The sequence below is a fragment of the Actinoplanes sp. NPDC051851 genome (assembly GCF_040681165.1).
Taxonomy (GTDB): domain Bacteria; phylum Actinomycetota; class Actinomycetes; order Mycobacteriales; family Micromonosporaceae; genus Actinoplanes.
The window spans coordinates 1-57,671 of the sequence record NZ_JBFAYF010000051.1 but is presented as its reverse complement, the minus strand read 5'-3'; the positions used below and the strand labels follow the sequence as shown (position 1 = coordinate 57,671).

Below are 57,671 nucleotides of genomic sequence, written 5' to 3'. Positions count from 1 at the left end.
GGCACCGTGGTGTCGCCGTAGATCGTGGCGCTGACCTTGGAGACCTTGCCCGAGGAGTACGCGGCCTGGACCGTCACCGTGTGCTTGCCCACCGGTACGGCCACCGAGGCGCTGCGTACCGATGCGGCGTACGTGCTCGCGACCGTGCCGTCGACCAGCACGGAGAACCCGGTCACGTCGGAGGTGGTGGCCAGCACCGGCCAGCTCAGCGTCGCCGACTTCTTCACGTAGTACGCGCCGCCGGACACCCCGCCGCCGGTCACGGTGAGCTGGGTCTTGGCCCGGATGGCGGCCAGCCGCGAGTACAGGTTGGCACCGGGGCAGGCGGTGGCGTCCAGGTCGCGGTGCCCGGAGACGCGGGGCAGGGTGACCTTGGTGCCGGCCGTGTACTTGTTGTTCGTCGAGCCCGCGGTGAAGGTGGCGGTCTCGGCCGGGCTGTAGCCGTACTTGCCCAGGCGGGAGGCGGCGACCTTGGCGATCACCGTCTCGATGGTGTCGCTGGACTTCGCGGTCTCGAAGTTGCCGATCACCGAGATCGCGGCGTAGTTGGTGTTGAAGCCGACGGTGTGCGCGCCGACCACCGGCTTCTCCACACCGCCCTTACGGCCCTCGAAGAGCGTGCCGCACTTGTCGAGCAGGTAGTTGTACCCGATGTCCGACCAGCCGTTGCTCTTCACGTGGTACGTCTGGATGCTCCGGACGATCGCCGCCGAGTCGGAGCAGGAGTAGTCGTTGGTGGTCGCGGTGTGGTGCACCCAGAGCGCCTTGACCTCGGTGGCGATGGTGATGTCCCCGACGATGGTCTCGTCGGCGCTCCACTGCTTGCGCGACACGTAGGTGGGGAACGGCACCGAGACCGGCACGTTGGAGACCGGGGGCTCACTGGTGGCGCTCGGGCTGGGCGAGGCGGAGGCCGGCGCCGAGGTGGTGGCACTCGGGCTCGGCGAGTCGGAGGCTGCCGGCGACGACGACTCGGTGGGCGAACTCGAGACGCTCTCGGAGGGGGAGACCGACTCGGAGGGTTCGGCGGACACGCTGTCCGAGGGGGATACGGACGGCTCAGCCGACGGCTCGTCGGCGAGCAGGATGCCGCTGCCGCCGCCCTGGCCGCCGGTCGAGCTGCCCGGGTCGATCAGGTCGAGGCGCAGCCCGGCCGGGAGGTCCTTACCGCCGATCCGGGCCGCGACGCCGTTCGAGGCACCCACCCAGAGCGGCTCGGTCGCGCCCCGGCGGCCGGCGGTGGCCGCCTCGGCGGACTCCGGTCCGTTGTCGGTGACGTCGAGGTCCTGCCAGCCGGTCCACGTGCCGGTGGCGACGCTGCGGGTCCGGACCTCGATGGCGCCGGTGGGCTTGGCGGCCGGGTCGGTCCAGGTCACGCCGAGCAGGCTGAACTGCTTGGTGTCCCGTTGCGGCAGGTCCGCCGTGCCACCGGAGGCGGCCAGGTCCACCGTGTTCAGCTGCGTCTTGATCGCCGGCGGCTCCGCGTTCGGGTCGGCCGGGATCGTGGTGAGGCCCGCCTGCGTGGTGCCGTCGCCGGACGGCCAGGTCAGTACCGCTACCCCGCCGCCGGCCGCGAGCACCGCGACCGCAATCCCCGAGCCGATCGCCAGTTTTCGATTCATCCCATCCCCCGTGATCGAAATATCGCCGCGTGAGGGTACCGGATGATGGTGATCACTTCGGGACGGGATCGACGATTAACCATGAGTAGGGACCCGGCTACCCCAACGGGACCCGGCTACCCCAACGGGACCCGGCTACCCCAACGGGACCCGGCTACGCCGACGGGGCCCGGTTACCCACCGGGCCCCTCGGTGACGGCCTACTCCGTGCCGAGCGCGCTCACCGGGCTCACCCGGGCGGCCCGCCGGGCCGGGAACACACCGGCCAGCGCGGTCAGCACCACCAGGGCCACGAACGCCGCCGCCAGCTGCCACCCGGGGAGGGCGAGCGGCGCGTTCAGGCCGACCGCCTGCAGGGCCAGCCAGGCGTACGGGACCCCGAGCGCCAGCCCGAGCACCGCGCCGATCACGCCGTACAGGGCGGACTCGGTGGTGAGCATGGTCCGCAGCGCACCGCGGGACATCCCGATCGCCCGGAGCAGCCCGGACTCACGGGCCCGCTCGACCACCGAGAGCGCGGTCGTGGCGCCGACGCCGACCACGGCGATCAGCACGGTGAGCCCGATCAGCCCGAGCGCGACGGCGAGCACCATCCGCAGCCCGCTCTCGATCTGGTCCCGCTGGTCGGCGAGGATGTCCACGCTGTACGCCGTGTCCCCGGCGGGCACCGCGCGCAGCGCCCGCAGCGCCTCGGTCCGCCCCTCGGCGCCGTCGTGCGCCGCGTCCGCCAGGATCCCCGAGTACGCCGCCGGCGCACCCAGCCTGGTCAGGTCCTCCGGGGTCACGAGCAGCCCGCTGTGCAGCGGCCCCATGTCGGACAGCACCCCGATCACGACGAGCGGCACCGGCCCCTTCGCGCCCCGGACCGTCGCGGTGTCCCCCACCGTCAGGCCCGCCAGGTCCGCGACGAAGCGGGCCACCACCACCTTCCCCGAGCCCAGGCCCGACGCCGAACCGGCGTGGTAGTCGAGGTCCGCGAACCGGGGCAGCGCGGTCGTGTCGACGTCGGTCACCGGCGCGTCCACGTCGCCCACGGTCACCGACGAGACCCTCCGGTACGGCGTCACCCGGGTCAGCTCCCCGCTGCGCGCCGCCCTCTCGGCGAACCCGTCCGGCAGGGTGACGCCGTCGCCGCCGGTCAGGTCGAAGTCGGCGGGCGCGGAGGCGGCCGTCTCCCGCTCCATCAGCACCCGCATCGACGCCTGCCCGACCAGCACCCCGGCGACCAGGGTGACGCCGAGCGCGACCACCACCGACACCGCCGCGGCCCGGCGCGCGCTGCCGCCGACCCCGCCGACCGCGAGCCGCCCGACCGGGCCGAGCCGGCGCAGCGGCCACCCGGCCAGCGCCAGCACCGGACGGACCAGCACCGGGCCGAGGGCGATCAGCGCGATGAAGGCGAGCGTGCCGGAGAGCACCACGGCGAGCAGCATCGGCATCACCTCGTAGTTCTCCGTGTCCGCGCCGGGCAGGTTCGCCACCACGTACGCCGCGACCGCGACGGCACCGGCGAGCGGCAGCAGCCCGGCGATCCAGCGGAGGACGCCGATCCCGGTCCGGGCGCCGGTCGTCGACGCGCTGCGCAGCGCCTCCAGGGGCGCCACCCGGCTCGCCGAGACCGCCGGGGCGAGCACCGCCACCACGGTCAGCACCACCGCGAGCAGGACCGTGCCGATCCCACGGAACACCGGGAAGCCGGGCGAGGCGACGGTGAAGCCGGCCGCCCGCAGCAGGGGTGGGAGCGCGTGGCCGACGGCGAGCGCGGCCAGCACCCCGGTCAGGCCGGTGAGCAGGCCGGTCAGCGCACCCTCGGTGGCGAGCGCCCGGAACGTGCTGCCCCGGCCGGCGCCGACCGCGCGGAGCAGGGCGAGCTGCCGCATCCGCTGGGCGAAGACGATCCGGAACGTGGAGGCGGCGATCAGGCCGGCGGCGGCCACCGCGATCGCCACGAACATGCCGACCACGGCGAAGACGCTGTTCACGTCCGCCGAGGCGGCCCGGGCCTCGGCGAGCCGGACGTCGGCCCCCGTGGCCACCTCCGGCCGTCCGTCGGCGGGCGCCGCCGCGACCAGCGCGTCGATCCGCGAGCGCACCGCGTCCGGGTCGGCGCCCGGGTCGAGCCGTACGTCGATCTGGTTCAGCCGCTCGCCGGCTCCCAGGGCTGACACGGTGGTCCAGGGCGCGTACGCGTCGTACCCGAAATCGTCTCTGGCAGTGACCAGGCCGACCACCGTGACGGGCACCTTCGTGCCGGTGCCCGGATCGAGGTCCGCGCTCGTGCCGACGGCGAAACCGGTCAGCTGCGCGGTCCGCGGGGTGATGGCGATCTCCCCCGCCGCCGACGGGTACCGCCCGGACGCGAGGGCGACCAGGCTGAGCGGCCCGCGGCCCGGATCCGCGCTGACGTTGAGGTACCGCCCGCCCACCTGACTGCCGATCTGCACCCGGCCGGCCGCCTCCGCGACACCCGGCAGCGCGCTGATCGCGGTGAGCATGTCGCCGTCCACCTCGCCGTTCCCGACGACCAGGCCGACCGCCTCCGGGGTGCCGCTGAGCCCGTTCAGCACGCTGCGCACGGTGATCTGCTGGGCCAGCACGGTGGCGTAGACGACGAACGAGGCGACCAGGATCGCCAGGCCGGTGAGCAGCATCCGCGACGGGCGCCGGGCGACGCCGGCGAGCTGGGTACGCAGGACCGCGTTCACCGGGCGCTCGCCAGGGTCTGCAGGGCGTCGGTCACCGACGCGATGTCCGGCTGATGGATCTCCCCGGCCAGGCGCCCGTCGGCGAGCAGCACCACCCGGTCCGCATACGCCGCGGCGCCCGGGTCGTGGGTGACCATGACGATGGTCTGCCCGAGGTCGCGGGCCGAGTCCCGGAGCAGGCCGAGCACCTCGGCGCCGGAGCGTGAGTCCAGGTTGCCGGTGGGCTCGTCGGCGAAGAGCACCTCGGGGCGGGTGACCAGTGCCCGCGCCAGCGCGACCCGCTGCTGCTGCCCGCCGGAGAGCTCGCTGGGCCGGTGCCCGAGCCGGCCGGCCAGCCCGAGCGTGGTGACCAGCCGGTCCAGGTGCTCCTGGTCGGGGCGGCGCCCGGCCAGGTCGAGCGGGAGCAGGATGTTGCGCTCGGCGGTGAGCTGCGGCAGCAGGTTGAACGACTGGAACACGAAGCCGATCCGCTCCCGCCGGACCTTGGTCAGCACCCGGTCGGACCGGGTGGTCAGGTCGGTGCCGCCGAGCAGTACCTGGCCGGTGGTGGCGGTGTCCAGCCCGGCGAGGCAGTGCATCAGGGTGGACTTGCCGGAGCCGGACGGTCCCATGATCGCGGTGAACCGGCCCCGGTCGAAGCCGACGCTCACCCCGTCCAGCGCGCGGACCGCGGTGTCACCGGTGCCGTACACCTTCACCAGGTCGACGGCGGCGACCGCGGCCGCCGGCGGGTACGTCTGCATGGATGCTCCCAGCTCGCTGTGAGGTTGACGAAGGGATCCTGGTCGATGGGGGCAAGTACGCACATCGGCCCGCGGACCGGCTCCGGAGCAACCCGGGTCTTCCTTTCGGCCGATGGGGAGAGACCCGCCGGCACCTACGCTGAGTCCGGTGACCCGCACGATCCTTCTCCGTCTCGCCCAGCTCGGCGCCCTCGGCGTGCTGGCGATCCTGGGCGTCTTCGACGTGGCGCAGGGCATGCACGCCGGGGTGGTGCTCTGGCAGATCGGCTCGGCCGTCGCCGTGGCCGCGGTCTGGCTGCCCGATCACCGGACCGGGTCGTCCCGGCTGCCACCCGCCGCCATCGCGGTGGCGGCCAACTCGATCGCGCTCACCGCCTACCTCTCGGTGGTGGTCGGTGCGCAGGTGATGTGGGGTCTGGCCGAGTCGCTGGCGATGCTCGGCGTGCTCTACGTGGTGGCCCGGCACGCCCCGGTCAACCGGGCGATCGTGGCGTGCGGCCTGGCCCTGGTCGCGGTCGGCCTTCAGCCGCTGCGGGGCGGCGTCATCGCGATCTACGTGATCTTCGGTCTCATCCAGGCCCTGGCGGGTGCCGCCGCCATCGCCACCGGCGTCTACCTGCGTACGGCCGAGGAGGCGCGGCGCCGGGCCGTCGACCACGTCCGCGCCGAGCAGCGCGCCGAGTTCGCCCGCGACCTGCACGACTTCATCGCGCACCACGTGACCGGCATCGTCGTGCAGGCCCAGGGCGCCCGGTTCATCGCCGAGCAGGATCCGCGGCGGGTGCTGCTCGCCCTCGAACAGATCGAGAACGCCGGCGCCGAGACGATGGCCTCGATGCGGCGGATGGTCGGCGTGCTGCGCGACCCGGAGTCCCGGCCGGACGCCCCACTCGCGCCGATCGCCGGGGTGCACGACCTCGGGCCGCTCGTCGGGCAGTTCACCGCGGCGGGTGGCGCGGCGGCCCGGCTGCACGCCGACGGCTCACTGGACGGGCTGCCGGTGGAGGTGTCGACGTCGGCGTACCGGGTGGTGATGGAGGCGCTGACCAACGTACGGCAGCACGCGCCGGAGGCGACCGTGGTGGACGTGTGGTTCCGGCGTACCCCGGAGACGCTGCTGCTGCGGGTGGCGAACGACGGCCCGCCGCCCCGCGCCGGGCTCGGCCCCGAGCGCTCGGGGTACGGTCTGGTCGGCCTGGCCGAACGGGTCCGCGCCGCCGGTGGGCAGTTCACCTCGGGGCCGGGCATCAGCACCGGCTGGGTCGTCGACGCCGTCTTCCCCCTGGACCGGAGTACTCCATGATCAAGGTGCTCATCGCGGACGACCAGGCGATGGTCCGCACCGGCTTCGGCATGATCATCGGCGCGCAGCCGGACATGGCGGTGGTCGGCGAGGCGGCCGACGGCGTGGAGGCGGTCGAGGCGGCCCGGCGGCTGCGGCCGGACGTCGCGCTGATGGACATCCGGATGCCCCGGATGGACGGGCTCCAGGCGCTGAACCTGCTGGCCGGGCCGGGTGTCGCCGATCCGGTGCGGGTCGTCGTGGTCACCACGTTCGACCTGGACGAGTACGTGCACCGGGCGCTGCGCAACGGGGCGGCCGGGTTCCTGCTGAAGGACTCCGGTCCGGCGCTGCTGATCGAGGCGGTGCGCGCGGCGGTCTCCGGGGACGCGCTGATCAGCCCGTCGATCACCGTACGGCTGCTGGAGCACCTGACGCCGCCGGCGCCGCGGGGTGACGACGGCGGTCTCTCCCCGCGCGAGCGGGACGTGGTGCGGCTGATCGCCCGTGGCCGGACCAACGCGGAGATCGCCGGCGAGCTGTTCATCTCGGTCGGCACGGTCAAGACCCACCTGGGCAGTGTGCACACCAAGCTCGGCACCCGTAACCGGGTGGAGATCGCCGCCTGGGCCTGGGAACGGCGCCTGATCAGCTGACGATGGAGGGCTCCGCGGAGCCCTCCATCTCCAGAGAACTCAGCCGGCGGTCTGCCGGCTCGTCAACCGGGCCGCGATGGGCGGCTCGGCCGGCGTGGACTTCAGGAACTGCCGCGCCGCGTTGCGGGCGGGCCCGAGACGGTGCTTGGCGACCAGACGGGCCGACGAGCGGAACCGGGCGCTGCGCGCGACCGGCTGGGACGGCTCGTACCCGAAGTAGGCGAGCCGGTCACCGAAGGCGGTCTCGCACTGCGCGATCTCCTCTTCGGTGAGCCGGGACCGCCAGCTCTGCACCCGCTCGGTGGTGACCTCCTGGTGCGTGAGCTTGTGCCAGCTCTTGTACTTCGGCACCGCCACCGAGGCGAGGTCGGACGGCTTGGTCATCGCCGGGTCGAACTCCTCCTCGAGGAAGTCGCAGATCCCGCGCAGGTACGGCTCGGGATCGGCCACCAGGTCCTCGTACCGCACCTGGTGGTAGACGTCCTTGGGGTACCGGCGCGCGGCCAGCAGCGACGCGTCGGCGGACTCGGTCCAGGTGTCCACCAGCGTCTGGAACTCGTTCGAACTCCACGGGGTCTCCTTGAGGGAGGCCACGCAGTCCCGGCCGTCACGCATGATGTTGATGATCTGCGCGTCCGGGAAGAGCCGCAGGATGACCGGCAGGTTCCGCAGGTAGAGCGGCCGCTTGTCACCCCAGCGCGGCTTGCCGAAGCGTTCCGCGTACATCTTGAAGATCGTGCCCAGAGCGGACCCCAGCGTCGGTGGCGCGGCCACCACGGCCTCGACCACCTGCTCCTTGTTGAGGCCCAGGTCGCCGAACTGACTGGTCTTCACCAGCCACTTGCCGAGGTCCCGGCGGTGGCCCTCGTCGTTCAGGTCCCCGAACTTCTGGCGCTGCTGATACGCGGCCAGCAGGAACCGGGTCTCCGGCGGGAGGGCGATGCGCGGGTGCGCGTGCAACATGAGTTGCAGCATCGTGGTGCCGGAGCGCGGGCAGCCGACGACGAAGATCGGGCGGTCACTGGGCATGGCGACCACCGTAAGTGAGGTCCACTGGGTTTGTCTCCCCCAGCGCTGTCATAGCGCTCCCTTCCTAGTCTCCGTACGATCTTGAAGACTCGGAAAAGATTTCGCAAAGTCCCTGTGTTGTCGAGGTGTTGCGCCTGTCCTCTTGCTGTGAATTATCTAGTAAATAGGTAGAAGCTGGTAGGAACTTGTCAACGACCTGTAAACACGACACCGGATCGTGATCTTCGCGGCTCACGTCCGGGGCATCGTCACTCTCCGCTACACTGCGATGCTCTCCGGGTGGCCCACCGGGACCCGGACCGGGCGTGTCGAGAGCCAGCAGCCCGTAACAATCAATACGAAACCAAGGATCATCCCGGCGCCGAGCGGCTCGCGCAGGAGGGTCACGCCGAGCAGGGTGGCGACGACCGGGTTGACGTACGTCACCAGTCCCGCCCGGTTCGACCCGGCGAGGCCGATCAGCCGGTAGAACGCGAGCAGCGCGGTGGCGGTGCAGAGCACGCCGAGCGCGACCAGAGCCGACCAGGACCGGACACTCACCTCCGCACCGGCCGGCAGCCGGAACAGCGCGAACGGCAGCAGGACCAGCGTGCTGACCACGGTGGTGCCGGAGGTGAGCGCGTCCGGCGGGATGTCCGCGGCCCGCTGCTGCACGATCATCGTGGCCACCGCGTAGGCGACGGTGGCGAGCAACACCATCGCGGCGCCGAGCAGCCCGTACCGGTCGCCGGAGACGTCCAGCCCGACCAGCACCACCACACCGGCGAAACCGGTCACCAGGCCGGCCACCCGGATCCGGGTCAACGGCTCGGAACGGGCCATCAGCAGCGCGATCGCGACCGGCTCGATCGCGATCAGCACCCCGGTCAGGGACGAGCTGATGTGCGTCTCGCCGTAGGTGATCAGCAGGAACGGCACCACGATGTGCACCAGACCGAGCGTCGCCACCACCGGCACCCGGCCGCGCAGAGCGGACAGGCTGCCGCGCACGGCGGCCACCGGGATCAGCACCGCCGCGCCGATCGCGCACCGGCCGGCCACCACGAAGACCGGGGAGAGGTCCTCGATGGCGATCTTGATGAGGAAGTAGGGCACGCCCCAGAGCACCGACACCAGGACGAAGAGGAGCCACGCACGACGATTCACAGTCAACAGCCTCTTCCCGTACGGTGGTAAGCGGTAGTGTCGACTTGGTGAAGCCGTATTAAGACAAACTTATGACTGGACGTGGCTGATGATCGACCCGAGGCGACTCCAGGTACTCACCGCCGTGGCCCGGCAGGGCAGCTTCAACCGGGCCGCCGCCGAGCTGCGCCTCACCCCGTCCGCGGTCTCCCAGCAGATCAGCGCGCTGGAACGCACCCTGGGCACGGCCGTGGTCCGGCGCAGCACCCGCGGGATCGAGCTCACCGACGCCGGCCGGGTGCTGACCGGGGCCGCCGACGCGATCGCCGCCGAGCTGCTCACCGCGCAGCGCGAGATCGACCGGCTGGCCACCACCCGGGTCGAGCGCCTCACCGTGGCCACCTTCACCAGCGGCGGCCAGCGGCTGCTCCCGGACGCGCTCACGAGGTTCACCGCCGACCACCCCGACGTCGAGCTGACCGTGCTGGAGAGCGAGCCGGAGGAGGCCCTGCCGCAGGTGCGCGCGGGCGCCGCGGACCTCGCGCTGGCGTACCACCTGACCGAGACGCCGCCGGACCACCCCGGCGTGCGCTGGACGCCCCTGATGGTCGAGACGATGTGGATCGTGATGCCGGCCGGCCATCCGGAGGCGCACCGCGACACGGTGACCATCGCCGACCTGGCCGCCGAGCGCTGGGTGCACGGCTGCCTGGTGATGAACGACCTGCTCGACCACTACGCGGCGCTGGCCGGGTTCGCGATCAGCACCGCCTGCCGGTGCACCGACTACCTGTTCGCCCAGTCCCTGGTCCGGGCCGGGCTCGGCATCGCGATGATCCCCGAGGTGGCGCTGGCCACCGACCGCACGGGGCTCGCCGCCGCGCGCCTGACCGGCCCGGCCCCGGCCCGCTACGTCGGCGTCGCGACCGCCCGCCGGCAGCGCCCGCACCCGATGGCCGAGGCCCTGCTCGCCACCCTGCACTCGACGGTCGCCGCGCTCCCCCGGCCGCCGCTCACCACGCCCGCCACGCCCGCCACGCACGCCGCGCACGCCACGCCCGCCGCGCACGCCGCGGTCACCGCGTGATCCAGTACCGCTTCATCACGCCGACGCCGTCGGTCTCCCGGATGTCCTCCAGCACACCGCCACGCTTCTCGATCGTCCCGGCCGAGGCCTCGTTCGTCACCGTGCAGCAGACCAGCACCGGATCGATGCCGCGCCCCCAGGCCTCCCCGAGCATCTCCCCCAGCGCCCAGCTCGCTCGCCCGCGCCGCCGCTCGCTCGGCCGCACGCTGTACCCGATGTGCCCACCGGCGTTCAGCAGCAGCTCGTTGAGCTCGTGCCGGAGCGCGATGCTGCCGAGCATCCGCCCGTCCTCGACCATCCACCGATAGCTGCAGTGCACCCACCCCTCGACCGGCGGAACGGCGGGATCCGCCTCGCGGTGCAGCTTGGCCACCCAGGCCGCGAACCCCTCCGGGGTGTCCACCTCGTCCTCGGGCCGCAGCCCTCCACCGTCCTGGTGCACACCCCTCCCCCACTCGTCCCGCGCCTCGATCCAGGCGGCGTGCATCTCGACGGTGGGTTTGATCAGTTCCGGCATACGCCGACCGTATCGCCCGCCCTCCACTGCGGAGTACCGGTTTTCCGGCAGCCGCCCGCTGGGGATGATCGTCGTTCCCACCGGGCGATTAGGATCGGCGGGTGCTCGACTACGACGCCGAAGCGGACCACTACGACCGGACGCGCGGTGGCCGTCCCCGGGCGGTGGCCGCCGCCGGGGCGGTGCTCTCGCTGCTGCCCGGCGGCGCGCGCGTGATCGTGGACGTGGCCTGCGGGACCGGGATCGTCACGGAGCACCTGTCGGGTGGGGGCCGGACGGTGCTCGGCGTGGACCGTACCGCCGGAATGATCGCCAAGGCCGCACACCGTCTCCCGGGCCGGGCCGCACGGGGTGACGCTCTCCGACTGCCACTGAGGTCGTCCTCGGTCGATGCCGTGGTCCTCGTCTGGCTGCTGCACCTGCTCCCGGACGCCGCACCGGTGATCGCCGAGGCCACCCGCGTGCTCCGCCCCGGCGGCCGCCTGATCACCACGGTCGACAAGAACGAGGCCGCTTTCGCCCCGCCGAGCGACCTGTCCACGCTCACCGCACCACTCCGCCGGGAGCACGCCTCCTCCCGCCCCGACGCCTACCCCACGATCGCCGCGCTCTGCGCCACCCACGGCCACCAACCGGTCGGCGAGACCACCTTCCCCGGCCACGGCCAGGGCCGCTCTCCCCGCCAGTGGATCTCCGCCGTCACCACGGACCGGATCCCCTGGGTCCCCTCGTCCGCCGCCCCGCCCCTGCTCCGCGCGCTGGCCGCCCTCCCCGACCAGGACGCCCCCCGCCCCGACCCCCTCTACCGCCTCACCGCCTTCGCCACCTCCCGGTGACGCCCGCCCCAACGACTCACCACTCACCGCGGCTGCCGCTCACTCCTGACCCTGCTGGTCACATCTGGACCACCGGGGCGGGACGCCGGATCCCATGACAGGGTGCCCGCAGCCACGCCGGGAAAGCTGGCACCCAGAGGTCACTCAAGCCCGCCGGCACACCCCTGACCACCAGCCACCAAGATCATCCCCGCAGTTGATCCTGAAATGTCGATCAACCCGGCCAAACAGGGCCACCCCGACCGGGGGAAACCCGCCGGAGTTGACCAGCGGGGTCACTCCTGGTCAGAGATCGCGGCGGTGGAGGACGGCCGCGGCCAGCAGGAGCAGGGCGGCGGTCGCCGCGGCCAGGAGGGCGAAGCCGGGCCACGGGCCGGAGCTCAGGACGCCGGCGGTCGTCGGATCGGGGACCGTGGTGAGGATGCGCAGGCCCGCGGCGGAGGGCCAGTACCCGATCACCCAGCGGGCCAGGGTGGCCGGCATGGCGCTGGCGAAGAGCGGGATCAGCAGGAGCAGTCCGATTCCGGTCGTGATCGCGGCGGCCGTCGAGCGCAGCAGCACCCCGAGTGCCAGGCCGATCAGGGCCGCGGCGCACAGATACAGACCACCGCCCAGGATCGCCCGGGGTACGCCGGGATCGGTCAGGAAGGCCCGGGGCGCACCCTGGTCCGCGATCACGGGCTGGCCGGCCAGGAAGGCCAGCAGGGACGCCGCCACGCCGGTGACCAGGGTTGCGGAGCCGACCAGGAGCGCCTTCGCGGCGAGCAGGCGGGCGCGCTGCGGGCGGGCGGCGAGGGTGGACCGGATCGTTGCGGTGGCCGTCTCGGCGGTGATCGAGAGCACCCCGAGCGTCACGGCGGCGATCTGGGTCAGGATGACGCACGCGAGGCTCGCCTGTGCCGGGTCGAACACCTCCTCCGACGTCCACTGCCGCGCCCTGGCCAGGCCGAACATCGCCCCGAACAGTGCCGTCGACCCGACCAGCACGAGCAGCGCCCCGGCCGGCGCCCGCACCGACCACATCTTGATCCACTCGGCCCGGATCATCGGACGGCCCCCTCGAAGTCGAGGCTCTCCGCGGTCGCCGTCATGAAGACGTCCTCGAGGGAACCCCGCTGCGGCGTGAGCTCGGTGATCAGCACGCCCCGGGCCAGGGCCAGCTCGGCGACGTGGCGCGGTTCCAGGCCGCCGACCAGGAACGTACCGTCGTCACGGAGCTGGACCTCGGCGCCGGCCGTACGCAGCGCTCCGGCGAAGTCGGCCGGCGCGCGGACCACCAGAGTGTCCGCTTTCGCACTGCTCAGGAAGGCCGGCAGGGACGTGTCCGCGATCAGGCGGCCGCGACCGATCACGATCAGGTGGTCGGCGGTCTGTTCCATCTCGCTCATCAGGTGGCTGGAGAGCACCACGGTGCGCCCCTCGGCGGCAAGGTCGCGCAGGAGCGTGCGCGCCCAGGCGATGCCGCTCGGGTCGAGGCCGTTGATCGGCTCGTCGAGCAGCAGGATCGCCGGGTCGCCGAGGAGGGCGGCCGCGATGCCGAGTCGCTGCTTCATGCCGAGCGAGTACGTCCCGGCCCGCCGCCCGGCGACCGCGGTCAGGCCGACCCGGTCGAGCGACTGGTCGACCCGCCACCGCGGTAGACGGTTGCTCGCGGCGAGGGCACGCAGGTGCGCACGCCCGGAGCGGTTCGGGTGCACGGCCTGCGCATCGAGCAGCACCCCGATCTGCCGCATCGGATCCCGGAGATCGGTCAACCTCTTTCCGCCGATCCGGACGCTCCCCGCGTCCGCCCGCTGCAACCCGAGCACGAGCAGCATCGTGGTGGTCTTGCCGGCACCGTTCGGCCCGAGGAAGCCGGTCACCTTCCCCGGTTCGAAGGTGCAGGTCAGCTCGTCGACGGCGCGCGTGGTGCGGTACTGCTTCATCAATCCCAGAAGTTCGAGCATGCCCGCAGCCTGTCCGGCCGTCCTGCGTGCACCGTCAGAGTCCCTGTGTGGACTCCCCGGTTCCCGGCAGCCGGACGCGGAACACGGCACCGCCCTGCGCCGGGCGGCTCACCTCGACACGGCCGCCATGCGCGACCACCAGTGACCTGACGATCGCCAGTCCCAGGCCCGCCGAGCCGCCACCGGGCCCGCGAGCCCGCGAGCTCTCCCCGCGGTGGAACCGTTCGAAGATCAGCTCGACCTGGTCGGCGGGCACTCCCGGCCCGCTGTCCGCGATCTCCAGCACGGATTCCCCGCCGTCCTGCCCGACCCCGATCCGCACGGGAGCGTCCGGCGGCGTGTGCGCGTGGACGTTCCCCACCAGGTTGACCACGACCTGCCGCAGCCGCGACTCGTCCCCGAGAACAGGCGCCGCCGCAGGAGGCCCCGGCACGGCCGCCGCCGTCGTGCTCGGCCCTGAGAAAACCGGCGGCGGAGTGCCCGGAACGCCGGCAATGCCCGGAGCGCCCGGCGGCTTCGGCGCGGAGAGACCGGTCAGGGTCACCGGGCGGGCCGGGTCCAAGCTGTGCAGCCGGTCGAGGGCGTCGACGGCGAGCGTGCGCAGGTCCATCGGGGCCATGTGCAGGAGCGGTCCGGCGGCCGGTTCGTCCAGGCGGGCCAGCAGCAGCAGGTCCTCGACCAGGGCGGTGAGCCGCCGCGCCTCGGTGTCGATCCGGCGCATGGTGCGGTCCACCTGTTCCGGGCCGCCCGCCCCGCCCATCAGGTGCAGTTCCGCCGAGCCGGCGATGCCGAAGAGCGGCGTACGCAATTCGTGCCCCGCGTCCGCGACGAACCGGCGCATCCGGGCCTCGGATTCGCTCCGTGCCGTGAAGGCCCGCTCGATCTGGGAGAGCATCTCGTTGAGCACCCCGGCCAGCCGGGCCACCTCCGACCCGGGCGGCCCGCTCACCGGGATCCGCGGCCCGAGATCACCCGCGGCCACCGCCGTCGCCGTCTGCTCGATCATCCGCAGCGGCCGGAGCGCCGCCCGAATCGCCAGCCACCCGGCCACCCCGAGCAGCGCGAGCAGCACCAGCCCCGTGACCAGGCAGATCAGCCGCAGCCGCCCGACGATCTCGTCGACCGCGACGAGCGAGGCCCCGACGACCACGACTCCCTGGTCCCGCCGCGACACGATCATCATCCGCCACGCCGACCCGTCCGGCCCCACCGCGGAGAAGGCCGGGGAGACCGGGGAATCGGAGACCTCCGGAGCGACCCGCCCGGTCCGCGTGGTCGCCACCACCCGTCCCCCGGCGTCCACGTAGGTGACCGACAGATCGCTGATCAGGTCGACCCCACCGAGCAGCCGCCGCGACGCCACCTCGTCCGCCGCCTTGAGCATCACCGGATCGATCCGGGCCATCAGCTCCCCGAACGACGCCACCTGCCGGTCCACCCGATCGACCAGGTGCCGCCTCAGCTCCCCGACGACGAACAGATCACTGACCACGATCCCGGCCGCGAGCAGCACCAGCGCGACGGCGAGCAGACGCACCCGCAGCGACCCGATCACGGCCGCGGCCCCCGGAGGACGTACCCCTCGCCCCGCCGGGTGTGGATCAGCTTCGGCGTGCGGTCGTCCACCTTGCGGCGCAGGTAGCTCACGTACGTATCCACGATGCTGGTGTCACCGGCGAAGTCGTAGCGCCACACCGCCGTACGGATGTCGGCCTTGGAGACGACCGTGCCCGCATGCGTCATCAGGAAGCGGAGCAGCCGGAACTCGGTCGGCGACAGCCGCACCACCCGCCCGCCGCGGGTGACCTCCTGACTGTCCGGATCGAGGGTCAGGTCGGCCACGCTCAGCGCACCGTCACCGGAGCGCCGCAGCACCGCGGTGATCCGCGCGATCAGTTCCCGCAGGTGGAACGGCTTGGTCACGTAGTCGTCCCCGCCCACGGTCAAGCCGGTGATCTTGTCGTCCGGGGCGTCCTTGGCGCTGAGGAAGAGCACCGGGACACGGACGCCGGCCGCCCGCAGCCGCCGGACCACCTCGAACCCGTCCATCCCCGGCAGCATCACGTCGAGCACGATCAGGTCGGGCGGCTCCCGGACCGCCGCCTCGACCGCCGCGTCCCCGGTGGCCGCCGAGACCACCGCGAACCCGGCGAACCGCAGCGCGTCGGAGAGCAGCTCCCGCACGGTCGCCTCGTCATCGACCACCATCAACCGCCGCATGCCCCGAGGCTACGGTCCATCTACGACATCTCCCGGTCTCTCTGGGAAAAGTCTCAGGGAAGTGCCCGCCGCTCCAGGAAGTCGTACACGTCCCGATTGTCGACGCCCGGGAAGGTGCCCGGCGGCAGCGCGGCCAGCAGGTGCGAGTGCACCCGGGCGCTCGGCCACGCGTTCCCGGCCCAGCTCTCCACCAGCTGCGCGGGCGCGCGCCGGCAGCAGTCCGGGTCCGGGCAGGTGGAGACGGTACGCCCGGAGACGTCCCCGCCCCGGAACCAGCGCGCGTGCTCGTACGGCGTCCCCACGGTCACCGAGAACTCCCCGTCCCGGGTCGACTCCACGTGGACCGTGCACCAGTACGTCCCCGCCGTGGTGTCGGTGAACTGGTAGAAGGAGGAGTACGGGTCCTCCGCCTCGAACACCGTCCGCGAGGCCCACTTCCGGCAGACCGGCTGCCCCTCGATCGCCCCGGTGACGTCGGACGGGAAGCGCACGTTGTCGTTCTCGTACGCCTTGTAGACGATCCCGCTCTCGTGCACCCGCGCGAAGTGCACCGGGATCCCGAAGTGCTCGGTGGCCAGGTTGGTGAACCGGTGCGCCGCGGTCTCGTACGACACCCCGAACGCGTCCCGGAAGTCGTCGATGGCGAGCGCGCGGTCCGCCTTCGCCGCGGTCAGGAAGTCGACGGCGAACCTCTCCGGCATCAGCAGCGCCGCCGCGAAGTAGTTCACCTCGACCCGCTGCCGCAGGAAGTCCCCGTAGTCGGCCGGGTCGTTGTGCCCGAGCACGAAGTGCCCGAGGGTCTGCAGCACCACCGCGCGCGGGTCGTGGCCCTTCCCGCTCGCCACCTGCGGGAGATAAATTCGGCGATTCTTCAAGTCGGTGACCGAGCGGGTCGAGGACGGCAGGTCGTTCACGTAGTGCAGGGTGAACCCGATCTGCGCCGCGATGTCGAGGATGCCGCGCTGCGAGAGCGGGCCGGTGGTGTGCCGTACCGACTGGAGCACGTCGTTCGCCGCCGCCTCGATCTCGGCGAAGTAGTTGTTCCGCTTGCGCATGTCGGCACGGAGCTGCGCGTTCGCCCGCCGGGCCACCTCCGGGGTCGCGCTCTGCTCGGTGAGCACCCGGTTCAGCTCGCGGTGCAGCCCGATCAGCGATTCGAGCGCGTCGGCGGCGAGCCGCCGTCCCGCCCTCACCACCGGCAGGCCGAGTGCCTGGTAGGCGGGATTCTGCTGGAAGTGGGCCAATTCGATCTCCAGCCCGGCGCGCCGGCTCGGCGCCTCCGGCCTCAGAAGATCTTGCAGGGGTACGCCGAGAGCCCCGGCGATCGACTGGAGCACCGAGAGCTTCGGCTCACGTTTCCCGTTCTCGATCAGCGAGAGCTGCGACGGCGCCCGGCCGACCGCGTCGCTGAGCTGGTCGAGCGTCATCCCCCTGGTCCGGCGCAGGTGCCGGAGGCGCTGCCCGAGGGTGACGAGGTCGACGGAGGCGTCGGCGGGGGGCGAAGAAGGTGAAGCGGTCACGGGTTTGACCCTAACAGAATTTTCGCGGTTCTTTCCCCAAGAAAGGCCTTCAGAGGGGCTGGTGTGATCCGCGAGAGTGAAGTTCTTCCAAGAGGAAGAACGCGACAGGGCAGGAAAGGGACGTTCTGATGACTGAGCTGACCGAGAACCGGGGCGGTACCGCAGAGGACCTCACTCGGGAGTGGGCCGGCAACCCTCGCTGGAGCGGCGTCAAGCGCGACTACACCGCGCAGGACGTCGTGCGGCTGCGGGGCACCCTGCAGGAACGGCACACCCTCGCCGAGCGGGGCGCCGCCCGGCTGTGGGACCTGCTGCACACCGAGGACTACATCAACGCGCTCGGCGCGCTGAGCGGCGGCCAGGCGACCCAGATGGTGCGCGCCGGCCTCAAGGCGATCTACCTCTCCGGCTGGCAGGTCGCGGCGGACGCGAACCTCTCCGGTCACACCTACCCGGACCAGTCGCTCTACCCGGCGAACTCGGTGCCCGCGGTGGTCCGCCGGATCAACAACGCGCTGATCCGCGCCGACCAGATCGACACCGCCGCCGGCCGGTACGAGCGTGACTGGTTCGCCCCGATCGTCGCCGACGCGGAGGCCGGCTTCGGTGGCCCGCTGAACGCGTTCGAGCTGATGAAGGCCATGATCGCGGCGGGTGCCGCGGGCGTGCACTGGGAGGACCAGCTCGCCAGCGAGAAGAAGTGCGGCCACCTGGGCGGGAAGGTCCTCATCCCGACCCAGCAGCACATCCGTACCCTGAACGCGGCCCGCCTCGCGGCCGACGTCGCCGGGGTGCCCAGCCTGGTCATCGCCCGGACCGACGCCCTGGCGGCGGACCTGCTCACCTCCGACGTGGACGAGCGCGACCAGCCGTTCACCACCGGCGAGCGCACCTCCGAGGGCTTCTACCGGGTCACCCCGGGCGACGACGCGGCGATCGCCCGCGGTGTCGCGTACGCCGACTACGCGGACATGCTCTGGGTCGAGACCGGCAAGCCGGACCTGGAGTTCGCCCGTAAGTTCGCCGAGGCCGTGCACGCGGTGCACCCCGGCAAGCTGCTCTCCTACAACTGCTCGCCGTCGTTCAACTGGAAGAAGAACCTGGACGACGCCGACATCGCCCGCTTCCAGAAGGAGCTCGGCGCGATGGGCTACAAGTTCCAGTTCGTCACCCTGGCGGGCTTCCACGCGCTCAACCACTCGATGTTCGAGCTGGCCAAGGGCTACTCGGAGACCGGGATGACCGCGTACGTGAAGCTCCAGGAGGCCGAGTTCGCGGCCGAGGCCGACGGCTACACGGCGACCAAGCACCAGGCCGAGGTCGGCACCGGTTACTTCGACGCCGTCTCCACCGCGCTGAACCCAGAGAGCTCGACCACCGCGCTCTCGGGTTCCACCGAAGCCGAGCAGTTCTAAGGGAATAACGGAGGGTACGGACATGGGCACCGAGGAAATCACCGTCACGGGGACCACAGCAGGCCGCTACTCCGAGATTCTCACCCCCGAGGCCATCGCGTTCGTGGTGGCCCTGGACCGGGAGTTCGGTGCCCGCCGGGTGCAGCTGCTGGAGCGCCGCCGGCGCCGCCGGGCCACCCGGACCACCGACCTGGACTTCCTGGCGTCCACCCAGCACGTCCGCGACGACGCGACGTGGCGGGTGGCGCCCCCGGCGGCCGGCCTGACCGACCGCCGGGTCGAGATCACCGGTCCGCCCGAGCGCAAGATGACCATCAACGCGCTCAACTCCGGCGCGCGGGTCTGGATGGCCGACTTCGAGGACTCGACGTCTCCCACCTGGGAGAACGTCGTCCTCGGCCAGGTCAACCTGAAGGACGCGCTGGACGGCAGCCTCGACTGGACGGCCCCCGACGGCCGCCGGTACGAGGTCGGCGCCGAGATCCCGACCATCATGGTCCGCCCCCGCGGCTGGCATCTGCCGGAGTGCCACCTGCGGATCGGCGGCCGGGCGGTCTCCGCGTCGCTCTTCGACTTCGGCCTGTACCTGTTCCGCTGCGGGCAGAAGCAGATCGACCGGGGCAGCGGCCCGTACTTCTACCTGCCGAAGCTGGAGTCGCACCTGGAGGCCCGCCTCTGGAACGACGTCTTCCTCTTCGCGCAGGAGCGGCTCGGCCTCCCGCGCGGCACCATCCGGGCCACCGTGCTGATCGAGACGATCAACGCGGCCTTCGAGATGGACGAGATCCTGTACGAGCTGCGCGAGCACTCCGCGGGGCTCAACGCCGGCCGCTGGGACTACCTGTTCAGCATGATCAAGAACCGGCCGGACGTGGTCCTGCCCGAGCGGTCGCACGTCACGATGACCGCTCCGTTCATGCGGGCGTACACGGAACTGCTGGTCAAGACGGCCCACCGGCGCGGCGCGCATGCGATCGGCGGCATGGCCGCCGTCGTGCCGAGCCGGGACCCGGTCGCCGCGAAGCGCGCGCTGAACCAGGTCCGGCAGGACAAGCGGCGCGAGGTCGGCGACGGCTTCGACGGCTCCTGGGTCGCGCACCCGGGCCTCGTCGAGACCTGCCGCGAGGTGTTCGACCAGTGGCTCGGCGACGAGCCGCACCAGATCGTGCGCAAGCGCGAGGACGTCCGGGTCACCGCCACGGATCTCCTGGACGTGAAGGCCACCGCCGTCACGGTCAGCGAGGTGGCGCTGCGTAACAACGTCAGCGTCTCCCTCCGCTACATCGCCTCCTGGCTGGGCGGGCGCGGCGCCGTCGCGCTCGGCGGCCTGATGGAGGACGCGGCGACCGCCGAGATCTGCCGGGCCCAGCTCTGGCAGTGGATCTCCTCCGGTACGCCCACCGACTACGGCGTGCCGGTCACCGCCGCCATGGTCACCCGGATGCTCCGCGAGGAACTGGACGTGCTCAGCGAGACAGGGGCACTGGATGAGGAAGCGGCCCGGCTCTTCGGCCAGGCGCGGACTCTGCTGACCGTCCTGCTCACCGAGCGGACCTGCCCGGAGTTCCTGACCCTGCCGGCCTACCTACGGCACCTGTCCGGCGGATCAGCCGCTCCGGTCTCCGATCAGGCTCCTGTCGCGGCCTGATCGGCGAGGCGAAGCGGGGACAGCCCTCCGACCTGCCCCCGCTTCGCCGCACCACGTGGGTTGTGGAACCCCACTCGAGCCGGCGCCTTGCCAGAGGCGCCGGCTCAGCCGCGTTCCTGCCACGTGCAGATGCACATCCGGTTGCCCTCGGGGTCGCTCAGCACCCAGAAGCTCGGCGCGTCCGCGTCGCTGACCAGGGTGCCCCCGGCCGCGACCGCCGCATCGATCCGCGAACGGACCTGCGCCGGGTCCACCCAGAGGTCCGGGTGCCAGCGCTGCCGGGGCTCCTCGCTCCCCGACTCCTGGAACCACACGGTCGGCTGCACCCCGGCCGGGTCGACCAGTTCGTCCTCGCTCTCGGTCAATCCGAGCACCGCGGCCCAGAAGGGCGCCACCCCGGCCTGCCCCGGCGTGTCGAGTCCCCACTCCAGCCGCGCCACCCCGGCCGGGTCCAGCGCGACGCCCGCCGCCGCGGCCAGCTCGCCGATCCGACCGGCCAACCGGAGGTCCCGCCGTGTCACGCCACCCACGTCGAAGCTGCTGGTCCGCACGTCCACGAACGTGTACCGCAGGTCCAGGTCCGGGTGGTGGTCGAGCTCCTCGGCGACCGCGCCGATCGCCGCGACCAGCGCCAGCCCGGCCGGGAAACTCCCGGTCCGCAGGCGCGTCCGCAGCCCGCCCGGCACGATGACCCATCCCGCGGGCGCCAGCTCGGCGATCTCCGCAACCGTCAGCTTCGTCATCCGCCCATGCTCGCCGATCACCTCCGGTCACGCACGCCACTCCTCCGGTCGTACCGGAAAAATGGTCTTATTTTCCTTCATGTGTGAATCGTCAACGACGACCGGAGCCCCCTTGCCGGTTCCGATCACCCACGGCGGTCTGCGAGCATCCTTGCGGAACGACGACGACGGCACGGACGGGATCGTGATGCGGGCGGCACCGACGGATCCGGGACCCTGGCCACGGCGGCTCTTCCTCGGGCTCGCCGCCCTGGAGATCGTCGGCACCCTGGTCCTCGGCCGGCCGCCCCTCGCCTACGGCGGCACCTTCACGCTCACCGCGCTGCTCGCGTACGCCGCCACACGTCCCGTGCCCCGAAGCCTCGCCCGCACGCTGACCCTCTCGGGTCTCACGCTCGTCACCGCGGCGGTCGGCATCGTCGACGCGAGACACGACGGCTACGCCGGGACGGCCACGCTGCCGGCCGATCTCGCCACCGCCGGCCACGTCGAGCGGTATCCGCTGATCGCCGGGGCCGCGCTGCTGGCCCTGGCCGTGCTCACGCGCTGGCGGCGCCCGCTCGCCTGGCTCGGCGCCGTCCCGGTCCTCGCCCTGGGCGCGGCGGCGGCCCTGAGCCTGCACCAGGCGCCCGCCGTGACCGCTCCCTCCGTGATGACCGATGCCGTCCGCGACGCCGAGCTCACCCCCGAGCAGCAGGCCGCCCTCTACCGGCTCCTCCAGGAGGCCCGCGCGGCCAACGGGCCGAACACCGTCGTCTTGTACTCCTACTCCTACGAACTCGTCGACGAGTCACCGATCGGCAGCGGCCCCACGCCCGAGGCCAGGGCCGGAGCCGTGCCGGAGGCCTGGATCGGCGCCGGACGTCCGGCATGGTCCACCGACCCCTGGGGCGGAGAGATCGACTGGGCGGACGCCGGCCCACCGCTCGGCATCGCCGTCCTGCTGCTCGGCCTGGTCGCCCTCGTCACCACGGTCCTGCCGTCCCCACGATCCGGGATAGACCTTTAATCCTATCGATCCGATGGATAGCGTCGGGAACACCGACAAGATCCATGGGAGAGAATGTGACGAACCGTGGGACCACGCGGCGGGGTGTGTTCGGCGCGCTGGCCGGTGCCGCCGCCGCGACCGCGCTGCCCGCCGAGGCGCAGGCGTCCGAGCGCGACTTCGCGGCGGCCACCGACCGCAAGCCCGGGAAGCGGCCGAACATCCTGTTCATCCTCGCCGACGACCTGGGCTGGGCCGACCTGAGCAGCTACGGCTCGCCGGAGATCAGCACGCCGAACCTGGACCGGCTGGCGAAGGGCGGCGTCCGGTTCACCCAGGCCTACTCGGCGGGCGCGGTCTGCTCGCCGACCCGGATCGCGCTCTACACCGGACGTTACCCGGGGCGGATCCCGGGCGGCCTGCCCGAACCGATCGCCGCCGCCAACGAGACCGACGGGCTGCCGGAGGGGCACCCGACGCTGGCCTCGCTGCTGAAGGAGAGGGGCTACGCGACCGCCCTGCTCGGGAAGTGGCACAACGGGTTCCTGCCCTACTTCAGCCCGCTCCGCGTCGGCTGGGACGAGTTCTTCGGCAACTACTCGGGCGGCCTCGACTACTACTCGAAGTACGCGCACACCGGGCAGTACGACCTCTACGAGGGCGAGACCCCGGTCGAGGACCCGCGCTACTACACCGACGTCATCGCCGAGCGGGCCGAGGCCTTCGTCCGCCGCGAGCACGACGGGCCGTGGCTGCTGAACCTGAACTTCACCAGCCCGCACTGGCCGTGGGAGGCGCCCGGCGACCGCGCGGTCAGCGAGGAGATCACCGCCAAGGTCAGGGCCGGCAACCCGTCGGCGCTCTTCCACAACGACGGCGGCTCGCTCGACACGTTCCGGAAAATGGTGGAGAACCTCGACGCGCGGATCGGCCAGGTGCTCACCGCGCTGCGCCAGACCGGCCAGGAGGAGGACACGCTGGTCGTCTTCGCCAGCGACAACGGCGGCGAGCGCTGGTCGCACCTCTGGCCGCTCACCGGCGCCAAGGCCAGCCTCAACGAGGGCGGCATCCGCGTCCCGACGATCGTGCGCTGGCCGGCCCGGATCCGTTCCGGCCAGGTCAGCCACGTCCCGGTGGTCACCCACGACTGGACCGCGACGCTCCTGGAGATCGCCGGCGCGGCTCCCGACCCGGACTACCCCCTGGACGGCGCGAGCTTCGCGGGCTATCTGCTGAGCGGCGCGGTCGCACCCTCCCGCGACATTTTCTGGCGTACGAAGGCCTCCCGCGCTCTGCGCCGGGGCAAGTGGAAATACCTGCACGACAACACGTCCGGCGCCGACCTGCTCTACGACGTCGAGGCCGACCCCCGCGAGCAGGCCAACCTCGCCGCGAAGAACCCCGCGCTCGTGGCGGAGCTGCGGGCGCGCTGGGAGGAGATCAACGCGCCCCAGGTCCAGTACTCCTGATCATCGATCGGTGACTGCGGCCACCGCCTCCACCTCGATCAGGAGATCCGGCCGGACCAGGCCGGCGACCCTGATCAGGCTGCTGGTCGGTGGCCGCTTCACGTTCACGAACTCGTCGCGGACCGCGCGCACCACCGGCAGTTCGGCGGTGTCCACCACGTAGATGGTCAGCTTGACCACGTCGTCCCAGCTCGCGCCGCCCCGCTCCAGCGCCGCGCCGAGGTTACGGAAGACCGCGCGGGTCTGCGCCTCCCACCCCTGCGGCACGCTGCCGTCCGCGTCCGTCCCGATCTGACCGGAGGTCCAGACCAGCCGGGTCGGCGGCGTGATGCTCACGACGTCGCTGTATCCGTTCGTGGGCTCGGGGCCCGGGAAGTCGAAGGGAACCATGCGGGCACCTTAGGCCGTATCTCCCGGATCGCGCGCCTCATCACCACGATGCAGAGCGTCCCGTTGAGGAACGACGCGGTCACGTCGCTCGGGTGGTGCATACCCCGGTAGATCCGCGCCGTCGCCACGCAGACCGGCACCAGGACCAGCAGCCAGCAGAGCGCCTTCAGCCAGCCCGGCCGGGCGAGCGAGGCGAGCACCACGGCGAGTCCCACGTAGAGCGCCACCGCCGCCGAGGTGTGCCCCGACGGAAAGCTGGAGGTCGGCGGCGACTGGTCCAGATGCGGCACGTCCGGTCGCGGCCGGTCGATGACGAGCGTGGTGAAGAAGAAGACCAGGGCCTGCGCGCTGACCGCCGCCACCAGGAAGACCGGCTCCCGCCACCGGTGCAGGGTCAGCCGCAGCACCAGCGCGGCCAGCGCGGTCAGCCCGATCACGACGGCCGTGCTGCCCGCCTCGCTGAAGAACCACGAGACGTCCGTCCACCCCGGACTCCGGTCACCGGCCAGCTCCCGGTTCAGCCCGTCCTCGACCGTGAACGGCCAGACGTGCTCCAGCACCCTGGTCAGCAGCAGACCGATCCCGATCATCAGCGCGAGAACGGCGGCCATCGGCAGAACGATCCTCTTCAACATCTGCACGGCGGGCTACTACCCCGTCACGCGCTCCCTTACCCGTGCCATCCGGCTGTGGAAGATCACCACGGTCACGGCCGGCACCGCGACGCCCAGCAGCCATCCGGCCACCACGTCACTGGTCCAGTGCACCCCGATCGCCACCCGGGTGAACCCGGTGACCAGCGGAACCCCGATCGCCGCGCACCAGAGCGCGGCCTTGGCGAGCGGCCGCTCCCGCACCTCCGGCAGCAGCACCAGGAGGAAGACCACCGCCCCGAGCGCACAGTTCAGCGCATGCCCCGACGGGAACGAGAACCCGGTCGCCCGCGCCACCGGATCCAGCAGATCGGGCCGGTGCCGCCCGAAGAGCAGCTTGAGCACTCCCCCGAGCACCCCACCGGCCGTCATGGTCGCCGCCACCCAGAACGCCGCGGTCCGGGCATGCCGCCGTTTGACCAGCCAGACGATCAGCCCGAGCGCCCCGGCCCGCCACGCGTTCGGACTGAACACGAGACTCCACCAGACCATGCTGTCGGTGAGGACCGGATGGTCGAGCGCAAGCCGGTGCAGCCGCTCCGTGACGTGCGCGTCCATCGCATGCAGCCCACCGGACCGCCCCACGACGAGCGCCGCGATCATCCCGAACGGCACCAGCAGCCCCGGCGCCCCCACCGCCGCCACGGTGGTCCTGACCCCGAGCGATACTTCCTGCTCATGCCGCATGGGGCGGCTATTACCCACGCTCCCGAAGGCTACGCGCCGCCTTCCGCAACCTTGATCACCGCGTGGATCAGGTCGGTGCGGGCGGCCACGACGGGATCGCCCTGCCCGGCGAGCAGCGCGAGCGCCTGCTCGGCGCCCCCGGTGAGCACCAGCCGCTGGGCGGCGAAGGTGATCCACGGCAGCGGGGCGATCCTCCGGAGCAGCACCTGGCACCAGATCCGCTGGGCGGAGCCCAGATGCCCCACCGCGGCCAGATGCTCGGCCACGGCGATCCGGTCGGCACTGCTGTTGTGCGGACGGGCGACGGCCCGGACCATCCGCTCGGCGCCCGGCTCTCCGGAGAAGAGCGCCGATGCCTTCGCCAGGGGGACGATCTCGTACGTCAGAAGATCATCGTGCTCGACGAGTTCCCCCGTCATCACCTCCGCCTCGGCCAGGCACCCGTGGAGCGCCAGCATCTGCGCGATCCGGGCTCGCATCTGGGCCGACAGGACACCGGGATCGCCGAGCGCCCGCAGGATCGCTCCGACCTGCCCCGGACCGCCGGCCGCCAGCCAGGAACCCACGGTCGCGGCCGCCTCCTCCGGGTCCTGCAGCGCACCCGGCAGGGACGACGCGGCGAACTCCACCGCGCTCTGCGGAGATCCCGATTCGGCGAGAGCGTCCACCACACTCCAGAACCACCGTGTCCGGGCCGGATCCCGGTCGCGGAGTGCGGCGCTCACCTCGTCCAGCGCCGACGGGCCACACGCGGCGAGCCAGCTCCGGGTCGCCATACCGACCGCCCAGCCGTCGGCCAGCGGATCGCCGAGGGCGTGACGGGCCAGCTCGGCGGCCTCGGCAGAACAACCCGCCTCCGCCAGGCCACGAGCGGCGAAGGCCCACGTCCCGGCGTCTCCGCCCTCTCGGAGCAGGCGCAGCACCCGCGGCAGCCGTTCGTCGCCCGGGCGCATCCAGGCTGCCAGCATCGGGTGCAACTGACCACGCGCCTCGGCCGGCGCTCCCAGCGCGCGCATCGCGAAGACCTCGGCATCCCGGGCGCGGCCGAGCCGGGCGAGGGCCTCGGCGACGCAGGCGCACTGCCGCGCCGTGTACCCGGTACGGCTCAGCTCCCCCGCGGCCGCGGCCCGTTCCGTATCGGTCGGCAGAGACTCGATCCAGGTCTGCACCGCCTGGCGGAGATCGTCGAGATTCGCCTGCGCACCGAGTGCCACGGCCCTCCCCGTGGATCCGGCCAGTACGCCGTCGCCGATCCCGGCCATATCGGCGGCGGCAGCAGCACGCACGCCGGGATAGAAGCCGTCCTCCCGGCACGCCCGCTCGAACAGCCGGCGACCGGAGGGACCGCCCGGGGACAGTTCGGTCACCGCTCTCGCCGTGACCAGCAGTTCGTAGTTCCGCGCCGCCCCGGAGAGCGCCTCCAGGGCCGCCACCGCCTTCTCGGGGTCGTCGCCCCGCCCCGCCAGCAGCAAGGCCTTGATCCGCAAACGCTGGGGAAGTCGCGCGTCCCCGGCCATCGCGGCGAGCCGTGCCGTCACCGCCGGATCACCGGCGAATCCGGCGAGGACATCCAGCACCACGTCGACCTCGACGGTCAGGATCTCGTCCACCGCGATGGGATCCAGGTACGCGTACTGCTCCTCGCGGACCGCGTGGAAGGACGCCAGATCGAAGAGCCTTCCGAGAACGCTCGCCCGGGATCCGGTCCCGGCGACGCCGGCGAGTTCGGCGAGCAACCGACCGGCGAGAAGGGCACGCCGGGGATGGCCGAGAAGCAGACGGTCGATGACGCGCGAGGCATCGTTTCCCGGATCGCGGCACCACCGCACGAGGACGAAGAGGACGAACTCGCGTTCGGCGGGTCGCAGACCCTTGGCGATCCACTCCTCCAGATCGGGGAAACCCGGATCGATACGGAGGGCGTGCTCCTCGGAGGCCAGGTATTCGGCGAAGGAGTGATAGGAAGCGAAGGCGATCGCCCTCGTAGAGGATCAGGCCGGTGCCGAGCAGAACCTCGCGCACGTCCTCCGTCCAGCCCACCGGTCTCGGTATGCCCGGCGGGCTCTTCTCCCCCACCCAGGCGAGCGCCGCGTCGAGCAGGGGGGACTCGCTCTCCAGGCGCGCGACACCCAGGTGCCGGAGCATGTCGAGCCGGTTCTCGTGGATCCAGGCGGCGAACCGTGCCCGCGAGGGTCGATGCGCGTTGCTGCGGCGCAGCTCGGCGGCGGTGTCGCGACCGTCCAGGAGGTGCTCGAAGAAGCGCTGGTAGAGATCGAGGCGGCTGGCCGGGAGCGGGCGGTCCGGCTGCAGGGTGTAGGTGATCGCGGCGATGGTGGCGAGCAGCGGGTTGCGGACCAGGTCACGCAGGCGGCCGTCGGCGGTCTGCCGGAGGAAGCGCTCGGCGTCCCGGTCAGGGTCTCCGGCGCCCTGGGCGCGGAACCACTGGGTCGCGAACATCCGCAGCTCGTCGCGGCCGAACGGCTCGACCGAATACGTCTCGACGTGCTGGGTGCGCAGCGGCGCGAACTCGACCTCGGGCAGCTGACGGGTGGTCACCACGATGCGGTAGTCGCCGCCGGGACGGCAGCGGGCCGCCAGCGCCTGGATCACCTCGGTCCGCGCGGCCCGGTCCACGATCTCGTCGAGGCCGTCGACGATGACCAGCCAGCGGATGCCGGCCGGACGGCGTTCGAAGAGCGCGGCCGGCGGTTCGGCGACCAGGCGCAGGCCGAGCGCGGCCTGCGTGGCCCCGGCCAGGCCGGCGGTCCACGAGCGGGCGCCGACCAGTGTCCGGGCCGGGATCCGCAGCGGCACGACGGGCTCGCTGATCGGCGGGCGGTCGCCGTTCCACTCGCGGAGCCAGAGGTGGCACAGCTGCAGGGCGAGGTACTGCCCGAACGTCGATTTCCCGGCCCCGGGCTCCCCGGTGACCACGAGGTGCTCGTGCCGATCCAGGGCGTCGGTGATCGGGATCGGCTTCTCGCCGCCGGTGCTGTCGGCCCGGTCCCGGTCCTGGCTCTCCGGTCTCGCCTCCTTGCGGTCGGGCTTGGTCGCGCCCGGCTGGGTCCGGGCGTGCTGGCGCACGTAGACCGCGGAGAGCGGCGGCGGCTCCACCCCGAGCAGGTGATACGGCAGCATGTCGACCGCCTGGACCTGTGCCTGGAGGATGTCCTGCAGCGCCGCCGACGGCCAGGGCAGGGCGTCCCACGAGGTCGGAACGGTCTCGCGGGACCGGTCGGCCGCGGCCTGCCGCTCGACCGCCTGCTTGGCCCGCCACCACAGCGGATCGACCTCGCCGGCCTCGCGGCCCAGGGCCACCGCGAGCCCTCGGCACGACTCCAGGGTGAGGAAACGGGTACCGTTGACGAACCCGTACACCTGATTCTTGTCGAAGGGGTGGCGTTGCACGAACGCGTTGACGCTGGCGTATCCGGCGTCCGCGAGGGCGGTCCGGAACCACCCGGCGATCTCCGCCAGCTCCGGCTGCGGCTGTGCCCCCGGACGTGCGGGCCGACCTCCCGGCATGGCGCCCCCACCGTGAGTTTCCGCGAGTTTCCCGAGCGTATCGAGAAACATCGGTGGCCCGCCATCGTCGCGGTATGAGCGTCCTTCAATCGGTACTCGAGGTGAGCGGCCAGATCGCCGCGCTCGCCGCCGCCTGGCTGAGCTGGCGGACCACGCGCACGGCGGGCGGCACCGTCAGAAGAGCTCGACGCCGTCGTCGGCGGAGCGGGTCGTGCCGAGCTCCTCGATCTGGCCGATGGCGCCCTGGACCTGGTCGACCAGGCCGTTGATGGTGTGCTGCTGGCCGTCGGCGACCGCGCGGACCTGGTCGATGGCCGCGCGGACGCTGTCGATGGTGTCGGTCATGGTGGCGACGGCGCCGGAGACGTCGGTGGCGGTCGCGGTGAGGGCGCCGAGCGTGGTGTTGATCCGCTCGGTGGACTCGGCGGTGTCGTCGGCGAGTTTGCGGACCTCGTCGGCGACCACGGCGAAACCCTGCCCGGCCTCCCCGGCGCGGGCCGCCTCGATGGTGGCGTTCAGCGCGAGCATCCGGGTCTGGCCGGCGATCGCGGCGATCATCTTGACCATCTCGGTGGTGGCGGGCAGCCGGATGCTGAGCGCCTCGGCGGCCCGGTCGGCCTTCTCGGCGTGGTCGGCCATCTGCTCGGTGGCCCGGTGGGCGGCGGCCGCGCCGGTGGTGATGTCGTGCACCGAGGCGCGGACCGCGTCGACCTCGCGGACCGCGTCGCCGAGCGTGTACGCCACCCCGCCGATGATCTGCTCCGACTCGGCCTGGACGCGGCGCAGGTTGGCGAGGCGCTCCTGTTCGCGGGCGATGGCCTGTTCGACGCGTTCGCGCTCCTCGCGGGCGCGTACCGCAGCTAGCTCCTGCTCGTTCTGCTGAAGCGCGGCGAGCATGTCGTTGATCGAGTCGCTGAGCGAGCCGAGGTCGGGGTGGTCCGACGGCGGGACGCGCAGGTGCAGGTCGCGGGACTTCATGATCTTCTCGGTGGCGCGCTCCAGGGGCCGGATCCGGACGGTGACCCCGCCGCGGATCACCCGGTCGGCGGCGAGCTTGACGATGACCATGGAGACGAGCAGGACCAGGCCGACCAGGATCAGGCTCTGCTGGGCGAGGGTCCGGATCGGGCGGCCGACCAGCACCTCGAAGGTGACCGGCACCCCGTCGGCACCGGCGATGGTGCAGTCGACCGCCACCTGGTCGCCGACCACGGTGGTGGTCACCACCACCGCGCCGAAGTCGCTGGGCAGGTCCGGGTGGCGCTTGCCGTCCCGGGCCGACGAGCGCACCATCACGCTGTCGGCGGTCTCCGCGCCGAGCTCGGTGATCGCCATCTCGTTGAGCTCGCGGAAGAGCAGCAGGCCGCCGGCCGAGGTGCCCTTGCCCATGTCCGCGTACGCGGGAAACCCGCAGAACAGGCTCGGCGTGCCGGTCACGCTGGTCAGGCCGCACCGGCCGGTGCCCGGCGCGGCGTCGACGGCGAAGTAGCCGCTCAGCGTCGCCGGGTCCCGCAGCGCCGCGGGCAGGTCGCCGTACGCCGCCCCCTGGATGCTGCCGCCGACCGTGACGTTCCCGCTCCGGTCGACGCCGATGACGGTGGTGATGCCGTACCGCTCGCCGAGGACCGCGGGCGGCAGGTCGTTGGTGAAGCCCGCCTGGTCGCCGTCCCGGATGTCGTTACGGGAGGCGGTCCAGATCGCGTTGGTCAGCCCGAAGTCGCGCAGCCGCTGGCTCTGTGCGTCGACGGCGACCCGCAGCTCCTCCGCCTCGCTGACGTTCTCCCGCTGCTCCAGGTTGTCGAAGGACCGGATGGTGACCACCCACATGGGCGCGAACGTGACGACCAGGATCAACCCGATCAGCCCGAACAGCGGCAGCCGCCCGGGCACGCGCAGCCAGGCGAGGGCCGATTCGTGCAGGCGCGTCACAACACTCCGTTCGGCACGCTTGGTCCGTTCGTGAGCGCACCCGGCTCGCAACCCGGGATCACTCAGACGGCGGATGACCGCAACCGATCTGCTGGACGTGTGGAAGGGGTGGGCGGTCGCGACCGGACTGGCGTGTGCCGTCTACCCATTCGTGCCCGCGGGCTCGATCGCCTCCGCGATCGTCTATGACGGGGTCGGCCTGGCGACCTTCGCCGCCGTCATGGTGGGAGTCCTACGGTACGCACCGTCGCACGCGCCCGCCTGGCTGCTCTACGCCGCCGGACTGCTCACCTTCGTCGCCGGCGACATCGTCTACCACGCCCGCGAGCAGCTCTACGCCGAGCCGTCCTACCCGTCGTGGCCCGATCTGCTCTACCTCTGCGCGTACCCGATGCTCTTCGCCGGTCTGCTCCTGCTCGGTCGCGGGCGTACCGGGAAGGATCGTGCCGGGCTGCTCGACGCCGCGGTGATCTCCACCGGGATCGGCCTGGTCTACTGGGTGCTGGTGATCGGTCCCGGACTGCGCGCCGAGGGCTACACGATGGCCGAGCGCCTGGTCACGGTCGCGTACCCGACCTGCGACGTGCTGATGGCCGCCGCGGTGGCCCGGATGATGACCCGCGCCGAGAACTGGTCACCGAGCCTGCGGCTACTCGCGGCCGGATGGTTCCTCACGCTCGGCGGCGACGTCTTCTACACCGTGATGTCCGCGATCGGCGGCTACGACGGTGGCGCGGTCGACACCGTCTACCTGCTCGGGTACGCGTGCTGGGGCGCCGCAGCCCTGCACCCCTCGATGCGGCGGCGGCCGGACACCGCCCGGCTCGACGCGTACCGGATAGGCGGTCTTCGTCTCTTGCTGCTGGCGGCGTGCTCCCTGCTCGCGCCCGCGATGCTCTTCCTCCAGGGCGCACGGCGCGAAGAGATCGCCTGGGCCGCGATCGGTGCCGGCGCGGCGTTCCTCTTCCTGCTCGTCGTGGTCCGGATGTGGGGTTTCGTACGCCACGTGCAGCGGCAGTCCGCCCGCCTCGAGGACCTCGCCATGCGGGACGAGCTGACCGGCCTGGCCAACCGCCGCCGTTTCGAGATCCGGCTCACCGAGGCGGTCGCGGACGGCGCCCCGCACGTCCTCCTGCTCGACCTGGACGGTTTCAAGGCCGTCAACGACGAGTACGGCCACGCGACCGGCGACGAGCTGCTCGCCACCATCGGCGCCCGGCTCACCGCCGAGATCCCGTCGAACGCGCTGGTGGCCCGGATGGGCGGCGACGAGTTCGCCATCCTGCTGACGGAGATATCGGATATCTCCGTCGACTCGCTCGCCGACCGGCTGCGCACCGCCGTCCGCCGCCCGGTCCACGCGGGCGACCACGACCTGCTCGTCGACACCAGCATCGGCATCGCCGCCGCGACCGGCACGACCCCCGGCGAGTTGCTGCGCCGCGCCGACGTGGCGATGTACGCCGCCAAGGCCACCGGCGGCCGCCACCACTGGTACGACCCGGACCTCGACACCCGGGCCGGCGAGGAGGCCCGCCTCGGCGCCGACATCCGCACCGCGATCGACGAGGGCCAGTTCCACCTCGCCTACCAGCCGATCGTCGAGCTGCCGCACGGCCGGGTCGTCGCCGTGGAGAGCCTGATCCGCTGGCAGCACCCGGAGCGGGGTTTCGTCAGCCCGGCCGAGTTCATCCCGGTCGCCGAGCGCAACGGCCTGATCGTCGAGCTGGGCGAGTGGATCCTGCGCACCGCCTGCCTGCAGTACCGCGAGTGGACGGCCCGCGGCGTCGCCCCGGCACACGTCGGCGTGAACGTCTCGGCCCGCCAGCTCGCCGAGCCGGGCTTCGTCGGCACGGTGGCCCGGGTGCTCGCCGAGACCGGCATGGACCCGGCCCACCTGGTCGCCGAGGTCACCGAGACCGCGGTCTTCGGCGGCGAGGCGGCCGTCCGCGCGGTCCACGACCTGGACGCCCTCGGCATCGAGATAGCCCTGGACGACTTCGGCACCGGCCACTCGTCCCTCGGCATCCTGCAGACCGTCCCGGTCCGCATCCTCAAGGTCGACAAGTCCTTCGTCGTCAACGTCACCCAGGCCGGCCGCGACGCGGTCATCGCCGCCTCGATGATCCACGTGACCGAGGGCCTGGGCCTGGTCGCGGTCGCCGAGGGCGTCGAAACGGCCGCCCAGGCCGACGAGCTCCACCGCTTGGGTTACCGCCACGCCCAGGGCTACCACTTCGGCCGCCCTGCCGCCGACCCTTTCCCCACCCTCGCCGACCGCGCGGCCTGACGCCGCCGTTGTCGCGTCCCTAGCGCTTCGCCTAGGGTGTCGTTCACACGAGATGCCGCTCCGCCCCGCATACGGACCCCCGCAGTGGTCCGAGGGAGTGTGACGCCTGTGAATCGCGCACGGACGCCGACCGGTTTCGATCTCTACTACCGCCGCCTCGCCGCCCTTTCCGGGAACTGGGTCGAATGCAACACGATCACGCTCGATTTCTCCGCCTTCGGCGGCGTGACGGCCGTGACCGTGTCCGCACGTCTCCCGGCAGTTGCGCCGGTGCCCCGGAACACGGCGATCTGCTCGCTGGCGACCAACTGGCAGTACGGGGATCCTTTCGTGGTCCGGGACGGCCGCTCGACCGGTGATCTCGATGTTCGCGCCATCGGGCACTCGGCGAACGTCTCGGAGGTATTCGTACGGCGATCCGAAGCCGGGATCACGGTTCTCTTCAGCGCCACCGAGCCCCTTGACGCGGCAACAGTCATCACCATCGAGCTTGAGATCACCAATCTGCTTCTCCCGCTCTCGGAACGCAGTCCGGTCAACCGCTCCGTCTGTCCGTTGCGCATCACCTGGGCCGAAGGGTTCAGCGACGTTCCCGCCCGTATCCACATCCATCGGGTGCCTGGTGGAATGACCTGCTTCACCAAAGGGAACTTCGCTCTCGCCTTTCCGAGCCGACCGGCGATCGGAGGTCTGCGCACCGTCCTGCTCTACGGCGCGCATCGGCGGCTCGACCTGCTCTACGGATTCATCCGGGATCCGTCGACGGTCCTGCTCAGATCCGCCTCCAACCTGGTCTTCGCCGGTCTCGGATTCCTCGCGGCGTGGCTGATGGCAGAGGTCATCATCTCGGGATCACGGGCAGAACTGGCGCAGTACCTCGCCATGCTCGTCGGTCTCACGATCCCCGCCGTGACGGCTTTCGCCGAGTTGGTGGTCCTCGACCGGCACACGCTCTACTCACGCCGCCGGGACCTGGGATTCGCCATCACGCTCACCGCGATCATCGCGGGAGCACTCGGCACCGCGGGCGCCGTCTATCTCTCCGTCATCAGCGACTTCGGCACCCGGAGGATCGACGGAGCGGCCGCGATGTTGCCAGCCGCATTTCTCGGCGCGGGCGCGACCCTGGTGCTGTCGGGCACGATCCTGCTGATCGGGTACCGGAGCGGTGTGGTCATCCCGTACGTCTGCGACGACCAGAGATGCGATCGGCGGCTCTATCTTCGCCATCGGCACCAGGACTGCTACACGACCGGCCGGGTCGTGTGCCGGAGATGCGCGATGCGCATGTGCCTGCCCTGTCCCAGAAACCAGTGGCAACGCGGCGTTCGCGTTCTGGACGACCCCGGCGCCGCGAGATCCGATCGCTGGCAGTACCGCTGCCTCCCGGGGAGCCGCGAATGACCATCGATCTGACGCGATTGTGCATCCACGACGGCCTGCTGATCATCGAGGGCGAGGGCGTGCACCCCATCGGCCGCGACACGGTCTGCCTCGCCCTTCGGACCGACGAGGTCGGGGCCGGCACCGCTCTGGTGATCGGATGCGGCAATGGCCTGCTGGCGCTCCGCCTCGCCCGGCGAGGCATCCGGGTGGTCGCCGTCGACATCAACGAGAACGCGGTTCTGACGTGTTCCCGTAACGCCGTCCTGAATCATGTGGCCGATGACCTCCGGACCCTCCACGCGGACATCATGTGCGCCGGCGACATCGGCTCCTACGATCTCGTCGTCACGAATCCGCCGCAGCTACCCACCGGCCATACGAATCCCGGCGACGGCCGGCATTCGTGGATCAGTCTCGCCAACGACGGCGGAGAGAACGGCCGCGCATTCATCGAGTGGCTGTGCGAGCACGCCGAGAATCTTCTCAACCCCGGCGGGAGCCTGATGTTCACTCACTTCGACTACTTGAATCCCGACGATACGGTCCACCGGCTGCGGACGCGAGGATTCGAGGTCGCCGTCGACCCTGGCATCACCAAAGCCGTTGGCGCCCTTTCAGGTGAACGGCTCCGAAGGCTCGGCGTCGAACTGGACGGCTATCGAGTCCTTGTGATACTTGCAAGGCTGCCACCAGGAGGGACATACCAGTGATGACCGATGACGAGGCGCTCGGACGCCTGGATCTCGATCTCGCACGCCAGTTCGCCGATCTCGGTGCCGAGGTCCGGCGTCGTGTCCGTGACCTCGACGGCCTGGCGGCGCTGCGGACCAGGGAGGACGGCGACGTCACCCATGATTTCGACCGGATGGCGGAGAATCGCATCTTCGAGGTGCTCGACCGCAGCGGATTGGGCATGCGGATCAGCAGCGAGGAGAGCGCGGAGTTCTCGGTCGGATCCGGTGATCGATACCTGGCCATCATCGACCCGATCGACGGGTCCGACATGGTGGCGCACGGTTATCCCCTGGCCTCGATCGCGTTCAGCCTCGTCGACGCCGAGCGGGGGATTCCGGTCTACTCGCGCATTCACGAGATCTTCACCGAGAGCGATTTCGTCGCCCGGGGATCGATCGCCAGCCGGAACGGCGCCACGGCGCAGCCCTCCGCCGTCTCCACGCTGGACGACGCTTTCGTGGTGTCGTACTCGCCGACCCCCGCACGGCGCACCTCGGGCGCCCACCGGCGCCTGCTGGAGAGCCGGGCCGCCCTGATCCTCAACTACGGTGGCCCGCTCGACGTGGCCAAGGTGGGCTCGGGCCAGTGCGACGCCGTGGTCGAGCTGGCCAAGGGGTTCCCGCCCCGCGACCTCCTCCCCGGCCTGCACTTCGCCACCCTGGCCGGCGCGGTGGCCTGCGACGAGAAGGGGAACGACCTGGCCTGGTCGTTCGCGCGGGACGACAGGCAGAGGTTCGTCGTCGCCGCGAATCGCCACCTCCTGGTGGGCGTGCTGGAATCCCTCTAACGGCCGCGCAGGTCGCGGACGGCGTCGAGGAGGTCCTGCTGGGAGATCGGGTCGACCGGGCCGCCGGTCCGCGCCTCCTGCATCGCCTTCGCCAGCTGGACCCGGCGCAGGACCTCGCGGATGTCCGCCCCCGTCATCCCGGTGCTCGCCACCCCGAGCGCGCCCAGCTCCAGATCGTCCCCGAACATCCGGAAGCCCCCGGCCTCGTGCACCGACACCAGGCCCTGGATCATCTTGCGGAAGATCTCGGTGCGGCTCGCCTCGTCCGGCTTCGGGACGCTGATCTTCACGTCGAAGCGACCGGAACGGATCAGCGACTCGTCCACCCGTTGCGGGAAGTTCGTGGTCGCCACCACGATCACGTTCGGGTTCTCCTCGATCAGGTCGTTCATCTCCTGCTTGAAGATGCCGGCCACCGCGTTCAGCGCCTGGCTCGCCGCGTCGCCACCCGCGCCCGCGTAGCTCACGATCGAGTCGAACTCGTCGAAGAGCATCAGGGTCGGCACCCGGTAGCGGCGCGCGTCCCGGAAGATCTGCTTGACGTTGCGCTCCGAGCCGCCCAGCCACTTGTCCAGGATCTCCGGGGTGCGGATCTCCCGGAAGTCCGCGCCGATCTCGTTGGCGAGCGCGCGGGACAGCATGGTCTTGCCGGTACCGGGTGGCCCGTACATCAGAAGGCCCTGCGGGCGACGTGCCCCCCACCGTGCCATCGCCTCCGGATGCCGGAACGAAACGGCGATCTGGCGCAGCTCGGCGACGACGTCGCCGAGGCCACCGACCATGTCCAGGGTGACGGTGTCGGTGGTGACCGGCGTGCGTGGCAGGCTCTCCCGGCTGAACACGTAGCTGCGCCCGCGCAGCGAGTCCGGCCCGGCCAGCTCGGCCACCGCCTGCAGGGTCAGCGTCACGAAGGCGCGCAGGTGGTCCGGCGTCACCTCGTCCCTGGGCACCTCGGCGCGCATCCGCGCCACGGTCCCCTCATCGTCCCAGGTCACGGCCGCCTGCAACCCCAGCGCGGCGTCCGCGATCACTCCCGGTTCGCGCGGCGAGGTCACGCTCGGTTGCCGATCAAGACCGAGTTTCCGGTACGCCGTGACGGCCGCCGCCCCGACCCCGTCCACGATGCGCGTGGCGACCGGATCGCCTTCTCTGATCCGCTTGGCCAGCAGGACGCCGAGCGGATCGTTGCCGAGGACCATCCCGCGCACCCGCTCGGTGGTCATCTCCTCGGGCCCCACGGTGATCGCGGCGGTGAAGACGTGCACGGTCTCGTCCGGTCCGGACACCGTCAGGTCCACCCGGCGCACCGGCGCGGGCCAGACCGCCCGGTGTACCAGGTCGATCGTGTTCACCCGGGCGGCGGCCAGGATCGTCGCGGCGTCGACCAGCTCCACCGAGGCGCCCGCGTACTCGAAAAGAAGGCCGCGCGAACGCGCGAAGCCCGCATCAGACATGGTCCTCTCCTTCCGCTGCTCCTCCTCCACAGTGACACGGCGGCGCCTCCACCCCGGCATTCATATCGGTTAATCTGCATGTGCTGATCACCCTCGATGCCGCGGGACGGTGCCGGAGACACGGCGGCGGCGCGCGGCCTCGCACGGAGGAGGACTCTTGCGCATCATCGCCATTCCCCTCGTCGTCACCGCGTTAGTGGTCACCCTGGCCCCGCAGGCGGCGTCCGCCGTCGACCAGGTGAACACCAAGAAGCTGCGGGACGCGGTCACCGTCTCCGGGATCCTCGGGCACGAGCGCGTGCTGCAGCGGATCGCCGACCAGAACGACGGCACCCGCGCGTCCGGTACGCCCGGATTCGCCGCGAGCGCCGACTACGTCAAGCAGACCCTCAAGAAGGCCGGCTACCGGGTCACCGAGCAGCCGTTCACCTTCCCGTTCTTCAAGGAGCTGGCCGACCCTCAGCTCAGCCGGGTGTCACCGGCCGGCGACGACTACGAGACCGCCATCTTCGACTTCTCCGGCTCCGGCGACGTCACCGGAAAGGTGGTCCCGGCGCTGGACAACGTGCTCCCGCCCGCCGAGACGCCGTCGTCGTCCGCCGGCTGCGAGCCCGAGGACTTCACGCCCGCGTCGGCGACCGAACCGGAGATCGCCCTGGTCCAGCGCGGCACCTGCACGTTCGCCGTCAAGACCGCGAACGCCGAGGCGGCCGGGTACGACGCGGTGATCATCTTCAACGAGGGTCAGGAGGGCCGGCAGGAGTTGCTCGACGGCACCCTCGGCGGCCCGACGGATCTGCCGGTGGTCGGCCTCAGCTTCGCCGACGGCAGCGCCCTGGACGCCGCCGCCTCCGCCGGTGACGTGGTGCTGCACGTCGTGACCAGCACGTTCACCGACCCGAACGCCACCACCAGCAACATCATCGCGGACACCCCGGGCGGCGACCCGGACAGGGTGATCGTGGTCGGCGCCCACCTCGACTCGGTCGTCAAGGGCCCCGGCATCAACGACGACGGCAGCGGCGTCGCCCTCAACCTGGAGATCGCCGTCCAGTTCGCCAAGCTCAAGATCAAGCCCCGCCAGAAGGTACGGTTCGCGTTCTGGGGCGCCGAGGAGTCCGGCACGCTCGGCTCCGAGCACTACGTGGCGACCCTGCCCGACGCCGACCTGGCCAGGATCTACGCCAACCTGAACTTCGACATGATCGCCTCCCCGAACTACGTCCGCTTCGTCTACGACGGCGACGGCTCCTCACTCGGCGCCGAGGGCCCCGAGGGCTCCGGCCAGATCGAGCAGATCTTCACCGACTACTTCGCCACCCAGAACCTCGCCACCGACCCGACCGCGTTCGACGGCCGCAGCGACTACGGCGCCTTCATCGACGCCGGCATCCCGGCCGGCGGCCTGTTCAGCGGCGCCGAGGGCGCCAAGACGCAGGCCCAGGCCGCGACGTACGGCGGCACGGCCGGCGAGGCGTACGACTCCTGCTACCACCAGGCCTGCGACGACATCAGCAACCTGAACACCAAGGCCATCCAGGAACTGGGCGACGGCGCCGCCCACGCGGTCCTGACCCTGGCCCTGACCAGGTCCGGCCTCTACCCCGACGGCAGCCTGCACGCGACCACCGGCCGCGGCGGCACCGACGTGGCCCCGGAGGGCGCCTTCTAGCGATCACGGCCGCCGCCTCACCCGGCGGCGACCCCACCCCGATCGCCACCGCCGTCTCTACTCCCCGGCTTTCATCCCCGCAACGCCGTGGCCCCGTCCCGCCGTCCTCCACCGGCGGTGCCGGGGCCACGGCCCGTCTTCCTTCGCGTCAGATCTCGCCTCGCACCTGTCGGCGGCGGGTCAGCCATCCGGAACCGAGGATCACCGCGCAGGCGACCAGCCCGCCCACCACCGTCTCCACGCCACGGTCCCAGAGCAGCTGGCCGATCGGCCGCGGGGCCACCACCTGGTTCATCAGCAACGCCAGCGGCGTGATGAGGACCATCGCCGCCCCGTAGTGCCGCCCCACCAGAAGCTCGGCCCCCACCTGCAGAAACGCCAGCAGGACGACGGCGGGGTACTCGGACAGCCCCAACGACAGCACCGCGGCCGCCACCACGAGCCCGGCCAGCGTCCCCGCGATCCGGTGCCCGGCCCGCCCGAGCTGAGCCGACACACCACGCGCACTCAACGGCGCGACGGCCGCCACGGTCGCCCAGTAGGGATGCCCGATTCCCACTCCGGTAGCCACACTCCCCGCCACAAGCGCCGCCACCGCCCCTCTGACCGCTCCCCCGACATCGGCCCCACCGGCCACGCCCGCCGATCCCCCAGCCGCGGGACGCTCCGAATGACGTTCCGGCGCGGGGTCGTGCGGGTGACGGGGGTTCCCGGGTTCGCCCGGATCGGGTGCCCGGCGCAGCATCCCGACCGCGTTCCCCACCACGAGGGAGAATCCCGCACTGCACACCGCCACACTCACCGCCAGCGGCACGTCCGCCAGCCGATGCGACACCGAAGCCACCGCCCCGAACGCGAACACCAGGAACATCGCCCCCGGCGGATGCCAGTCCGCGGCCCCGGCGACCAGCATGCCGACCCCCGCGACGACCGCCGCCCCGATCACCGCCGGCCAGGATCTCTCCCGCAGCGCACCCACCAGCACCCCGGCAAGCACCGCCGTCACCAGCGCCGCCGCCGCGCTCGCCTGCATGACGAGCCGCGACAGATGGACCCGGTTCCGCCCGTAGAGCGAGGTGAACGCCCCGAACGCCGCATACATCGCCCACTCGGGCCGCCCCACGACGAGCACCGCCGCCAGCGGCACCGCCACACTCACCCCGGCCCGCACCGCCGCCGGGCCCGCCGCCCGCAGGATCCCCCACACCACCCCCGGACGATATGCCCGCTCCGTCCCGCCCCACCGTCATCCGGCCGACAACACCCAGCACAAACCACCCCCGATACACCCACCAGCACACTCCCTGTGGGACTGTCCACCGATCGCCGTGACGGCGGTGCGCGGACGGCGTCGACCTGGCACTCCGCGATCGATGCGGTGCCGTTTACACCGTTTCCCGGGCAGTCCCGCCAGAGGTGACCCCGCTGGTCAATTCCGGCAGGCTCGTCACCGGCGGGGGTCGCGGGGTGGGCCCTGTTTGGCCGGGCTTGATCGACATTTCATGATCAATCGCGGGGACGATCTTCGTGGCTGGCGTTCATGGGTGTGTCGGCGGGCTTGAGTGACCTCTGGGTGCCAGCTTTCCCGGCGCGGCTGGCGTTCACGGGTCTCTCGGAGGGGCTGAGACACCCCGGACCACCAGCCGACCGCTCTGAGGCACCCCGGACCGCGCCGGCTCACCGCCTGCGGGGTACCCGCCCGGCCGGTCCACGAACGAACCCCGGGCAGGCGGAGCCGACGATCCACGGACGGCGAGTGTTCGAGCGGGCACCCCGTCACGGGATCCGGCGTCCCGCCCAGGTGGTCAAGAATTGACCAGCAGGGCCAGAGGTGTCTCGACGGCCCCGACACACCCGCCAGCACCAGCCAAAACCGTGCAGCTGACGACCAGAGGTGCCTCGGCGGGGCGCTGAGGCACCCGCCGGTACCAGCCGAGTGTGGGGCGGGGCGAGATTCCGGCGGTGGGCGTACTGGGAAAAGGGGTGGAATGGAGGAGTGGAGGGAGGACAGAGTTCCATCATGGAGCGAAGCGGGGAGATCGTCGGGTTCTATACCGAGCGCTACGACGAGGCGGGGCGACTGGAACGGCGGCCACAGAGCAGGCTGGAGCGGATCCGGACGCTGGAGTTACTGCGGGAGCTGCTGGGTGAGAAGGGCAGCGTGCTCGACGTCGGGGGCGGACCGGGTGCCTACGCGCGGGAGCTGATCGCGGACGGTCACCGGGTGCGGCTCATCGATCTGGTGCCGGCGCACGTGGCGCAGGCGCGGGCCGGGGAGCCGCCGATCGACGCGGTCGTCGGGGACGCGCGCAAGCTGCCGGAGCCGGACGGCACGTGGGACGCGACGCTGCTGCTCGGGCCGCTGTATCACCTGCACGACCGGGACGACCGGGTGCGGGCGCTGCGCGAGGCGATCCGGGTGACCCGGCCGGGTGGCCGGATCGCGGCGGCGGCGATCTCCCGGTTCGCCGGGCCGGTGGATCTCACCGCGACCGGGCGGTGGGACCCGAACGACGGCGGGCGGATGCGCGAGCACTTCCGGGAGCTGATCGACGACGGGCGCAACGACGCGTCGATCGGGTTCACCGAGGCGTACTTCCATCGGGTCGGCGAGCTGATCGGCGAGTGCCGGGAGGCCGGGCTGCGCGAGATCGTGGTGCACGGCGTCGAGGGGCCGGCGTGGGCGGCCGCGGAGGCGGCGGCGAAGGGGCCGGACGCGGACCGGGTGTTCGCGGCGGCGCTGGAGCTGGCCCGGCTCTACAGCAGCGAGCCGGACGTGATCGCCGCGAGTAGCCACCTGCTGGTCACCGGCGCCGCCTGATAAGGGACCGGCGCCGTCCGGGAAGGGACCGGCGCCGCCTGAGAAGGGACCGGATCCGGTAGTCGGACGTCGACCCGGCGACCCGGCGACCGGTCCTGATCACGTGCACACGCCCCGTCACGGGTGACGTTCCGTCAAGCGGGCCGGTGGGGAGGAAGCCCCACCGGCCCGCCGGTCACTTGACGTACTCGACCGTCACGTTCGCGTCGGCCGCGTCGCCGGTGGTGTAGACGTACTTCTTCGCCGCGCTGCTGCCGAGCTGGGCCAGCAGCCAGTACGCCGTCCACCGCGCGATCGTCTCGACGCCGACCGCCTGGTCGAGTGTCTGCGCCGAAGCGTCCGCGGCCGCGCCGGACGGGTTCTGCACGTCGGTGATCCCGTAGTGGTTGGTGCCGGCCACCGTGATGAAGGCCTTGGGCGTACCCGTGGTGAGGTTGTAGGTGCTCTTCCCCTCGTCCGGGGTCGCGACGCCGTCGGCGCTGCCCTGGACGTACCCGACCGGCACGGTGTTGAGCACCGGCAGGACGAGCGAGGTGCCGTAGAGGACGTTGTTCCCGCCGTACGTGGCCACCGCCTCGAGCTCCGAGGGCGCGGTGTTGACGATCGCGCAGAACGGGATGACGCAGAGCCCGGTGCTCAGGCTCAGCGCGGTGGCCGCGCCGAACGAGTGACCGGCGATGACCAGCGTGTCCTCGTCGATGCGGTGGTAGAGCGGCGACGAGGAGCTCGCGTCCTCGGCCTCCGCCCAGCTGACGGTCCAGCCGGCCTGCGCGCCCTCGGGGTAGAGGCCGGTCACGCCGAACAGGGTCCGGGTGTGGTTGGGGACGGCGACGACGAAGCCGTACGAGGCGACCGTCGACGCGAAGGTGGAGTAGTAGGACTTGTCGACGTCCGCGCCCTGCAGCAGGAGCGCCACCGGCAGGTTCGATCCGGTCGCCGGGTAGTAGACGTCGGCACTGTCGCCGTTGATGGTCGTCGTGTAGCCGGCGACGGTCGTGGCGGCCTCCGCGGGGGCCGCCACCAGGGTCACGGAGAGGCCGGCGACCAGCGCCGCCGACACAATCCGTTTCCAAGAACGGAACAACGTCACATTCATGGATACGGACTATGTCCGCCGTTCCGGGCGCCGTCAAGAGGTGTCCATCAGGCGGCCGTGGGATGATCCGGTCATGGCGACGGAGTCACGGCATGTCAGCGAGCACATCGACCGCCCGGCCGCGGACGTCTACGCGTACGTGCGAAATCCCGCCAACCTGGCGCACTGGGCACACGGCGTCGGCAGCAGCCTGACCGAAATTGACCATCGATGGTACGTCCAGACGCCGGACGGCGGAGGCCGCGCCGAGGTGGTCTTCGCGCCGGAGAACGCGTTCGGCGTCCTCGACCACCACGTCCACCTGCCGGGCGGCGACGTGGTCTACATGCCGGTGCGGGTGCTCGCCGACGGCACCACTTCAGAGATCGTTTTCACGGTACGGCGGATGCCGGGCATGACCGGCCCGGAATTCGACCGGGACGCCGCCGCGGTCGCCGCCGACCTGGCACTCCTCAAACGGATTCTCGAGCGATGAACGGCTTCGCGGGCGACGACCGCACCCGCAAACCCGGTAATCCTCACAACAGGGCGTGATCTGCCGAACAATGCGGCGTGAGGTCCGACGGGCGCGAAGAACTGCTGTACGACAGCGACCGTACCCGCGTCGCACGGATCCGCTCGGCGGACGGCGCGCGGGTCGTCCGCAAGCAGCCCCTGGGCTCCGGCGCCGCCGCCCGGCTCGGTAACGAGCTGGCGATCCTCCGCCACCTCGCCGGTGTCGACGGGATACCCCGCCTCGCGCCGGGCACCTGGCCCGAGGGCACCCTGGAGCTGGTCGACGCCGATTCCCGGACACTCGCCGAACGGCCCACTCCCTGGTCCACCGGCCCACTGATCGAGGTGGCCCACGCGCTGGCCGAGGTGCTCGCCGCCGTACACCGCAACGGGGTGATCCACCGCGACGTGAGCCCGGCGAACGTGCTGCTCGCCGAGGACGGCACGCCCACCCTGATCGACTTCGAGCTCGCCACCCTCTCCGCGCAGAACCGGTCGGCCGACGTCCCCGAGGACGGTCTGGCCGGCACCCTGCCGTACCTCGCGCCGGAGCAGACCGGGCGCACCGGCCGCCCGGTCGACCACCGCGCCGACCTGTACGCCCTCGGCGCCACCCTCTACGAACTGGCCACCGGCGATCCGCCGTTCGGCCGGGACCGCGACCCGCTCGGCCTGATCCACGATCACCTGGCCAAGGTCCCGGTGCCGCCCGGTGAGGTGAACCCCGAGGTACCGGCGGTCCTCTCCGAGATCATCATGCGGCTGCTGCGGAAGGAGCCGGACCAGCGCTACCAGAGCGGCGAGGGCCTCGCGTACGACCTGGCCCTGCTCCACGACTGCCACCTGCACGGGCTGGCGGCCGTCTTCACGCTCGGCGCCCGGGACTTTCCGATCCGGCTCGCCCCGCCGGCCCGGCTGATCGGCCGGGACGCCCCGATGGCCGCGCTGCACGGGCTACTCGCCGAGGTGACCGGCGGCCGCAGCGCGCTCGCCATGATCACCGGCCCGTCCGGGGTCGGCAAGACCGCGCTCGTCGACCGGTTGCGCCCGGCGGTGGCCGCCGCCGGTGGCCGCTTCGTCACCGGCAAGTTCGACCAGTACCGCCACGACCTGGGCGGCGACGCCATCCGCGAAGCCTTCGACCAGCTCGGCACCCAGCTGCTCGCCGAGCCCGACGAGGTGGTGACCGTGCTGCGGGCCCGCCTGCGGGAGGCGCTCGGCCCGGACGCCGGCCTCATCGCGTACATGATGCCGCCGGTGCAGGCGCTGCTCGACGTCCCGGCCGAGCAGCCGGAGGACGAGGAGCCCCGGGTGGTCTTCGCCCGGGTCCGGCACGCCGGCCTGACGCTGCTGCGCACAGTGGCGACCGTGGCCAGCCCGGTGGTCTTCTTCGTCGACGACCTCCAGTGGGCCTCCGGTCCGGCGTTCGCCTTCTTCGACGACCTGCTGGGCCGCGGCGACCTGCCCGGCCTGCTGGTGCTCGGCGCGTACCGGGAGGAGGAGGTCGACGAGACGCACCCGCTCAGCTCGGTGCTGGCCCGCCTGCGCCGGGACCGCGGCGAGGCCGCCGAGGTACGGCTGGCCAACCTCGGCCCCGAGCACCTGGAGGTGCTCGCCGCCGAGATGCTGCGGCTGCCGGTCGAGCGGGCCGCGCCGCTGGCCCGGGTGCTGGCCGAGCGGACCGGCGGTAACCCGTTCGACACGGTGGAGCTGATCAACGCGCTGCGCCGGGAGACCGTCCTGGTGCCGGAGGGCGCCGGGTGGCGCTGGGACGAGTCGGCGGTCCGCCGCTTCGTCGGGCACGGCGACGTGGTCGGCCTGATCAGCGCCCGGATCGAGGCGCTGCCCGAGGACACCCGGGAACTGGTCGGGCTGATCGCCTGCCTGGGCAGCGAGGTCGACCTGAGCATGCTGCGGGTGGCCTCCGGCTGGACCGACGCCGAGATACACACCGCGCTGCTGCCGGCCGCCGACGACGGGCTGCTCTCGATCGCCCCGACCGCGGTCTGCTTCCGGCACGACCGGGTGCACCAGGCGGCGTACGGCCGGCTGGAACCGGCGGCCCGGACCCGGGTCAGCCTGGTGGTGGCCCGGCGGCTGGCCGCCGACCCGGAGTTCGCCGTCGCCGCGGCGCCGCTCTACCTGACCGCGGTGGATCTGCTGGCCGAGCCGGGCGCCACCGCGCCGGGTGAGCGCCTGGTCGGCGCGTCCTCGCTGCGCAAGGCCGCGGCCGCGGCCCGCCTGGTCGCCAATCACGTGGCGGGCGAGCTCTATCTCGCGGCCACGCTGCGGGTGCTGGGTCCCACCGATTTCGGGTACGACGAGGTCCGCGCCGAGTGGCACGCGGCCCTGTGCGGGCTGGGCCGGTTCGACGAGGCCGACGCCGTGTTCGCCGATCTGTCCGCGGGCGATCACGACGCGCTCTGGCTCGCCGGCCCGCTCACCGCGCACATCGGCGGCCTGGCCAAGCGGGGCCGGTTCGCCGAGGCGATCACCCTCGGGCTGGACATGATGACCCGTCTCGGCGTCGACGTGCCCGCCCCGCCGGAGATGGGCCCGCGGATCGGTGCCGGGATGGGGATCTTCTACCGCTGGCTCGCCACCTCGGCCGAGGGGCGGGAGCACACCGAGCTGACCGACCCGACGATGGGCGCGGTCACCCAGGTCATCAAGTCGCTGATGCCGGTCACCTTCCTCTCCGACAAGCAGACCATGGCGTGGCTGGTGGTGCACGCCGCCGGGATGTGGGCCGAGCAGGGCATCTCCGCCGTGATGACCGGCATCGTCGGGAACCTCGGCCTGATCACCATCGCCGGCGGTGGTGCGCACGGTGCCGCGTACCAGGCCGTCCGGGAAGTACTGGCGACCGGCGAGAAGTACGGGTACGAACCGGAGACCTCGCTCGTCAAGTTCCTGCACTCGCTCGGCACGATCTACTGGTTCGAGCCGCTGGAGACGTCGATCCGGCAGGTGCACGAGGCGCGCGACGGGCTGCTCCGGGCCGGGGACACGTACACGGCGCTCTACACGTTCTTCGCCTCGGTGCCGCAGACCCTGGACTCCGGCGATCTGGAGGCCTTCGACCAGGAGGCCCGGGCCGGGGCGGCGTTCTGCGAGCGGACCGGCGCCGGCTACGACGCCGCGGTCTTCGGCAGCGCCCAGCGGCTGGTCCGGGCCATGCACGGCGAGTTCGCCCGGCCGGGCACGCTCGGCGACACGGACTTCGACGAGGACGCGTACCTGGAGGAGATCTCCCGCAACGAGCCGGCCATCGTGTACTTCTCGGTGTGGCGGGCGCTGGCGGCCGCCGTCTACGGCGACGGCGACGGACTGGACCGGCACATCAGCCGGGCGATACCGATACTGCCGGTGCTGCCCGGCGCGTACACGCATGCTCCGGCGCACCTGCTGGCCGCGCTGGGCGCCGCCGGCCGGGCCCGTGGCCGTACCGGCGCCGAACGGGAGGCGGCCCTCGCCGACCTGGACCGCAGCCGGGACTTCCTGGCCGCCCGGGCCGCCGACCAGCCGGGCAACTTCCGGCACATGCACCGGTTCACCGAGGCGCTCCGGGCCGCCGCGCACGACGACTTCGCCGCCGCGGCCGCCGCGTTCGACGCCGCGATGGCCGACGCGACCAGCGCCGGGCGGGCCTGGCACGTCCCGCTGATCACCGAGCGGGCGGCCGCGTTCTACCTGGACAACGGGCTCGACCACGTCGGCAACCGGCTGCTCGCCGAGGCGCTCGCCGGGTACGCGCGCTGGGGCGCCACCGGCAAGGTGCACGACCTGAAGCGCACCCACCCCGCGCTCGCCGCCACGCTGGCCGGGGTCTCCGCGCCCCGGGCCACCACGGTCGGCGGCAACCACAGCATCAACCTCAGCACCGAGGTGATCGACCTGATGGCGGTGCTGGAGGCGGCCCGGGCGCTGAGCTCCGAGAAGAAGCTCGACGACCTGCGGGTACGCGTCCAGCACGTGCTCAGCCAGATGACCGGGGCGACCGCGGTGCACGTGGTGCTCTGGGACGAGCGGGCCGCGGTCTGGGTGCTGCCCGGCGACGCCGGCCGGCCGGAGCTGGACGTGGCCGAGGCGGCGCGCCAGGGACTGCTGCCGCTCACCGCGATCCGGTACGCCGAGCGCACCCGCGAGCCGATGCTGGTCGACGACGTGTCGCTGGACGACCGAGTGGCGCGGGACCCGTACGTGGCCTGGCTGGAGCACTGCTCGCTGCTGGTCGTCCCGGTGATCAGCCAGGGTCAGCCCCGGGCCATCCTGCTGCTGGAGAACCGGCTGACCCGCCGGGCGTTCTCGGTCAGCCGGCTTGACGCGGTCCAGCTGATCGCCGGGCAGCTCACCGTCTCGCTGGAGAACGCCCAGGTCTACGCGAACCTGGAGCGGACCGTCGCGGAGCGTACCGAGGAGCTGAACGAGGCGAACCACCGCCTGGAGATGCTCACCGTCACCGACCCGCTGACCGGGCTGCCGAACCGCCGCAAGCTCACCTCGTTCCTGGAGACCGAGTGGCTGCGCTCGATCCGCTCGAACGACCCGATCGGCCTCGCGATGATCGACATCGACAACTTCAAGAAGTACAACGACCACTACGGCCACCAGGGCGGCGACGAGTGCCTCAAACTGGTCGCCGAGTCCCTGCGCAACAGCGTCCGGGTCACCGACCTGGTCGCGAGGTACGGCGGCGAGGAGTTCTGCATCGTGATGCCGGGCGCCACCCAGGAGAACGCGATGATCGTGGCGGAGCGGGCCTGCCGCGCGGTCGCCGCCATGGAGGAACCGCACCAGCTGACGGAGACCGGCATCGTCACCATCAGCGTCGGCGTCACCTCCGGCTCGCCGAGCACCGCGGCCGGTCCGGATCAGCTGACGAAACTCGCCGACGAGGCCCTATACCAGGCCAAACGCGGCGGCCGTAACCGGGTCGTGGGCGGCTGATCACGATGGCCAGAACGCCGCGCCCCGCGCGAGAGCAGGACGGCACCCGGTTGCGCCGCACCCGGCGGTGGATGGTGGGCCTGCTGGTCGCCACGCTTGCGCTCCTCTCCGGGTACGCCCTGCTCGACAGCCGCCGGCACGGGCAGATCGTCGACGACATCGTGCGCGCCGGACAGCAGGTCTCCGCGTACCAGCAGGCCGCCTACCTCTCGGCCTGGGAGATGACGCTGATCGAGGCGACCGCGAACAACCCGGCCGGCACGGAACGGCGGCAGGTGCTCGCCGTGGACGAGCAGGCGTACCAGGCGACCGTGCGCATCGCCGCCATCGACGGCGAGAAGGCCGACGCGATCGAGGTGGGCCTGATCGCCCAGCGGCAGATGAACCTGCGGCAGGCGATCGTCTGGTACCTGTCGCTGCTGGACCGCGGCGAGCACGCCAAGGCCGTGGCCACGCTGGAGACCGACATCGAACCGGCGTACCGGCGGAACATGGCCCGGCTCCTGGAGCTCCGCGACGAGCACCAGGAGTACTACACCGCCCAGCAGGCCGCCGCCCAGCACGACTCGCGCCGGCTCTTCTGGGGCAGCGTGATCAGTTTCGTCCTGAGCCTGATCGTCCTGACCCTCTTCGCCCTGAACGTCCGTGCCCACCGCCGCCAGGTCGAGCGGATGGCCGCCACCGACACGCTCACCGGGCTGCCGAACCGGGCCGCGTTCACCGCGCACACCCAGCTCGCGCTGACCGCCACCCCGAGCGCCCGCAGCTCCCCCGGCATCACCGTGCTCACCGTCAACATCAACGGCTTCCGCCACGTCAACGACCAGCTCGGCCCGCACATGGGCGACCGCCTGCTGGCCGAGGCGGGCTGGCGCCTGGCCGGCGTGGTCCGCGACACCGACCTGGTCGCCCGGATCGGCGGCGACGAGTTCGCCATCCTGCTGCGCGACATCGACACCGAACGCGCCGAACGGGTCGCCGACCGCCTGTGCGAGGCCTTCGACCAGCCGTTCCAGCTCGACGACATCACCGTCGACCTGGAGATCAGCATCGGCGCCGCCACCGCCGCGCCGGACGACGACGTCAGCACCCTGCTCGGCCACGCCGACAGCGCCATGCACGACGCCAAACAGCAGCACGAGGGCTTCCGCCGGTTCAGCCCGCACACCGGCGTCGACACCACCACCCGCCTCTCCCTCCTCGGCGACCTGCGCCGCGGCCTCGGCGACGCCGACCAGTTCACCCTCCACTACCAGCCCAAGGTCCGCCTCGCCGACGAGTCGATCGCCGGTGTCGAGGCCCTGGCCCGCTGGCACCACCCGACCAAGGGCCCGATCTCCCCCGGCATGTTCGTCCCGGTCCTGGAGACGACCAGCCTGATCCACCCGTTCACCGAGCGCGTCCTGACCATCGCCCTTCAGCAGGCCCGCGACTGGCTGGACGCCGGCCACCGCGTCCCGGTCGCGGTGAACGTCTCCACCCGCAGCCTGCTCGACGAGTCCTTCCCCACCCGCCTGGCCACGCTGCTGGAGTCGGCCGGTGTCCCCGGCGACCTGCTCTGCATCGAGATCACCGAGCACACCGTGATGTCCGACCCGAGCACCACCATCGACGCACTGCACCGCGTCCGCGACCTGGGCGTCAAGACCTCCATCGACGACTTCGGCACGGGCTACTCGTCCCTGACGTACCTGAAGCTCCTCCCGGTCGACGAACTGAAGATCGACCGCTCCTTCGTCGCCGACATGGTGACCGACCCGAGCAGTCACGCCCTGGTCGCCTCCGCGGTCGACCTGGCCCACAACCTGGGCCTGCGGGTGGTCGCCGAGGGCGTCGAGGACGCCGAGACCGCCGAGGCCCTGGCGAAGCTCAACTGCGACACGGCCCAGGGCTACCACTTCGCCCGCCCCCTCCCGGCCCCCGAACTGACCGAGAAGCACCTGAACCGCCGCCCCCTCCCCGCCTGACGCCATCCGCCTTTCGCCTTCCGATAAATAGGCGCATAATCGGAAGTCAAACGGGCGGGGAGGACGTCATGACAGTCGCGACCGAAGAGACCCGGGTGCTCCACCTCTTCCAGCGGGTCGCGAGCCTGGAGGCGGTGGCGCACGCTGACAACCTCCGCGGCGAACAGCGGCGCGACATCCTCGACGCGGTGCGGCAGGCCGTCCGGGAGTGCGAGCCGGTCCGGATCACCATCGCCGCCCAGCTGCTCAACCTCAGCCGGAAGACCGTCGAGGCCTGGGTGAGGGAGGGCCTGCTCACCGTCGCCGCCGGCAACCACAAGCGCCTCGTTCTCGACCCGGAGCGCCTGCACGAGGTGCTGCACCTCGTGCGCGATCTGCGCTCCCGGGGCCGCGACCGCAACCTGATCGAGGCCGTCTGGTACCGCCTCAACGACCAGGCCTTGACCGATCGCGAGGATTTCACCGAGAGCATCGAGCAGATGCAACGTGGCGAAGGACGCATCGTCCGATCGGGTGAAGCACCCTGATCAAGGTGAAAGCACGGACCTAGCATGATCCGGTGCGTACCCGGGTCACCGAGACTCCCCGTGCCTCGCAACAGGTGGAAGGCCTGCGGAGGAAGGACAGAACGAGCTACGAGCAGTTCCTCGACATGCTCGAGGCTCAGGGCTGCGCGGCACTCGGATATCGACTGACCGGCGACCTCCCGATCGACCACCTCTGCGTGAAGCACCTGACCGGACGGCTGCGGGTCGTCGTGGGCTTCGAGGCGCCGGGCAGGGCCTGGGTGCTCCTCATCGGCCTACACGAGCGGAAAGATCCGGGCGTCGACGTGTACGCCGAGCTCTACCGGCTCGCCGAGCTGGACGACGTGCCCGAGGGTGAGCGCACCAAGCCGAGTTGCTGCGACCCCGACGGCGTGGCCCCGTTCGCCGCACCCGAGGTCACCGAGCTGGTGGACCGGGCACGCCGACTCCGGCGCGGACGGCGGTGACGGTCAGCCGAGGTGCTGGGCGAGGACCTGGCCGGGCCAGTCGGTGCCGGGCTGGGGGACCGTGAAGGTCTCGGTCGGGGTGAAGCCCTGGGTCTCGTAGTAGTGGACCAGGGCCTGACGGCCGCCGGCGTAGCAGTCGACGCGGATCAGGCCGACGCCGGTGGAGCGGGCGAGTCGGCGGGCGTGGGTGAGCAGCCGCCCGCCCAGGCCCCGGCCGGCGTGATCGCGGTCGGTCACCAGCAGGACGATGTACAGCTCGGCCTCCGGGGGCGGGGAGACGTAGTCCGGGGCCGAACCCATCCCGAGCGCGCCCACCACCCGCTCCTCGCGGACCGCCAGGTGCAGGCCGCCCGCGGTGGCGATCTCGGTGATCAGAGTGGTCAGCCGGGGATTCCCGGAGAGCGGCGAACTGCCCCACTGGCCCGCCAGGCCCCGGGCCGTCAACCAGCGGACCGCGCCGTCCAGCAGGGACATCACCGCCGGCACGTCGACCGGGTCGCCGCGGCGGATGTCCGTCCACTCTGAACTGTCGTGCATCCCGTCCATTCTCCGGGAGGCACGACCGTACGGGGAAATCAGCAGTTGCCGTCGATCTTCATGTCGTGGTCGGCGCGCAGGAGCTCGTTGGGGTCGTCGCCGGTGATGCCCTCGCCGTTGCCGAGCGGGGTCGGTGCGAGCAGGCCCTTCGCGATGGCGTCGCAGTCGATCAGGGCAGTGTACGACGTCGTCGAGTGGATCCACATGCCCCGGTCGGCGTCGCGCAGGTTGGTCGTGTCCGGAAAATCCCACTGGATCTCGTCGTGCACGGCGGCCACCGGGCTGGCGTTGAACTGGCCGATGAACGCGTACACCCAGATGAAGTTGGTGGTGATCCGGATCAGCCGGCGGCCATCGTCATCGGTGGCCGACGCGACCGTGACCACGCCGCTGACCCGGGGTTTCTCGGCGGGGTCGAGCTGGACGGAGCGATCGATCCAGGTCGCCACACCGGTGAAGTCGGCGCCCTCGAACCACTTCGCCACCCGCTGGCGCTCGGTCGGCGAGAGGGTCTTCAGGAAGGTGTCCGGCTTGTGCGCGGTCAGCATGTCGTCGTCGAGACGGCCGGCGATCAGCGCGGACCGGACCGTGCCGAGCGCGCTCTCCACCTGCGCGGCGGTGAAACCCTGGACCGCGGCCGGCTCCGGCATGACGATCCCGGCCTCGCCGACCGGGTAGGCGGCGGCGGGCGTGCCGTGGAAGGGGCCGGCGACCGCGGGCTCCTCGGAGACGGCGACCGTCGGCGCGGCCTCCGGCGAGGCGTCCTCCAGCATCGAGTGCACCAGCGGTACGGCCATCGCGAGCACCCCGGCGACGACCACGGTGACACCGAGGACGCGCAGCACGCGTCCCAGCGTGCCCCGCCGGCTCTCGCGCTGGACACGCCGCTCGGTCTCGGCGGCCCAGTCCTTGAGCGCCTCGAACGGATCTGTCTCGTCGTGCTGCTCCATCGACGACAGTATGGCGCGCTAGGCGATCTTGAGAAACCCCGGCCATAGCTTAGTTGTAACCAAAGACCGCTTTCGATCAGCCGCATCGACATGGAAGGGTGCAGTGAGTCCGATCACCTCGGTGGACCAGGCAAATGTCGCCCCCCGGACTCCTCACGTATGCCTGCCATCCACTCGGCACTTTCATGATCCACCAGCGCATGCCGATTACGGGCAGCGCAGAAGGAGGAACACAGTGCGTACGCTCACCCGCTCGGTCGCCACGGCCATGGCGGCCGTCACCATGACGGCCGTCGCCGCCTGCTCCCCGCCGGAGAAGGAGACCGAGGCGTCGACGAGCTCGGCCGCCACCGCGACCAGCGCCGCCGACCTGGGCGGCCTCGACGCCCTGATCGCCGCCGCCAAGAAGGAGGGGCAGCTCAACGTGATCGCGCTGCCCCCGGACTGGGCGAACTACGGCGCGATCATCAAGGCGTTCGGCGACAAGTACGGCATCAAGGTCGTCTCGGCCCAGCCGGACGGCTCCAGCCAGGACGAGATCAACGCGGCCGACCAGCTCAAGGGCCAGGACACCGCCCCGGACGTGTTCGACCTCGGCGGCTCGGTGGCCACCGCGAACACCGCGAAGTTCGCCCCGTACAAGGTCTCCACCTGGGGTGACATCGCGGACTCACAGAAGGAGTCCACCGGCCTCTACGTCAACGACTACGGCGGCTACATGTCGATCGGCTACGACAGCGCCAAGGTCCCGGCCCCGACCAGCGTCGCCGACCTGCTCAAGGCCGACTACAAGGGCAAGGTCGCGCTGAACGGCGACCCGACCCAGGCCGGTTCCGCGTTCGGCGGTGTCCAGGCGGTCTCGCTCGCCCAGGGCGGCACCGTCGACGACGTGACCAAGGGCGTCGACTTCTTCAAGCAGCTCAAGGCGGCCGGCAACTTCCTGCCGGTCGACCCGACCTCGGCCACCATCGAGTCGGGCCAGACCCCGGTCGTCTTCGACTGGGACTACCTGAACGCCGCCGAGTCGAAGAAGCTCACCACCTGGAAGGTCTTCGTCCCGGAGAACGCCGTCCTCGGCTCGTACTACAACCAGGCGATCAGCAAGGACGCGCCGCACCCGGCCGCCGCCCGGCTCTGGCAGGAGTACCTCTTCTCGGACGAGGGCCAGAACCTCTGGCTCGCCGGTGGTGCCCGCCCGGTCCGCGCCGACGCCATGGTGAAGGCCGGCACGATCGACAAGACCACCTACGACGCCCTCCCCGCCGTCACCGGCACCCCGGTCTTCCCGACCGAGGACCAGAGCGCCAAGGCCAAGGAGTACCTGGCCGCGAACTGGGCCAAGGCAATTGGCTGAGACGCTCGAGGCGACTCCGCAGCGCGTGGCCTCCCGGCCGCGCCTGCGGGGCGCCGCCCTGCTCGGCACGGTGCCGTTCTTCGCCTACGTGGCGATCTTCCTGATCATCCCGACCCTGGTCGTGCTGATCGGCGCCTTCACCGGCGACGGCGGCCACGGCTTCACCCTGGACAACGTCTCCGCTCTCGGTGACGAGTACATTCTCGCGGCCTTCGGCCGCAGCTTCCTCCTCTCGGCGGTCAGCGCACTCATCGGCGCCTTCTCAGGAGCACTTCTCGCGTACGCCGTGAGCACCGCGAAGCCCGAGGGCGCCCTGCGCCGCGCGGTCACCGCCGCGGCGGGTGTGCTCGCGCAGTTCGGCGGCGTCACCCTGGCCTTCGCGTTCCTGGCGACGATCGGGCTCTCCGGCTTCGTCACGGTCTGGCTGCACGACCACGCCGGGCTGGACATCTTCGCGAACGGCGTCTGGCTCTTCGAGATGCCGGGGCTGATCCTGGTCTACACGTACTTCCAGATCCCGCTCATGGTGATCGTGTTCCTGCCCGCGCTGGACGGCATCCGCCCACAGTGGCGCGAGGCCTCCGAGTCGCTCGGCGGCACCACCTGGCAGTACTGGACCCGGGTGGCCGGTCCGCTGCTCGCCCCGGCGTTCCTCGGTTCCGCCCTGCTGCTCTTCGCCAACGCCTTCTCCGCGTACGCGACCGCGGCCGCCCTGGTCAGCCAGGGCAGCCCGATCGTCCCGCTGCAGATCCGCGGCGCCCTGACCAGCGAGGTCGTCCTCGGCCAGGCGAACGTCGGCAAGGCGATGGCGCTCGGCATGGTCGTGATCGTCGCCGTGGTGATGTCGCTCTACACCCTCCTGCAGAAAAGGACCGCCAAGTGGCTGGGGTGATCGCCCGCCGGGCCCGCAAGCAGCGGGTGTTCCGCTGGGCCGTGCTGATCGTGCTCGGCGTCTTCTTCGCGCTGCCGCTCGCCGCGATGGTGGAGTTCAGCACCCGGGACGCGAAGACCTGGCCGATGCTGCTGCACTGGGGTGAGCTGACCGAGGCGTACCCGGACCTCGCCGACGGCATCGTGGCCTCGCTGGAGCAGGCGGCCCTGACCGCGCTGCTGATGCTGGTCCTGCTGGTGCCGACCGCGATCTGGGTACGCCTGCGCCTGCCCCGGGTACGCCGGCTCGTCGAGTTCCTCTGCCTGCTCCCGCTGACCATCCCGGCGATCGTGCTGGTGGTCGGCCTGGCACCGGTCTACGCCTGGGTCACCTACTTCCTCGGCGGCTCCTCGCTCACCCTGGTCTTCGCGTACACGGTGCTGGTCCTGCCGTACGCGTACCGCGCCATCGACGCGGGCCTCTCGGCGATCGACGTGAAGACGCTCGCCGAGGCCGCCCGGAGCCTCGGGTCCGGCTGGTTCACCGTGATGTGGCGGGTGGTGCTGCCGAACATCCGGTCGGCGGTGCTCTCCGCCGCGTTCCTGACCGTGGCGCTGGTCCTCGGCGAGTTCACCATCGCGTCGCTGCTGCACCGCACCAACCTGCAGGTCGCCATCGAGTTCCTCGGCAAGAGCAGCGCCACCATGTCGGTCGCCGTCTCGCTCGCCGCCCTGGCGCTGGCCTTCGTCCTGCTCCTGGTGCTGTCCCTGTTCGGCTCGTCTCGGTTCCGTTTGAAAGGGAAGTCCTCATGACCGGCGTCGCCGTTCACCTCAAGGGGCTGCGCCGCACGTTCGGCACCGTCCACGCGCTCGACGACCTCGACCTCGAGATCGCGCCGGGCGAGTTCATCGCGCTGCTCGGGCCCTCCGGCTGCGGCAAGACCACCGCGCTCCGCGTGCTCGCCGGGCTGGAGGACGCGGACAGCGGTCAGGTCCTCGTCGACGGCAAGGACGTCACCCGGCTGCCCGCGAACCGGCGCGACATGGGCATGGTTTTCCAGGCGTACAGCCTCTTCCCGCACCTGACCGCGCTGCAGAACGTCGAGTTCGGCCTCGGGCTGCGCGGCCGCAAGCGCTCCGCCGGGCGCGCCGCCGAGATGCTGGAGCTCGTCGGGCTGGACTCGCACGCCACCCGCTACCCGAATCAGCTCTCCGGCGGCCAGCAGCAGCGGGTCGCGCTGGCCCGCGCGCTCGCCATCGAGCCGACCGTGCTGCTGCTCGACGAGCCGCTCTCCGCCCTGGACGCCAAGGTACGGGTGCAGCTGCGCGACGAGATCCGCCGGATCCAGACCGAGGTCGGCACCACCACGCTCTTCGTCACCCACGACCAGGAGGAGGCCCTCGCGGTCGCCGACCGGGTCGGCGTGATGAAGGACGGGAAGCTGGAGCAGCTGGCCGAGCCGTCCGAGGTCTACCTGCGCCCGGCGACCGCGTTCGTCGCCGACTTCGTGGGCCTCAGCAACCGGCTGCCCGGCACGGTTTCGGGAGATCTCATCGAGGTGCTCGGCGCCCGGCTGCCGCTGGTCGGCGAGCACCGCGCCGGGGAGGCCACCGCTCTGGTCCGGCCCGAGTCGATCGGGGTCGTCCCGGACGCCGAGGGCACCGGCCGGGTGGTCACGAGCAGCTTCCTCGGACCGACCAGCCGGGTCACCGTGGCCGTGGGAGAACTGCTGGTGGTCGCGCAGGTGGCGGGCGGCGAGCTACCGTCCCTGACCCCCGGTACGGCGGTCCGGTTGGATCTCCGTCCTGTCCCGGTTGCCGTCCAGTGACGTTTTCTGGGGCTTGACCGGGGCGTATCCACGTCTACCGTTATCCCTATGGACACGGGTCTGGGCGACACGGAGTTCATCCATACTGCCCTCGTCTTGGCGTACACCGCCGAGCCGAGCGAACCTGTGCACGTCCAGCACGCCATCGACGAGATCTACCGCCTGCTTCACGAGGCTCCGGTGGGACACCCGGACCTCGTGATCGGGTGGGGCGTCCTCTTCGACCTGCTGCAGGAGCGCGCCGAGCGGACGAACGCCCCGGCCGACTGGGACGCGGCCGTGGACGCGGCCGGCTGCATGGTCCTGGTCTCCGACCCGGGCACCGAACTCGCCGTCCGGGCGTGGCGCCGCCAGTGGCAGGCCCTGCTGCTCCGCCACCAGATCACCCGCGACCCGGAGGACCTGCGCAACGCCGCCGCGGCCGCCGACTCCCTGGCCACCGCGGCCGCCGCCGTCCCCGCCCCCCTGCACCAGTCCCGCCCCCGCCGCCTGTGGCGCTGCGACTGACCGTCCCCGCCGCCCATGGCGCTGCGCCCGACCGTCCCCGCCGCCCGTGACGCTACGCCCGACCGTCCGCTCCCCTCCGGTGCCGCCGGGCGCCCCCTCCCGGTCCTGGCTGGCCCTCGCGGGTGCCCCCCTCCCGGCCTGGCTGGCCCTCACGGGTGACCCTGCTGGCTTATTCGGTGCTGGTGTCCGTTCGTGGGACTGGGTGGGTAGGTTGTGTGGTTATGTCGATGCAGCCGAAGCCG

Annotated in this window: 47 protein-coding genes (1 of these 47 running past the window's edge); 24 read left to right on the top strand and 23 right to left on the bottom strand. The window is 71.6% G+C overall.

Features of this window, described 5'->3' with window-relative positions; all coding sequences use genetic code 11:
• The 3 genes from AB0M08_RS35785 to AB0M08_RS35775 all read right to left on the bottom strand — a co-directional run.
• Positions 1–1,622, bottom strand: partial view of an N-acetylmuramoyl-L-alanine amidase gene (locus tag AB0M08_RS35785; protein WP_364503393.1) — the 5' portion only. 613 nt of this gene lie to the left of the window's left edge; only the first 1,622 of its 2,235 coding nucleotides appear in the window; its start codon is at positions 1,620–1,622; its stop codon lies off the left edge, out of view.
• A 200-nt stretch (positions 1,623–1,822) separates the two neighbouring features.
• Entirely contained in the window at positions 1,823–4,327 is a 2,505-nt protein-coding gene (locus tag AB0M08_RS35780) for an ABC transporter permease (protein ID WP_364503391.1), read from the bottom strand.
• Positions 4,324–5,070 carry an ABC transporter ATP-binding protein gene (locus AB0M08_RS35775; protein WP_364503388.1) on the bottom strand — a complete coding sequence of 249 codons (747 nt, stop codon included), beginning with the start codon at positions 5,068–5,070 and terminating at the stop codon, positions 4,324–4,326. The genes AB0M08_RS35780 and AB0M08_RS35775 overlap by 4 nt, the downstream gene beginning before the upstream one ends.
• A 148-nt stretch (positions 5,071–5,218) precedes the next feature.
• Between AB0M08_RS35775 and AB0M08_RS35770 the strand changes: the two genes are divergently transcribed.
• Both AB0M08_RS35770 and AB0M08_RS35765 read left to right on the top strand, forming a co-directional pair.
• Complete coding sequence (locus AB0M08_RS35770) at positions 5,219–6,373, top strand: histidine kinase (protein ID WP_364503385.1); 1,155 nt, start codon at positions 5,219–5,221, stop codon at positions 6,371–6,373.
• A complete protein-coding gene (locus AB0M08_RS35765) occupies positions 6,370–7,008 on the top strand; it encodes a response regulator transcription factor (protein WP_364503382.1) in 639 nt (212 codons plus the stop codon). The genes AB0M08_RS35770 and AB0M08_RS35765 overlap by 4 nt, the downstream gene beginning before the upstream one ends.
• A gap of 39 nt (positions 7,009–7,047) precedes the next feature.
• Here AB0M08_RS35765 and AB0M08_RS35760 read toward each other — a convergent pair whose 3' ends face one another.
• A complete protein-coding gene (locus AB0M08_RS35760; RefSeq protein ID WP_364503379.1) occupies positions 7,048–8,037 on the bottom strand; it encodes a sulfotransferase in 990 nt (329 codons plus the stop codon).
• Positions 8,038–8,295: 258 nt separating this feature from the next.
• Positions 8,296–9,183: a DMT family transporter gene (locus AB0M08_RS35755; RefSeq protein ID WP_364503377.1), complete on the bottom strand. Its 888-nt coding sequence runs from the start codon at positions 9,181–9,183 to the stop codon at positions 8,296–8,298.
• A gap of 88 nt (positions 9,184–9,271) precedes the next feature.
• Between AB0M08_RS35755 and AB0M08_RS35750 the strand changes: the two genes are divergently transcribed.
• Positions 9,272–10,249 carry a LysR substrate-binding domain-containing protein gene (locus AB0M08_RS35750; RefSeq protein WP_364503374.1) on the top strand — a complete coding sequence of 326 codons (978 nt, stop codon included), beginning with the start codon at positions 9,272–9,274 and terminating at the stop codon, positions 10,247–10,249.
• On the opposite strand, the gene AB0M08_RS35745 is transcribed toward AB0M08_RS35750, so the two are convergent.
• The gene (locus tag AB0M08_RS35745; protein WP_364503371.1) at positions 10,239–10,766 is read right to left on the bottom strand and encodes a GNAT family N-acetyltransferase; all 528 of its coding nucleotides are present in this window, start codon (positions 10,764–10,766) and stop codon (positions 10,239–10,241) included. The genes AB0M08_RS35750 and AB0M08_RS35745 overlap by 11 nt on opposite strands.
• 101 nt (positions 10,767–10,867) lie before the next feature.
• On the opposite strand from AB0M08_RS35745, the gene AB0M08_RS35740 reads away from it, so the two are divergent.
• Positions 10,868–11,602, top strand: a complete 735-nt coding sequence (locus AB0M08_RS35740) for a class I SAM-dependent methyltransferase (RefSeq protein WP_364503368.1) — start codon at positions 10,868–10,870, stop codon at positions 11,600–11,602.
• A gap of 285 nt (positions 11,603–11,887) precedes the next feature.
• Here AB0M08_RS35740 and AB0M08_RS35735 read toward each other — a convergent pair whose 3' ends face one another.
• From AB0M08_RS35735 to AB0M08_RS35715, 5 genes are read right to left on the bottom strand one after another with little or no spacing between them, the layout of a single operon-like run.
• On the bottom strand, positions 11,888–12,649 hold the full coding sequence (locus tag AB0M08_RS35735; RefSeq protein WP_364503365.1) for a hypothetical protein: 762 nt from the start codon (positions 12,647–12,649) through the stop codon (positions 11,888–11,890).
• The gene (locus AB0M08_RS35730) at positions 12,646–13,548 is read right to left on the bottom strand and encodes an ATP-binding cassette domain-containing protein (protein ID WP_364503362.1); all 903 of its coding nucleotides are present in this window, start codon (positions 13,546–13,548) and stop codon (positions 12,646–12,648) included. Before AB0M08_RS35730 ends, AB0M08_RS35735 begins: the two co-directional genes overlap by 4 nt.
• Before the next feature lie 34 nt (positions 13,549–13,582).
• Entirely contained in the window at positions 13,583–15,103 is a 1,521-nt protein-coding gene (locus AB0M08_RS35725) for a HAMP domain-containing sensor histidine kinase (protein ID WP_364503360.1), read from the bottom strand.
• On the bottom strand, positions 15,100–15,768 hold the full coding sequence (locus AB0M08_RS35720) for a response regulator transcription factor (RefSeq protein WP_364503357.1): 669 nt from the start codon (positions 15,766–15,768) through the stop codon (positions 15,100–15,102). Before AB0M08_RS35720 ends, AB0M08_RS35725 begins: the two co-directional genes overlap by 4 nt.
• A 53-nt stretch (positions 15,769–15,821) precedes the next feature.
• A complete protein-coding gene (locus tag AB0M08_RS35715) occupies positions 15,822–17,288 on the bottom strand; it encodes a helix-turn-helix domain-containing protein (protein ID WP_364503355.1) in 1,467 nt (488 codons plus the stop codon).
• 128 nt (positions 17,289–17,416) lie between these two features.
• On the opposite strand from AB0M08_RS35715, the gene aceA reads away from it, so the two are divergent.
• Together aceA and aceB are read left to right on the top strand one after the other, a co-directional pair.
• Positions 17,417–18,703, top strand: a complete 1,287-nt coding sequence (gene aceA / locus AB0M08_RS35710; protein ID WP_364503352.1) for an isocitrate lyase — start codon at positions 17,417–17,419, stop codon at positions 18,701–18,703.
• 22 nt (positions 18,704–18,725) lie between these two features.
• Complete coding sequence (gene aceB / locus AB0M08_RS35705) at positions 18,726–20,351, top strand: malate synthase A (RefSeq protein ID WP_364503349.1); 1,626 nt, start codon at positions 18,726–18,728, stop codon at positions 20,349–20,351.
• A gap of 104 nt (positions 20,352–20,455) precedes the next feature.
• Here aceB and AB0M08_RS35700 read toward each other — a convergent pair whose 3' ends face one another.
• Positions 20,456–21,094, bottom strand: a complete 639-nt coding sequence (locus tag AB0M08_RS35700; RefSeq protein ID WP_364503346.1) for a VOC family protein — start codon at positions 21,092–21,094, stop codon at positions 20,456–20,458.
• A gap of 151 nt (positions 21,095–21,245) precedes the next feature.
• On the opposite strand from AB0M08_RS35700, the gene AB0M08_RS35695 reads away from it, so the two are divergent.
• Entirely contained in the window at positions 21,246–22,103 is an 858-nt protein-coding gene (locus AB0M08_RS35695) for a hypothetical protein (protein WP_364503345.1), read from the top strand.
• A gap of 56 nt (positions 22,104–22,159) precedes the next feature.
• Positions 22,160–23,551, top strand: coding sequence for a sulfatase-like hydrolase/transferase (locus AB0M08_RS35690; RefSeq protein ID WP_364503342.1), 1,392 nt, complete (start codon positions 22,160–22,162; stop codon positions 23,549–23,551).
• Here the strand turns inward: AB0M08_RS35690 and AB0M08_RS35685 are convergent, their stop codons facing one another.
• The 6 genes from AB0M08_RS35685 to AB0M08_RS35660 all read right to left on the bottom strand — a co-directional run bounded on the left by AB0M08_RS35685 (position 23,552) and on the right by AB0M08_RS35660 (position 30,735).
• Complete coding sequence (locus AB0M08_RS35685) at positions 23,552–23,887, bottom strand: RidA family protein (RefSeq protein ID WP_364503339.1); 336 nt, start codon at positions 23,885–23,887, stop codon at positions 23,552–23,554.
• Positions 23,884–24,552: a phosphatase PAP2 family protein gene (locus AB0M08_RS35680; protein WP_364503336.1), complete on the bottom strand. Its 669-nt coding sequence runs from the start codon at positions 24,550–24,552 to the stop codon at positions 23,884–23,886. The genes AB0M08_RS35685 and AB0M08_RS35680 overlap by 4 nt, the downstream gene beginning before the upstream one ends.
• Before the next feature lie 39 nt (positions 24,553–24,591).
• The gene (locus AB0M08_RS35675; RefSeq protein WP_364503333.1) at positions 24,592–25,281 is read right to left on the bottom strand and encodes a phosphatase PAP2 family protein; all 690 of its coding nucleotides are present in this window, start codon (positions 25,279–25,281) and stop codon (positions 24,592–24,594) included.
• 29 nt (positions 25,282–25,310) lie between these two features.
• Positions 25,311–26,891 (bottom strand): hypothetical protein, encoded by a 1,581-nt coding sequence (locus tag AB0M08_RS35670; RefSeq protein WP_364503331.1) that lies wholly within the window; start codon positions 26,889–26,891, stop codon positions 25,311–25,313.
• Positions 26,827–28,806 (bottom strand): hypothetical protein, encoded by a 1,980-nt coding sequence (locus AB0M08_RS35665; RefSeq protein ID WP_364503328.1) that lies wholly within the window; start codon positions 28,804–28,806, stop codon positions 26,827–26,829. Before AB0M08_RS35665 ends, AB0M08_RS35670 begins: the two co-directional genes overlap by 65 nt.
• Before the next feature lie 174 nt (positions 28,807–28,980).
• A complete protein-coding gene (locus AB0M08_RS35660) occupies positions 28,981–30,735 on the bottom strand; it encodes a methyl-accepting chemotaxis protein (protein WP_364503325.1) in 1,755 nt (584 codons plus the stop codon).
• A gap of 73 nt (positions 30,736–30,808) precedes the next feature.
• Here AB0M08_RS35660 and AB0M08_RS35655 point away from each other — a divergent pair, with 73 nt between their 5' ends.
• The 4 genes from AB0M08_RS35655 to AB0M08_RS35640 all read left to right on the top strand — a co-directional run bounded on the left by AB0M08_RS35655 (position 30,809) and on the right by AB0M08_RS35640 (position 35,933).
• The gene (locus tag AB0M08_RS35655; protein WP_364503322.1) at positions 30,809–33,025 is read left to right on the top strand and encodes an EAL domain-containing protein; all 2,217 of its coding nucleotides are present in this window, start codon (positions 30,809–30,811) and stop codon (positions 33,023–33,025) included.
• A gap of 84 nt (positions 33,026–33,109) precedes the next feature.
• Positions 33,110–34,429: a hypothetical protein gene (locus tag AB0M08_RS35650; RefSeq protein ID WP_364503319.1), complete on the top strand. Its 1,320-nt coding sequence runs from the start codon at positions 33,110–33,112 to the stop codon at positions 34,427–34,429.
• The gene (locus tag AB0M08_RS35645) at positions 34,426–35,121 is read left to right on the top strand and encodes a methyltransferase (RefSeq protein WP_364503316.1); all 696 of its coding nucleotides are present in this window, start codon (positions 34,426–34,428) and stop codon (positions 35,119–35,121) included. Before AB0M08_RS35650 ends, AB0M08_RS35645 begins: the two co-directional genes overlap by 4 nt.
• On the top strand, positions 35,121–35,933 hold the full coding sequence (locus tag AB0M08_RS35640; RefSeq protein WP_364503313.1) for an inositol monophosphatase family protein: 813 nt from the start codon (positions 35,121–35,123) through the stop codon (positions 35,931–35,933). Before AB0M08_RS35645 ends, AB0M08_RS35640 begins: the two co-directional genes overlap by 1 nt.
• On the opposite strand, the gene AB0M08_RS35635 is transcribed toward AB0M08_RS35640, so the two are convergent.
• Positions 35,930–37,387 carry an ATP-binding protein gene (locus AB0M08_RS35635; RefSeq protein ID WP_364503310.1) on the bottom strand — a complete coding sequence of 486 codons (1,458 nt, stop codon included), beginning with the start codon at positions 37,385–37,387 and terminating at the stop codon, positions 35,930–35,932. The genes AB0M08_RS35640 and AB0M08_RS35635 overlap by 4 nt on opposite strands.
• Before the next feature lie 157 nt (positions 37,388–37,544).
• Between AB0M08_RS35635 and AB0M08_RS35630 the strand changes: the two genes are divergently transcribed.
• Positions 37,545–39,059 (top strand): M20/M25/M40 family metallo-hydrolase, encoded by a 1,515-nt coding sequence (locus tag AB0M08_RS35630; RefSeq protein ID WP_364503307.1) that lies wholly within the window; start codon positions 37,545–37,547, stop codon positions 39,057–39,059.
• A 148-nt stretch (positions 39,060–39,207) separates the two neighbouring features.
• Here the strand turns inward: AB0M08_RS35630 and AB0M08_RS35625 are convergent, their stop codons facing one another.
• On the bottom strand, positions 39,208–40,269 hold the full coding sequence (locus AB0M08_RS35625; RefSeq protein ID WP_364503304.1) for an FUSC family protein: 1,062 nt from the start codon (positions 40,267–40,269) through the stop codon (positions 39,208–39,210).
• An 810-nt stretch (positions 40,270–41,079) separates the two neighbouring features.
• Between AB0M08_RS35625 and AB0M08_RS35620 the strand changes: the two genes are divergently transcribed.
• On the top strand, positions 41,080–41,880 hold the full coding sequence (locus AB0M08_RS35620; RefSeq protein WP_364503301.1) for a methyltransferase domain-containing protein: 801 nt from the start codon (positions 41,080–41,082) through the stop codon (positions 41,878–41,880).
• A 175-nt stretch (positions 41,881–42,055) separates the two neighbouring features.
• Here the strand turns inward: AB0M08_RS35620 and AB0M08_RS35615 are convergent, their stop codons facing one another.
• The gene (locus AB0M08_RS35615; protein ID WP_364503298.1) at positions 42,056–42,976 is read right to left on the bottom strand and encodes a hypothetical protein; all 921 of its coding nucleotides are present in this window, start codon (positions 42,974–42,976) and stop codon (positions 42,056–42,058) included.
• Positions 42,977–43,049: 73 nt separating this feature from the next.
• On the opposite strand from AB0M08_RS35615, the gene AB0M08_RS35610 reads away from it, so the two are divergent.
• The 5 genes from AB0M08_RS35610 (at position 43,050) to AB0M08_RS35590 (ending at position 51,382) form a co-directional block, all read left to right on the top strand.
• Complete coding sequence (locus tag AB0M08_RS35610) at positions 43,050–43,451, top strand: SRPBCC family protein (protein ID WP_364503295.1); 402 nt, start codon at positions 43,050–43,052, stop codon at positions 43,449–43,451.
• Positions 43,452–43,528: 77 nt separating this feature from the next.
• Positions 43,529–48,421 (top strand): diguanylate cyclase, encoded by a 4,893-nt coding sequence (locus AB0M08_RS35605; protein ID WP_364503292.1) that lies wholly within the window; start codon positions 43,529–43,531, stop codon positions 48,419–48,421.
• Positions 48,422–48,426: 5 nt separating this feature from the next.
• On the top strand, positions 48,427–50,388 hold the full coding sequence (locus AB0M08_RS35600; protein ID WP_364503289.1) for a bifunctional diguanylate cyclase/phosphodiesterase: 1,962 nt from the start codon (positions 48,427–48,429) through the stop codon (positions 50,386–50,388).
• Positions 50,389–50,456: 68 nt separating this feature from the next.
• Positions 50,457–50,915 carry a MerR family transcriptional regulator gene (locus tag AB0M08_RS35595; RefSeq protein WP_364503286.1) on the top strand — a complete coding sequence of 153 codons (459 nt, stop codon included), beginning with the start codon at positions 50,457–50,459 and terminating at the stop codon, positions 50,913–50,915.
• A 32-nt stretch (positions 50,916–50,947) separates the two neighbouring features.
• The gene (locus tag AB0M08_RS35590; protein WP_364503283.1) at positions 50,948–51,382 is read left to right on the top strand and encodes a hypothetical protein; all 435 of its coding nucleotides are present in this window, start codon (positions 50,948–50,950) and stop codon (positions 51,380–51,382) included.
• 3 nt (positions 51,383–51,385) lie between these two features.
• Here the strand turns inward: AB0M08_RS35590 and AB0M08_RS35585 are convergent, their stop codons facing one another.
• The gene (locus AB0M08_RS35585) at positions 51,386–51,919 is read right to left on the bottom strand and encodes a GNAT family N-acetyltransferase (RefSeq protein WP_364503280.1); all 534 of its coding nucleotides are present in this window, start codon (positions 51,917–51,919) and stop codon (positions 51,386–51,388) included.
• Between the two features lie 38 nt (positions 51,920–51,957).
• Positions 51,958–52,869: a hypothetical protein gene (locus AB0M08_RS35580; protein WP_364503277.1), complete on the bottom strand. Its 912-nt coding sequence runs from the start codon at positions 52,867–52,869 to the stop codon at positions 51,958–51,960.
• A gap of 235 nt (positions 52,870–53,104) precedes the next feature.
• Between AB0M08_RS35580 and AB0M08_RS35575 the strand changes: the two genes are divergently transcribed.
• Genes AB0M08_RS35575 through AB0M08_RS35555 form a run of 5 tightly spaced genes read left to right on the top strand, consistent with a single transcriptional unit; the run spans position 53,105 to position 57,429 of the window.
• Positions 53,105–54,223: an ABC transporter substrate-binding protein gene (locus AB0M08_RS35575; protein ID WP_364503274.1), complete on the top strand. Its 1,119-nt coding sequence runs from the start codon at positions 53,105–53,107 to the stop codon at positions 54,221–54,223.
• Positions 54,216–55,115: an ABC transporter permease subunit gene (locus AB0M08_RS35570; protein ID WP_364503271.1), complete on the top strand. Its 900-nt coding sequence runs from the start codon at positions 54,216–54,218 to the stop codon at positions 55,113–55,115. Before AB0M08_RS35575 ends, AB0M08_RS35570 begins: the two co-directional genes overlap by 8 nt.
• Positions 55,103–55,906 (top strand): ABC transporter permease subunit, encoded by an 804-nt coding sequence (locus AB0M08_RS35565; protein ID WP_364503268.1) that lies wholly within the window; start codon positions 55,103–55,105, stop codon positions 55,904–55,906. Before AB0M08_RS35570 ends, AB0M08_RS35565 begins: the two co-directional genes overlap by 13 nt.
• The gene (locus tag AB0M08_RS35560) at positions 55,903–56,922 is read left to right on the top strand and encodes an ABC transporter ATP-binding protein (RefSeq protein ID WP_364503265.1); all 1,020 of its coding nucleotides are present in this window, start codon (positions 55,903–55,905) and stop codon (positions 56,920–56,922) included. The genes AB0M08_RS35565 and AB0M08_RS35560 overlap by 4 nt, the downstream gene beginning before the upstream one ends.
• 48 nt (positions 56,923–56,970) lie before the next feature.
• Positions 56,971–57,429, top strand: a complete 459-nt coding sequence (locus AB0M08_RS35555) for a hypothetical protein (RefSeq protein ID WP_364503262.1) — start codon at positions 56,971–56,973, stop codon at positions 57,427–57,429.
• Positions 57,430–57,671 lie beyond the last annotated feature (242 nt).

What these genes read in the sequence shown, in the direction of transcription:
- AB0M08_RS35775 (WP_364503388.1), bottom strand. Translation starts at nt 5,070, where the DNA reads ATGCAGACGTACCCGCCGGCGGCCGCGGTCGCCGCCGTCGACCTGGTG.
- AB0M08_RS35765 (WP_364503382.1), top strand. Translation starts at nt 6,370, where the DNA reads ATGATCAAGGTGCTCATCGCGGACGACCAGGCGATGGTCCGCACCGGC.
- AB0M08_RS35760 (WP_364503379.1), bottom strand. Translation starts at nt 8,037, where the DNA reads ATGCCCAGTGACCGCCCGATCTTCGTCGTCGGCTGCCCGCGCTCCGGC.
- AB0M08_RS35750 (WP_364503374.1), top strand. Translation starts at nt 9,272, where the DNA reads ATGATCGACCCGAGGCGACTCCAGGTACTCACCGCCGTGGCCCGGCAG.
- AB0M08_RS35745 (WP_364503371.1), bottom strand. Translation starts at nt 10,766, where the DNA reads ATGCCGGAACTGATCAAACCCACCGTCGAGATGCACGCCGCCTGGATC.
- AB0M08_RS35735 (WP_364503365.1), bottom strand. Translation starts at nt 12,649, where the DNA reads ATGATCCGGGCCGAGTGGATCAAGATGTGGTCGGTGCGGGCGCCGGCC.
- AB0M08_RS35730 (WP_364503362.1), bottom strand. Translation starts at nt 13,548, where the DNA reads ATGCTCGAACTTCTGGGATTGATGAAGCAGTACCGCACCACGCGCGCC.
- AB0M08_RS35720 (WP_364503357.1), bottom strand. Translation starts at nt 15,768, where the DNA reads ATGCGGCGGTTGATGGTGGTCGATGACGAGGCGACCGTGCGGGAGCTG.
- aceA (WP_364503352.1), top strand. Translation starts at nt 17,417, where the DNA reads ATGACTGAGCTGACCGAGAACCGGGGCGGTACCGCAGAGGACCTCACT.
- aceB (WP_364503349.1), top strand. Translation starts at nt 18,726, where the DNA reads ATGGGCACCGAGGAAATCACCGTCACGGGGACCACAGCAGGCCGCTAC.
- AB0M08_RS35700 (WP_364503346.1), bottom strand. Translation starts at nt 21,094, where the DNA reads ATGACGAAGCTGACGGTTGCGGAGATCGCCGAGCTGGCGCCCGCGGGA.
- AB0M08_RS35680 (WP_364503336.1), bottom strand. Translation starts at nt 24,552, where the DNA reads ATGGCCGCCGTTCTCGCGCTGATGATCGGGATCGGTCTGCTGCTGACC.
- AB0M08_RS35675 (WP_364503333.1), bottom strand. Translation starts at nt 25,281, where the DNA reads ATGCGGCATGAGCAGGAAGTATCGCTCGGGGTCAGGACCACCGTGGCG.
- AB0M08_RS35665 (WP_364503328.1), bottom strand. Translation starts at nt 28,806, where the DNA reads ATGCCGGGAGGTCGGCCCGCACGTCCGGGGGCACAGCCGCAGCCGGAG.
- AB0M08_RS35655 (WP_364503322.1), top strand. Translation starts at nt 30,809, where the DNA reads ATGACCGCAACCGATCTGCTGGACGTGTGGAAGGGGTGGGCGGTCGCG.
- AB0M08_RS35645 (WP_364503316.1), top strand. Translation starts at nt 34,426, where the DNA reads ATGACCATCGATCTGACGCGATTGTGCATCCACGACGGCCTGCTGATC.
- AB0M08_RS35640 (WP_364503313.1), top strand. Translation starts at nt 35,121, where the DNA reads ATGACCGATGACGAGGCGCTCGGACGCCTGGATCTCGATCTCGCACGC.
- AB0M08_RS35635 (WP_364503310.1), bottom strand. Translation starts at nt 37,387, where the DNA reads ATGTCTGATGCGGGCTTCGCGCGTTCGCGCGGCCTTCTTTTCGAGTAC.
- AB0M08_RS35620 (WP_364503301.1), top strand. Translation starts at nt 41,080, where the DNA reads ATGGAGCGAAGCGGGGAGATCGTCGGGTTCTATACCGAGCGCTACGAC.
- AB0M08_RS35615 (WP_364503298.1), bottom strand. Translation starts at nt 42,976, where the DNA reads ATGAATGTGACGTTGTTCCGTTCTTGGAAACGGATTGTGTCGGCGGCG.
- AB0M08_RS35610 (WP_364503295.1), top strand. Translation starts at nt 43,050, where the DNA reads ATGGCGACGGAGTCACGGCATGTCAGCGAGCACATCGACCGCCCGGCC.
- AB0M08_RS35600 (WP_364503289.1), top strand. Translation starts at nt 48,427, where the DNA reads ATGGCCAGAACGCCGCGCCCCGCGCGAGAGCAGGACGGCACCCGGTTG.
- AB0M08_RS35595 (WP_364503286.1), top strand. Translation starts at nt 50,457, where the DNA reads ATGACAGTCGCGACCGAAGAGACCCGGGTGCTCCACCTCTTCCAGCGG.
- AB0M08_RS35585 (WP_364503280.1), bottom strand. Translation starts at nt 51,919, where the DNA reads ATGCACGACAGTTCAGAGTGGACGGACATCCGCCGCGGCGACCCGGTC.
- AB0M08_RS35580 (WP_364503277.1), bottom strand. Translation starts at nt 52,869, where the DNA reads ATGGAGCAGCACGACGAGACAGATCCGTTCGAGGCGCTCAAGGACTGG.
- AB0M08_RS35560 (WP_364503265.1), top strand. Translation starts at nt 55,903, where the DNA reads ATGACCGGCGTCGCCGTTCACCTCAAGGGGCTGCGCCGCACGTTCGGC.
- AB0M08_RS35555 (WP_364503262.1), top strand. Translation starts at nt 56,971, where the DNA reads ATGGACACGGGTCTGGGCGACACGGAGTTCATCCATACTGCCCTCGTC.